Source organism: Swingsia samuiensis (assembly GCF_006542355.1).
GTDB lineage: Bacteria > Pseudomonadota > Alphaproteobacteria > Acetobacterales > Acetobacteraceae > Gluconobacter > Gluconobacter samuiensis.
Map to the genome: position 1 here is coordinate 2,065,344 of NZ_CP038141.1, position 57,305 is coordinate 2,122,648.

Annotated in this window: 58 protein-coding genes, 2 tRNA genes and 1 pseudogene (2 of these 61 cut by a window edge); 36 read left to right on the top strand and 25 right to left on the bottom strand. The window is 41.6% G+C overall.

Annotated features, from left to right (window positions below; translation table 11 throughout):
* From pdhA to E3D00_RS09845, 7 genes are all read left to right on the top strand, one after another.
* A protein-coding gene (gene pdhA / locus E3D00_RS09815; RefSeq protein ID WP_141462142.1) for a pyruvate dehydrogenase (acetyl-transferring) E1 component subunit alpha crosses the window boundary here: on the top strand, positions 1-927 show its 3' portion. 78 nt of this gene lie to the left of the window's left edge; the window shows 927 of its 1,005 coding nt (coding positions 79-1,005); its start codon lies off the left edge, out of view; its stop codon occupies positions 925-927.
* A 4-nt stretch (positions 928-931) separates the two neighbouring features.
* Positions 932-2,305 carry a pyruvate dehydrogenase complex E1 component subunit beta gene (locus tag E3D00_RS09820; protein WP_141462144.1) on the top strand — a complete coding sequence of 458 codons (1,374 nt, stop codon included), beginning with the start codon at positions 932-934 and terminating at the stop codon, positions 2,303-2,305.
* A gap of 4 nt (positions 2,306-2,309) precedes the next feature.
* Complete coding sequence (locus E3D00_RS09825; protein ID WP_141462145.1) at positions 2,310-3,533, top strand: pyruvate dehydrogenase complex dihydrolipoamide acetyltransferase; 1,224 nt, start codon at positions 2,310-2,312, stop codon at positions 3,531-3,533.
* Between the two features lie 3 nt (positions 3,534-3,536).
* Positions 3,537-4,943, top strand: a complete 1,407-nt coding sequence (gene lpdA, locus E3D00_RS09830; protein WP_141462147.1) for a dihydrolipoyl dehydrogenase — start codon at positions 3,537-3,539, stop codon at positions 4,941-4,943.
* 6 nt (positions 4,944-4,949) lie between these two features.
* Positions 4,950-5,918, top strand: coding sequence for a lipoyl synthase (gene lipA, locus E3D00_RS09835; RefSeq protein WP_141462149.1), 969 nt, complete (start codon positions 4,950-4,952; stop codon positions 5,916-5,918).
* Positions 5,918-6,358: a type II toxin-antitoxin system RatA family toxin gene (locus tag E3D00_RS09840; protein WP_141462151.1), complete on the top strand. Its 441-nt coding sequence runs from the start codon at positions 5,918-5,920 to the stop codon at positions 6,356-6,358. The genes lipA and E3D00_RS09840 overlap by 1 nt, the downstream gene beginning before the upstream one ends.
* A gap of 100 nt (positions 6,359-6,458) precedes the next feature.
* A complete protein-coding gene (locus E3D00_RS09845) occupies positions 6,459-6,779 on the top strand; it encodes a hypothetical protein (protein WP_141462153.1) in 321 nt (106 codons plus the stop codon).
* 43 nt (positions 6,780-6,822) lie between these two features.
* Here E3D00_RS09845 and E3D00_RS09850 read toward each other — a convergent pair whose 3' ends face one another.
* Genes E3D00_RS09850 through E3D00_RS09860 form a run of 3 tightly spaced genes read right to left on the bottom strand, consistent with a single transcriptional unit; the run spans position 6,823 to position 9,785 of the window.
* The gene (locus E3D00_RS09850; RefSeq protein WP_141462155.1) at positions 6,823-7,320 is read right to left on the bottom strand and encodes a CinA family protein; all 498 of its coding nucleotides are present in this window, start codon (positions 7,318-7,320) and stop codon (positions 6,823-6,825) included.
* Positions 7,310-9,202 (bottom strand): lytic transglycosylase domain-containing protein, encoded by a 1,893-nt coding sequence (locus E3D00_RS09855; RefSeq protein ID WP_141462157.1) that lies wholly within the window; start codon positions 9,200-9,202, stop codon positions 7,310-7,312. Before E3D00_RS09855 ends, E3D00_RS09850 begins: the two co-directional genes overlap by 11 nt.
* A complete protein-coding gene (locus E3D00_RS09860) occupies positions 9,183-9,785 on the bottom strand; it encodes a YjbE family putative metal transport protein (RefSeq protein WP_141462159.1) in 603 nt (200 codons plus the stop codon). Before E3D00_RS09860 ends, E3D00_RS09855 begins: the two co-directional genes overlap by 20 nt.
* 89 nt (positions 9,786-9,874) lie before the next feature.
* On the opposite strand from E3D00_RS09860, the gene purB reads away from it, so the two are divergent.
* The 9 genes from purB to E3D00_RS09905 all read left to right on the top strand — a co-directional run bounded on the left by purB (position 9,875) and on the right by E3D00_RS09905 (position 16,828).
* Positions 9,875-11,206, top strand: a complete 1,332-nt coding sequence (gene purB, locus E3D00_RS09865) for an adenylosuccinate lyase (RefSeq protein ID WP_141462161.1) — start codon at positions 9,875-9,877, stop codon at positions 11,204-11,206.
* A 139-nt stretch (positions 11,207-11,345) separates the two neighbouring features.
* Positions 11,346-12,110: a phosphoribosylaminoimidazolesuccinocarboxamide synthase gene (gene purC / locus E3D00_RS09870; RefSeq protein ID WP_141462163.1), complete on the top strand. Its 765-nt coding sequence runs from the start codon at positions 11,346-11,348 to the stop codon at positions 12,108-12,110.
* Positions 12,107-12,346 carry a phosphoribosylformylglycinamidine synthase subunit PurS gene (gene purS / locus E3D00_RS09875; RefSeq protein WP_141462165.1) on the top strand — a complete coding sequence of 80 codons (240 nt, stop codon included), beginning with the start codon at positions 12,107-12,109 and terminating at the stop codon, positions 12,344-12,346. The genes purC and purS overlap by 4 nt, the downstream gene beginning before the upstream one ends.
* The gene (locus E3D00_RS09880) at positions 12,346-12,744 is read left to right on the top strand and encodes a Rap1a/Tai family immunity protein (protein WP_141462167.1); all 399 of its coding nucleotides are present in this window, start codon (positions 12,346-12,348) and stop codon (positions 12,742-12,744) included. Before purS ends, E3D00_RS09880 begins: the two co-directional genes overlap by 1 nt.
* The gene (purQ, locus tag E3D00_RS09885; protein ID WP_141462169.1) at positions 12,741-13,442 is read left to right on the top strand and encodes a phosphoribosylformylglycinamidine synthase subunit PurQ; all 702 of its coding nucleotides are present in this window, start codon (positions 12,741-12,743) and stop codon (positions 13,440-13,442) included. Before E3D00_RS09880 ends, purQ begins: the two co-directional genes overlap by 4 nt.
* Positions 13,439-15,643, top strand: a complete 2,205-nt coding sequence (gene purL / locus E3D00_RS09890) for a phosphoribosylformylglycinamidine synthase subunit PurL (RefSeq protein ID WP_141462171.1) — start codon at positions 13,439-13,441, stop codon at positions 15,641-15,643. The genes purQ and purL overlap by 4 nt, the downstream gene beginning before the upstream one ends.
* 3 nt (positions 15,644-15,646) lie before the next feature.
* Entirely contained in the window at positions 15,647-15,877 is a 231-nt protein-coding gene (locus E3D00_RS09895) for a BolA family protein (RefSeq protein WP_141462173.1), read from the top strand.
* A 100-nt stretch (positions 15,878-15,977) separates the two neighbouring features.
* Positions 15,978-16,313 carry a Grx4 family monothiol glutaredoxin gene (gene grxD / locus E3D00_RS09900; protein ID WP_141462175.1) on the top strand — a complete coding sequence of 112 codons (336 nt, stop codon included), beginning with the start codon at positions 15,978-15,980 and terminating at the stop codon, positions 16,311-16,313.
* A 191-nt stretch (positions 16,314-16,504) separates the two neighbouring features.
* Positions 16,505-16,828: a hypothetical protein gene (locus E3D00_RS09905; RefSeq protein ID WP_141462177.1), complete on the top strand. Its 324-nt coding sequence runs from the start codon at positions 16,505-16,507 to the stop codon at positions 16,826-16,828.
* Between the two features lie 6 nt (positions 16,829-16,834).
* On the opposite strand, the gene E3D00_RS09910 is transcribed toward E3D00_RS09905, so the two are convergent.
* From E3D00_RS09910 to E3D00_RS09920, 3 genes are read right to left on the bottom strand one after another with little or no spacing between them, the layout of a single operon-like run.
* Positions 16,835-17,209 carry a YraN family protein gene (locus tag E3D00_RS09910; protein ID WP_141462179.1) on the bottom strand — a complete coding sequence of 125 codons (375 nt, stop codon included), beginning with the start codon at positions 17,207-17,209 and terminating at the stop codon, positions 16,835-16,837.
* Positions 17,210-17,213: 4 nt separating this feature from the next.
* A complete protein-coding gene (gene hemB / locus E3D00_RS09915; protein ID WP_141462181.1) occupies positions 17,214-18,209 on the bottom strand; it encodes a porphobilinogen synthase in 996 nt (331 codons plus the stop codon).
* 24 nt (positions 18,210-18,233) lie between these two features.
* Entirely contained in the window at positions 18,234-19,664 is a 1,431-nt protein-coding gene (locus tag E3D00_RS09920) for an APC family permease (protein ID WP_141462182.1), read from the bottom strand.
* Positions 19,665-19,757: 93 nt separating this feature from the next.
* On the opposite strand from E3D00_RS09920, the gene glyA reads away from it, so the two are divergent.
* On the top strand, positions 19,758-21,062 hold the full coding sequence (gene glyA, locus E3D00_RS09925; RefSeq protein WP_141462184.1) for a serine hydroxymethyltransferase: 1,305 nt from the start codon (positions 19,758-19,760) through the stop codon (positions 21,060-21,062).
* Between the two features lie 2 nt (positions 21,063-21,064).
* Here the strand turns inward: glyA and E3D00_RS09930 are convergent, their stop codons facing one another.
* The 3 genes from E3D00_RS09930 to E3D00_RS09940 form a co-directional block, all read right to left on the bottom strand.
* The gene (locus E3D00_RS09930) at positions 21,065-22,102 is read right to left on the bottom strand and encodes a M14 family metallopeptidase (protein WP_141462186.1); all 1,038 of its coding nucleotides are present in this window, start codon (positions 22,100-22,102) and stop codon (positions 21,065-21,067) included.
* Positions 22,099-23,274: an acetylornithine deacetylase gene (gene argE, locus E3D00_RS09935; protein ID WP_141462188.1), complete on the bottom strand. Its 1,176-nt coding sequence runs from the start codon at positions 23,272-23,274 to the stop codon at positions 22,099-22,101. The genes E3D00_RS09930 and argE overlap by 4 nt, the downstream gene beginning before the upstream one ends.
* Positions 23,275-23,355: 81 nt before the next feature.
* The gene (locus E3D00_RS09940) at positions 23,356-24,516 is read right to left on the bottom strand and encodes a DEAD/DEAH box helicase (protein ID WP_141462191.1); all 1,161 of its coding nucleotides are present in this window, start codon (positions 24,514-24,516) and stop codon (positions 23,356-23,358) included.
* A gap of 60 nt (positions 24,517-24,576) precedes the next feature.
* Here E3D00_RS09940 and E3D00_RS09945 point away from each other — a divergent pair, with 60 nt between their 5' ends.
* Together E3D00_RS09945 and E3D00_RS09950 are read left to right on the top strand one after the other, a co-directional pair.
* The gene (locus E3D00_RS09945; RefSeq protein WP_141462192.1) at positions 24,577-25,512 is read left to right on the top strand and encodes a mitochondrial fission ELM1 family protein; all 936 of its coding nucleotides are present in this window, start codon (positions 24,577-24,579) and stop codon (positions 25,510-25,512) included.
* Positions 25,513-25,524: 12 nt separating this feature from the next.
* Positions 25,525-27,399 carry an adenine nucleotide alpha hydrolase family protein gene (locus tag E3D00_RS09950; protein WP_141462194.1) on the top strand — a complete coding sequence of 625 codons (1,875 nt, stop codon included), beginning with the start codon at positions 25,525-25,527 and terminating at the stop codon, positions 27,397-27,399.
* A 3-nt stretch (positions 27,400-27,402) separates the two neighbouring features.
* Here the strand turns inward: E3D00_RS09950 and E3D00_RS09955 are convergent, their stop codons facing one another.
* Genes E3D00_RS09955 through E3D00_RS09965 form a run of 3 tightly spaced genes read right to left on the bottom strand, consistent with a single transcriptional unit; the run spans position 27,403 to position 29,520 of the window.
* A complete protein-coding gene (locus E3D00_RS09955; RefSeq protein ID WP_141462197.1) occupies positions 27,403-27,729 on the bottom strand; it encodes a YnfA family protein in 327 nt (108 codons plus the stop codon).
* 4 nt (positions 27,730-27,733) lie between these two features.
* Positions 27,734-28,912 (bottom strand): 5-demethoxyubiquinol-8 5-hydroxylase UbiM, encoded by a 1,179-nt coding sequence (ubiM, locus tag E3D00_RS09960; RefSeq protein WP_141462199.1) that lies wholly within the window; start codon positions 28,910-28,912, stop codon positions 27,734-27,736.
* Between the two features lie 5 nt (positions 28,913-28,917).
* Positions 28,918-29,520: a nitroreductase family protein gene (locus E3D00_RS09965; RefSeq protein WP_141462201.1), complete on the bottom strand. Its 603-nt coding sequence runs from the start codon at positions 29,518-29,520 to the stop codon at positions 28,918-28,920.
* Positions 29,521-29,701: 181 nt separating this feature from the next.
* Here E3D00_RS09965 and hisB point away from each other — a divergent pair, with 181 nt between their 5' ends.
* From hisB to E3D00_RS10010, 9 genes and pseudogenes are all read left to right on the top strand, one after another.
* Complete coding sequence (gene hisB, locus E3D00_RS09970) at positions 29,702-30,298, top strand: imidazoleglycerol-phosphate dehydratase HisB (protein WP_141462203.1); 597 nt, start codon at positions 29,702-29,704, stop codon at positions 30,296-30,298.
* Entirely contained in the window at positions 30,295-30,678 is a 384-nt protein-coding gene (locus E3D00_RS09975; RefSeq protein WP_141462205.1) for a hypothetical protein, read from the top strand. Before hisB ends, E3D00_RS09975 begins: the two co-directional genes overlap by 4 nt.
* A complete protein-coding gene (gene hisH, locus E3D00_RS09980; RefSeq protein ID WP_141462207.1) occupies positions 30,663-31,301 on the top strand; it encodes an imidazole glycerol phosphate synthase subunit HisH in 639 nt (212 codons plus the stop codon). The genes E3D00_RS09975 and hisH overlap by 16 nt, the downstream gene beginning before the upstream one ends.
* Before the next feature lie 166 nt (positions 31,302-31,467).
* Positions 31,468-32,208 (top strand): annotated as a pseudogene (gene hisA, locus E3D00_RS09985) (1-(5-phosphoribosyl)-5-[(5-phosphoribosylamino)methylideneamino]imidazole-4-carboxamide isomerase); the annotation flags it as partial.
* The gene (gene hisF / locus E3D00_RS09990; RefSeq protein WP_141462209.1) at positions 32,202-32,963 is read left to right on the top strand and encodes an imidazole glycerol phosphate synthase subunit HisF; all 762 of its coding nucleotides are present in this window, start codon (positions 32,202-32,204) and stop codon (positions 32,961-32,963) included. The pseudogene hisA and the gene hisF, both read left to right, overlap by 7 nt.
* A 2-nt stretch (positions 32,964-32,965) precedes the next feature.
* The gene (locus E3D00_RS09995) at positions 32,966-33,340 is read left to right on the top strand and encodes a phosphoribosyl-ATP diphosphatase (protein ID WP_141462211.1); all 375 of its coding nucleotides are present in this window, start codon (positions 32,966-32,968) and stop codon (positions 33,338-33,340) included.
* Positions 33,341-33,350: 10 nt separating this feature from the next.
* Positions 33,351-33,713, top strand: a complete 363-nt coding sequence (locus tag E3D00_RS10000) for a histidine triad nucleotide-binding protein (protein WP_141462213.1) — start codon at positions 33,351-33,353, stop codon at positions 33,711-33,713.
* Between the two features lie 55 nt (positions 33,714-33,768).
* Positions 33,769-33,844 (top strand) — tRNA-Glu (locus E3D00_RS10005).
* A 683-nt stretch (positions 33,845-34,527) separates the two neighbouring features.
* Entirely contained in the window at positions 34,528-36,171 is a 1,644-nt protein-coding gene (locus E3D00_RS10010; RefSeq protein WP_141462215.1) for a dihydroxyacetone kinase subunit DhaK, read from the top strand.
* Positions 36,172-36,181: 10 nt separating this feature from the next.
* Here E3D00_RS10010 and E3D00_RS10015 read toward each other — a convergent pair.
* Positions 36,182-36,256, bottom strand: a tRNA-Val gene (locus tag E3D00_RS10015).
* A 130-nt stretch (positions 36,257-36,386) separates the two neighbouring features.
* Here E3D00_RS10015 and E3D00_RS10020 point away from each other — a divergent pair.
* Positions 36,387-37,163: an N-formylglutamate amidohydrolase gene (locus E3D00_RS10020; protein ID WP_181441965.1), complete on the top strand. Its 777-nt coding sequence runs from the start codon at positions 36,387-36,389 to the stop codon at positions 37,161-37,163.
* 80 nt (positions 37,164-37,243) lie between these two features.
* A complete protein-coding gene (xylB, locus tag E3D00_RS10025) occupies positions 37,244-38,713 on the top strand; it encodes a xylulokinase (protein ID WP_141462219.1) in 1,470 nt (489 codons plus the stop codon).
* 1 nt (position 38,714) lies between these two features.
* Here xylB and E3D00_RS10030 read toward each other — a convergent pair whose 3' ends face one another.
* From E3D00_RS10030 to E3D00_RS10050, 5 genes are all read right to left on the bottom strand, one after another.
* Positions 38,715-39,848, bottom strand: coding sequence for a glycosyltransferase family 2 protein (locus E3D00_RS10030; protein ID WP_141462221.1), 1,134 nt, complete (start codon positions 39,846-39,848; stop codon positions 38,715-38,717).
* Positions 39,849-39,976: 128 nt separating this feature from the next.
* Positions 39,977-40,372 carry a 5-fold beta-flower protein gene (locus tag E3D00_RS10035; RefSeq protein ID WP_141462223.1) on the bottom strand — a complete coding sequence of 132 codons (396 nt, stop codon included), beginning with the start codon at positions 40,370-40,372 and terminating at the stop codon, positions 39,977-39,979.
* Between the two features lie 170 nt (positions 40,373-40,542).
* Positions 40,543-41,988: an ATP-binding protein gene (locus E3D00_RS10040; RefSeq protein WP_141462224.1), complete on the bottom strand. Its 1,446-nt coding sequence runs from the start codon at positions 41,986-41,988 to the stop codon at positions 40,543-40,545.
* Positions 41,989-42,004: 16 nt separating this feature from the next.
* On the bottom strand, positions 42,005-43,216 hold the full coding sequence (locus E3D00_RS10045; RefSeq protein ID WP_141462226.1) for a TIGR03862 family flavoprotein: 1,212 nt from the start codon (positions 43,214-43,216) through the stop codon (positions 42,005-42,007).
* Positions 43,213-44,406, bottom strand: coding sequence for an MFS transporter (locus E3D00_RS10050; protein ID WP_141462228.1), 1,194 nt, complete (start codon positions 44,404-44,406; stop codon positions 43,213-43,215). Before E3D00_RS10050 ends, E3D00_RS10045 begins: the two co-directional genes overlap by 4 nt.
* Positions 44,407-44,540: 134 nt before the next feature.
* Between E3D00_RS10050 and E3D00_RS10055 the strand changes: the two genes are divergently transcribed.
* From E3D00_RS10055 to E3D00_RS10070, 4 genes are all read left to right on the top strand, one after another.
* Entirely contained in the window at positions 44,541-45,155 is a 615-nt protein-coding gene (locus E3D00_RS10055) for a transglycosylase SLT domain-containing protein (protein WP_141462230.1), read from the top strand.
* A 13-nt stretch (positions 45,156-45,168) separates the two neighbouring features.
* Entirely contained in the window at positions 45,169-45,384 is a 216-nt protein-coding gene (locus tag E3D00_RS10060; RefSeq protein WP_141462232.1) for a hypothetical protein, read from the top strand.
* Between the two features lie 17 nt (positions 45,385-45,401).
* The gene (locus tag E3D00_RS10065; protein ID WP_220093253.1) at positions 45,402-45,884 is read left to right on the top strand and encodes a nuclear transport factor 2 family protein; all 483 of its coding nucleotides are present in this window, start codon (positions 45,402-45,404) and stop codon (positions 45,882-45,884) included.
* A gap of 172 nt (positions 45,885-46,056) precedes the next feature.
* Entirely contained in the window at positions 46,057-48,495 is a 2,439-nt protein-coding gene (locus E3D00_RS10070) for a TonB-dependent receptor (RefSeq protein ID WP_141462234.1), read from the top strand.
* A 196-nt stretch (positions 48,496-48,691) separates the two neighbouring features.
* Here the strand turns inward: E3D00_RS10070 and E3D00_RS10075 are convergent, their stop codons facing one another.
* The 6 genes from E3D00_RS10075 to E3D00_RS10100 form a co-directional block, all read right to left on the bottom strand.
* On the bottom strand, positions 48,692-49,393 hold the full coding sequence (locus tag E3D00_RS10075; protein WP_141462236.1) for a pirin family protein: 702 nt from the start codon (positions 49,391-49,393) through the stop codon (positions 48,692-48,694).
* Between the two features lie 133 nt (positions 49,394-49,526).
* Positions 49,527-50,342, bottom strand: coding sequence for a transglycosylase SLT domain-containing protein (locus E3D00_RS10080; protein ID WP_141462238.1), 816 nt, complete (start codon positions 50,340-50,342; stop codon positions 49,527-49,529).
* Between the two features lie 35 nt (positions 50,343-50,377).
* Entirely contained in the window at positions 50,378-52,159 is a 1,782-nt protein-coding gene (locus E3D00_RS10085; RefSeq protein WP_141462241.1) for an aminopeptidase P family protein, read from the bottom strand.
* Positions 52,156-52,686, bottom strand: a complete 531-nt coding sequence (locus tag E3D00_RS10090; protein WP_141462243.1) for a GNAT family N-acetyltransferase — start codon at positions 52,684-52,686, stop codon at positions 52,156-52,158. The genes E3D00_RS10085 and E3D00_RS10090 overlap by 4 nt, the downstream gene beginning before the upstream one ends.
* Before the next feature lies 1 nt (position 52,687).
* Positions 52,688-53,593, bottom strand: a complete 906-nt coding sequence (locus E3D00_RS10095; protein WP_141462465.1) for a 50S ribosomal protein L11 methyltransferase — start codon at positions 53,591-53,593, stop codon at positions 52,688-52,690.
* On the bottom strand, positions 53,593-55,818 hold the full coding sequence (locus E3D00_RS10100; RefSeq protein WP_141462245.1) for an ATP-dependent helicase: 2,226 nt from the start codon (positions 55,816-55,818) through the stop codon (positions 53,593-53,595). The genes E3D00_RS10095 and E3D00_RS10100 overlap by 1 nt, the downstream gene beginning before the upstream one ends.
* Positions 55,819-55,935: 117 nt before the next feature.
* Here E3D00_RS10100 and E3D00_RS10105 point away from each other — a divergent pair, with 117 nt between their 5' ends.
* Positions 55,936-56,547, top strand: coding sequence for a JAB domain-containing protein (locus E3D00_RS10105; protein ID WP_246091435.1), 612 nt, complete (start codon positions 55,936-55,938; stop codon positions 56,545-56,547).
* A gap of 20 nt (positions 56,548-56,567) precedes the next feature.
* Positions 56,568-57,284: a RadC family protein gene (gene radC, locus E3D00_RS10110; protein ID WP_141462248.1), complete on the top strand. Its 717-nt coding sequence runs from the start codon at positions 56,568-56,570 to the stop codon at positions 57,282-57,284.
* On the opposite strand, the gene E3D00_RS10115 is transcribed toward radC, so the two are convergent.
* Positions 57,279-57,305, bottom strand: the final stretch of a protein-coding gene (locus E3D00_RS10115) for a 5-(carboxyamino)imidazole ribonucleotide synthase (RefSeq protein WP_141462250.1). Its footprint extends 1,098 nt past the window's final position; 27 of the gene's 1,125 nt are visible here — the last part of the coding sequence; its start codon lies off the right edge, out of view — the gene reads right to left on this strand; the stop codon is at positions 57,279-57,281. The two genes, radC and E3D00_RS10115, sit on opposite strands and share 6 nt — an antisense overlap.

Consider the following 57,305-nt stretch of genomic DNA (forward strand, 5'->3'; position numbering starts at 1 on the left):
GATATGCTCCTTGTACGCCGTTTTGAAGAGAAAGCTGGGCAACTTTATGGCATGGGGTTGATTGGCGGTTTTTGTCATTTGTACATCGGGCAAGAGGCTGTTGTTGTTGGTCTTGGATTAAATATGAAAGAAGGTGATCAATCGATCACTTCATATCGTGATCATGGTCAAATGCTTGTCGCAGGTATGACAGCGCGTGGTGTGATGGCTGAGCTTACAGGACGTGCAGGAGGGTATTCCCGTGGGAAGGGCGGCTCTATGCACATGTTCTCTCGTGAAAAAGAGTTTTATGGTGGTCATGGGATTGTAGGAGCGCAGGTCGCTATCGGTACAGGGCTAGCTTTTGCTAATAAATATCGTGGCACAGACGATGTAGCTGTTGTTTACTTTGGTGAAGGTGCTTCTTCTCAAGGTCAGGTATTTGAAAGCTTTAACTTAGCCGCACTCCATAAACTTCCTTGCGTTTACGTGATTGAAAATAATCGCTACGGGATGGGGACGTCAATTGAACGTGCGTCTGCTTCCAAAGATCTCTCCCGGAATGGTGAACCATGGGGTATTCCAAGCCGAAAGGTGGATGGAATGGACGTGTTTGCGGTTAACCAAGCGGCTCAAGAAGCTTTTGAACATTGCCGTTCAGGTAAAGGGCCTTTCCTGTTGGAAATGGAGACATATCGTTACAGAGGCCACTCCATGTCTGACCCTGCCAAATATCGTCAACGGTCAGAAGTAGACGAAATACGGAATAACCGTGACCCAATTAATACACTTAAAACAGAAATGTTAAATAACGGTATAACAGAAGATATTTTTAAAGAGATCGAGAAAGACGTAAAAGCCGTTGTAGCTGACGCGGTTGAGTTTGCTCAAACCAGCCCGGAACCAGATGCGTCTGAACTTTGGACTGATATTTTGGTGGAGGCATAAGTATATGGCATCGTTAATTTTGATGCCGGCGTTATCGCCGACCATGACAGAAGGTACCATTACGCGTTGGTTATGCTCTCCGGGCCAGTCTGTAAGTTCAGGTGACATTATTGCAGAAATAGAAACCGATAAAGCAACGATGGAAGTCGAAGCGGTTGATGATGGCATTATAGGAAAAATTTTGCTGGATGCTGAGAGTGGGAGTGTTGCTGTAAACACTCCTATCGCGGTTTTGCTGCAAGAAGGTGAGGATATTTCAGCCGCAGACCACGTGACCCGTTCGGAAGAAACTCCATCAGCGGGAGCCTCTGTCGCGACTGAGGCAAAAGAAAATACTGAACATAAAGCTTCACTCCCAAAAACTACTCCCGTAGAAGACGATAAAGACTGGGGCGAAACAAAAGAAATTACGGTTCGCGAAGCATTGCGTGATGCAATGGCTATGGAGCTTCGTCGGGACCCTAATGTTTTTCTAATGGGAGAAGAGGTCGCTCAATATCAAGGGGCTTATAAAGTGAGCCAAGGGTTGCTGGATGAGTTCGGTGAAAAACGTGTCATCGATACCCCCATTACTGAGCATGGATTTACAGGCATGGCTGTTGGCGCAGCTTTGACAGGATTGCGCCCAATTGTTGAGTTCATGACGATGAACTTTTCGATGCAGGCTGTAGATCACATTATTAACTCTGCTGCAAAAACGCTTTATATGTCTGGCGGCCAAATGGGATGCCCCATCGTTTTTCGCGGTCCTAATGGTGCTGCTGCACGTGTTGGCGCACAACATTCCCAGTGTTTTGCAAGTTGGTATGCTCATATTCCTGGGATGAAAGTTGTAGCACCTTGGTCTTCTGCAGATGCAAAAGGTTTATTACGGGCTGCAATTCGTGATCCCAATCCGGTTGTGGTGCTTGAAAATGAGATCCTTTATGGCCAAAAATTCCCATGCCCTGTGGATGAAGAGTTTATTCTTCCTATAGGAAAGGCCAAAATTGAACGGACTGGAAAAGACGTTACACTCGTAGCTTTCTCCATTATGGTTGGCGTTGCGTTAGAAGCGGCTGAGTTGTTAGCTAAAGAAGGTATTGAAGCTGAAGTTATAAACCTTCGTTCACTTCGCCCTCTTGATACGGAAACAATTATTCAAAGTGTAAAAAAGACAAACCGTATTGTTTCTGTTGAAGAGGGATGGCCGGTTGCAGGGATTGGGGCTGAAATTTGCACCATCGCTGTTGAACAAGCATTTGATTGGTTAGACGCTCCACCTGCTCGTGTGTGTGGTCTGGATATACCGATGCCATATGCGGCAAATCTTGAAAAATTAGCTCTTCCTAAGCCTGAGTGGGTTGTGGACGCAGTACGCAAGCAGTTTCGGGACTAAAATAATGGCCAATAATATTTTAATGCCAGCCTTATCGCCGACCATGACGGAGGGTAAATTAGCCCGATGGTTAAAGAAAGAAGGCGATCATATTTCTGCTGGAGATATAATTGCGGAGATCGAAACTGACAAAGCGACAATGGAAGTTGAAGCTGTAGATGAGGGGGTTTTAGGGCGCATTCTCATTCAAGAAGGAGAAGAAGGTGTTGCTGTTAATACACCTATTGCCATTCTGGTTGAGGAAGGTGAAGATATACCCGAAACAGCTTTAAAAACACCGTTTACTCCACAAAAATCCTCTTCTGATGGTCAAGCACCTTCCAGCGGGGAAGAAAAGAAAGTGCTACCAGCTTCTCATAAAACATCTCATGAGAAGCGAATTTTTATCTCTCCGTTAGCAAAAAGAGTTGCTCAAGAAAAAGGGATCTCTTTGGAAAGCCTGAAGGGAACTGGCCCTAATGGACGTATTATAAAAAGAGATGTTGAAAAAGGGAGTATCCTTCCGGCTCCAGATAATACAAATTCTGGCACAGCTCAAAGTGATATTAAGCGTATTTCAAACTCTACAATGCGGAAGGTGATTGCCCGTCGTTTAACAGAGTCCAAAACGCAAGTTCCTCATTTCTATGTGTCGGTTGATATTGAGCTTGATAGGCTTCTGGAACTTCGTTCAAAGCTGAATGCTACGGCAGAAGAAAATAGTTTTAAAATTTCTGTGAATGATATGATGATCAAAGCTGTAGCTTTGGCATTGAAAAAAGTTCCGGGCCTGAACGTACAGTTTACAGAAAAAGAAATACTACATTATGAAAATGTCGATATTTCTATGGCTGTTTCAATTCCAGATGGCTTGATTACGCCAATTATTCGTAATGCTGATCGTAAATCGCTGCGTGAAATTAGTGTAGAAGCTAAAAGCCTTGCTAAAAAGGCTCGAGCTGGAAAATTAAAACCTGAAGAGTTCCAAGGGGGTACATTCTCTATTTCTAATATGGGAATGTTTGGCGTACGGGATTTCTCAGCAATTATTAATCCACCTCAAGCAGGAATTTTGGCCATTGCAGCAGGTGAAAAGCGTGCTGTTGTGCGAGGAGATAAGCTTGAAATAGCTACGGTCATGACAACAACTCTATCTGTTGATCATAGAGCTGTGGACGGAGCGTTAGGAGCCCAGTGGCTCAATGCTCTGAGAGATATTATTCAAAACCCCTATTTTTTGGTGGTCTAACTTATGTCTGATACATTTGATTTAATCGTCGTTGGTGGTGGCCCTGGTGGGTATGTTGCTGCGTTAAGAGCAAGCCAGTTAGGGATGAGTGTCGCGGTTGTTGAAAGTACTCACCTTGGTGGTATTTGCTTAAACTGGGGCTGTATCCCAACGAAGGCTTTATTACGCTCATCGGAAATACATCATCTGCTGCATGAACTAGATAGCTATGGTTTTTCTGCAGATAATATTAAATTTGATATTCCTAAAATTGTTGCCCGTTCTCGTGCTGTTGTAAAGCGAATGAATACAGGCGTTGCACATCTATTGAAAAAAGCAAAAGTACAGGTTTTTGACGGGCGAGCAAAACTTGCAGGAAAAGCTGGAGAGGCTCATAAGGTTTCTATCACAAAGGATGGTCAAGAGATTGCTGTAATTAAAGCTCCTCACGTTATCTTAGCGACTGGAGCAAAAGCCCGACAACTTGCTGGCTTGGAAACAGACGGGCATTTAGTCTGGGGCGCTCGGGAAGCAATGACACCAACTGAATTACCTAAAAGGTTGCTCGTCATTGGATCTGGAGCCATTGGTGTTGAGTTTGCTTCTTTCTATCGAAATATGGGCAGTGAAGTGACCATTGCAGAAGTAGCAGACCGCATTTTAATTGCGGAAGATCCTGAGATCAGTGCCGCAGCCCGTAAGTCTTTTGAAAAGCAGGGAATTAAAATTATTACCAATGCCAAAGTTGGGCCTTTGCAAAAGGGTAGTAACGAGGTTTCAACTACGATTGAAAGCCCTCAAGGCACTGTTAACCTTACGGTTGATCGGGTTATTTGTGCCGTTGGTATTGTGGGAAATGTTGATGATCTAGGACTTGAGAATACGAAAGTTCAAATTGATCGTACACACATTATAACAAATGAATTCTGCGAGACGGCTGAGCTCGGGGTATATGCTATTGGAGATGTAGCAGGTGCTCCATGGTTAGCGCATAAGGCCAGTCATGAAGCTGTCATTTGTGTTGAGAAAATTGCAGGGCGTTCGCCTGAACCCTTACATCCACTTAACATTCCCGGTTGCACATACTCACGCCCACAAGTCGCTTCTGTCGGTTTGTCGGAAGAAAAAGCCATTGCAGCAGGCCATAAAGTACGCGTTGGACGTTTCCCTCTGATGGCTAACGGTAAAGCTGTCGCTATGGGAGAAACAGATGGAATGGTAAAGACCGTCTTTGATGCGACTACGGGCGAGCTTTTAGGTGCGCATATGATTGGTGCAGAAGTAACTGAGATGATCCAAGGGTATGTGATTGCTCGAACAGGGGAACTAACAGAAGCTGAGCTTATGGAAACAGTTTTCCCACATCCAACAATTTCAGAAACGATGCATGAAGCAACTCTTGCGGCCTTTGATGGTCCTCTTCATATATAACGCCTCATGTCTCAACGTATTACCATAGATCATCGAGGAAATTCGTCATCCCGTCACCCAGAAAAGGTGAACCGTCCTGATAATCCAATTCAGCGTAAGCCGTCTTGGATTAGGGTTAAGGCGCCTAACCATCCCGTGTACCATGAAACACGGGATTTAATGCGAAAAGCTAATCTGGTAACGGTGTGTGAAGAAGCTGCTTGCCCTAATATTGGTGAATGCTGGTCTCAACGGCATGCAACCATGATGATCATGGGAGATATTTGTACACGCGCTTGTTCTTTTTGTAATGTGACAACAGGTTTGCCGCGAGCATTGGATGAAGATGAGCCAAGGCGAGTTGCAGATGCCGTTTCAAAGCTAGGTTTGCGTCATGTTGTGATAACATCAGTGGATCGAGATGATTTGGAAGATGGGGGAGCTCGTCACTTTGCACACGTTATCCGTGCCATTCGTCAACAATCTCCTGACACAACAATTGAAATCTTAACGCCTGACTTCCTTCGTAAACCAGGTGCTCTTGAAGTGGTGGTGGAGGCTAAACCGGATGTTTTTAATCACAATATAGAAACAATTCCGCGTTTATACCCGACTATTCGTCCAGGAGCACGTTATTATCAATCTGTAAGATTGTTGGATGATGCAAAAAAAATAGATCCATCTCTCTTTACAAAATCAGGCCTGATGCTGGGCTTAGGAGAAGAAAAGATGGAAGTCTGGCAAGTGATGGATGACTTTAGAATTGCTGATGTCGATTTTTTGACCTTAGGCCAATATTTACAACCCTCCATAAAACATGCTGCTGTCAGTAAATTTGTTACACCTGAAGAATTTGATGATTATGCTGTTGCTGCGCGCTCAAAGGGTTTTTTACAGGTGAGTGCAAGCCCTTTAACTCGGTCATCATATCATGCGGACAGTGACTTTGCTCAACTTAAAGCTACACGAAACAATCGTTTGAAAGAGTTGTTATAATGCCGACGCACGCTGAACAACGGCTTCTTGTTTATACTCCTGAACAATTATTTGATTTAGTTGCTAACGTTGCAGAATATCCCGAATTTCTTCCATGGTGCACTAAGGCAGATGTTAAATTACAAACAGAAAAAGAAATTATTGTTGATTTAACTGCTGGTTTTGGCCCCTTCAAAGAAACATTTACGAGCAGAGTAACTCTTAATCGACCTTCTCAAATTAGAGTTCGTTATGAGAAAGGTCCTTTCAGATATTTAAACAATGTATGGACATTTACGCCTAATCCGCAAGGATGTTTAATCGATTTTTTTATTGATTTCGAGTTTAAATCAAGGCTTTTGCAGAATGCAATGGGGGTAGTTTTTAATGAAGGTGTCCGTTTGATGGTTTCTGCTTTTATTAAGCGGGCACGAGAAAAATATGGTGTTGATAAAAAATAATTCTACCAAAGAGTTGATTTTTTTGAGCTATAACTTGAACTGTCGTTATGCTAAAGCGTAATTCATCAATCGGTTTTATATAAAAAGGGAAACCTGATCCATGAAAAAACTTTCTGCTGGTGTATTTGCACTTTCTGCTCTCGTTGCATTCTCTGCACCTGCTATGGCGAAGCATCATCACGCTGGTGCTCATCACCACCACAACCATAAAGGTGCAGCTGCTTCTCAAAAAGCACAAGATTCTACAACAGATGATTTGAACAGCCGTTCTTTGCAACAGGCACAAACACCACTTCCAAGCACAACGGCTCCAGCAGCACCTAACGCAACAGCTACAGTGCCATCAGCTCCTAACCAATCTGTTGTTGTTCCACCAGCAGCAGATTCAAAAATGCCTGCTGGTATGGCAATGCCTAACTAATAACGCATAAATTTTATACTGCGTTATTTAGCCTCTGCCTTTTTTAAGGGCAGAGGTTTTTATTTAGTAAGAGTTCTAAAGAAAATTTAACGGCTTGTTGTCTGATTTGATTTCGATCCCCGCGGAATTGCATTTTCTTCGTTATTGTTTTTAGTCTCGTTGAAGCAAGCCCAAAGCAAACTGTTCCCACTGGCTTTTGTGGTGTCCCGCCTTCTGGCCCAGCTATGCCTGTTATAGAAATAGCAACATGGTCCTTTGAAAATAACTTTAAACCTCCATCAGCCATAGCCTGTGCTGTTTCAACGCTAACAGCTCCAAACTTTTGAAGGATATCTTTATCAACTCCGACTGAATGTATTTTCATTTCATTAGAGTACGTTACAAACCCTCCTTCCAATACAGAGGAGGAACCTGATATATTTGTTAAGTAAGAAGAGAGCATACCACCTGTGCAGCTCTCAATCGTAATTAATTTTATTTTGTTCTGTTTGAAGATATCAATAACTTGATTAGATAGATCATTAATTTGTTTATCGTACATAATTTTTACTCGCTCTATATACCCACATATTACCTTCTATATTTTTTATATATGTACGCGTTTCTTGATAAGGAATTTTTTCAATCCAATCAATTAAATATTCGTCCGTAAGGTTAGTATTGTTAGATTGCTCTGACTGGAGCCATGTGTCTACGCGGTGTGGTCCTGCATTATATGCTGCTAAAGCGTAAGGCACTACATTATCAAAATGCTCTAACAATTGTTCCAAATAAGCTGAGCCGATTAGAATATTGGTTGAAGGGTCTAATAATGCTGCTGATGATGTATTGACCCTTAAATGTGCCTTTCGAGCTACGTCATAAGCTGCCGTAGGGAGAAGTTGCAACAAGCCTATGGCATGGGCTGAGCTGATCGCTTGTGTATCAAATCCGCTTTCTTGGCGTATAACAGATAAAAGAAAATCAGAGGGTAAACTGGTAGTAGTGGGCTCTTGCCAAGGAGATGGATACCCTTGAGGATAAAGCGCTATTCTGGAATGGGCGAGAGTGTGCGCTGCAAAAACTTCCCCAGCTGGGATGTTAAGTCGCTCGCTTAAATCAGCGATTGATTTTTGGTCGGCTGGTTCATGTGTTGTGCTAAGTAAAAACAATAAAAAAACCTTGGCTTTTTCTGAATTGCCACTTTGAGATAATAATATTGCTGCCTGAACTAGGTCAGACCTTTGAAGGTTTTCAGGAGCAGTTCCTTTAATATTAGGAACTATATCAAGGCGATGCTGTAAATCAGAAAGAAATCTTGAAGATACGTTTGGATTTGCATTTAACAATCCAATTTCATTGTTAAGAGCTGCTAAAGCCAATTGACCATAAAATGTTGTAGGGTTTTTGGCCGCATTTATAAAAGCTTTCTGTGCTTCTTTAACGTCTCCGAGTTCTTGTCTAGATCTTCCAATCCAATACCACCCTTGAGATTGAGTAGCTAACGAGACTGCATCAGTTAAAGGGGAAAAGAAATGCTCTGCTTGGTCGGGCTTTTTAAAGAAGCGTAATTGAATAAATCCAGAAAAGAACTGCGCTTCTAATCGATCCGATGTTGATAAGGGAAGGGAGGTATCATCTGCTATATTTGCAGCGTTCTCGATGTCATTATTCAACAATAATGCATGAGCAAAACTAAGGCGTTCAGCAGACCACTCATGCGATGGAGAGTTTTCTTGAATAGCGATTCCGGCCGAGTGCCATAGATCCAACGCTTCATTAAAACGCTCTGAGTGACGTAACATTTTAAGGCGATAACGGATAAGCGTAGGGTCTTGTCGTAATTCAGATGGAAGGCTTGAGAATAAGTAATCAGCATCTGCGCTGTTTGTTTTTTGCGCCAGACGTGCTTGAGCTAAAGCTTGTTGTGCTGGTGTTAAAAACGAGATTTGTCGTCTGGCGGATGCAATATTTCCGCTTTTCTCTAGCGTTTCATACCGTTTCCAATAATCATCAGACGATAAATCACTACTATATTGATTTAAAAATAAACTTTCATCAGATGCTGATCCTGCTCCCGATTGCCAAATTAGTTTTGCCTTTTTAGATTCTTCCAAGAGCTGCCCATGGCAAACAAGAAAAGCTGCCATAATGGTTAAAGGCTGGACACGACAAAGAGCTTTTAGCGTATCAGGATCAGAAATTTGAGATAGAGCGTTTTGATAACGCCATAAGATACGAGCATTTTGAGGCCATATCGGCCCCTTGGTAAGGAAATCGGCGTATCGCTCAGCTGGTAAATTCGTACCCTCTGGTGAGGTTAAAATTAACCATTCGTTTAGTCTGGACTGAACATCTGTGCTCTGTGCATGCGCAGAGAATGTTACTGAAAGAAAGACAGAAGAAGCTAAGAGAAAAGCCCGGTTAATGCGATAAAGAGACATAATGCCAAACCTCTCCGCCTCCACGAATGATAAGTTCAATTGCAACGGCGAGCACGACAAGAAGGCCACCCCAGGCTATCCAACGATATTTTGCTAATAAACCAGCGATAAAAGAAGCCGCAACGCCCATGAGTAAAACAGAAAAAACTAAACCGCCCGTTAAAATCCAAGGGTGACCAATAGATGCCCCAGCCACGGCTAAAACATTATCCAAACTCATGGAAAGATCAGCGATAACAATTTTTATAATAGCAGGCCCAAGTTTAGAGGGACCGTCTACTTCAGCCTCATCTCCACCGTGCCGAAGTTCACGGTACATTTTCCAACATACCCATAAAAGCAAAATCCCGCCCGCAAGCGTCAGGCCAACAACGGAAAGAAGGCGAGACGCAACAAGAGCAAGCGCTATACGCAGCAGAGCAGAAAGAAGGGTGCCTATTAGAATCGCAATGTGTCTTTCACGACCAGCTAAACGACGAACTGCCATCCCTATGACAACGGCATTATCTCCCGCTAATGTGACGTCAATCAAGGTCACTTGCAGCAAGGCAATCAGGGCATGAGTGAAGCTATCTGGTAACAAGATGATTAATCTTTCAAAACGGAACGTGGCATTCTTGTCGTATTTGGTTTAAGCACCCTTCGTAAAGCCCATTTTTTTTCGGAGTTTTCATGGTTCCGCGTTATAGCCGTCCACAAATGACCGCCATCTGGTCTCCTACAAACCGTTACCGTATCTGGTTTGAGATCGAAGCTTTGGCTTGTGAGGCTATGGCTCAACAGGGAATAATTCCAGAAAGTGCAGCAAAAAATATCCGAGAAAAAGGCGATGCAGCCATGGCTGCATTTTCTGAACAAGATATTGCACGTATTGACGAGATCGAAGCAGAAACGCGCCATGACGTCATTGCGTTCCTCACATGGCTAGCAGAAAAAATTGGTCCTGATAGCCGCTTTGTGCATTTAGGCATGACCTCTTCAGATGTTCTGGATACGTGCTTCTCTGTTCAGCTTAAGCAAGCGAGTGATCTTCTGCTCGAAGATTTAGATCAAGTCTTAAGTGCACTAAAGAAACGCGCCTATGAGCATAAAAACACAGTCACCATTGGTCGTAGCCACGCTATTCATGCAGAGCCAACAAGTTTTGGTTTAAAACTAGCTGGCCATTATGCTGAGTTTGCTCGTGATCGGGAGCGTTTGCTTCAGGCTCGAAAAGAAATTGCTGTAGGCGCTATTTCAGGAGCCGTTGGCACGTATGCGCATATTGACCCAGCAATTGAAGAATATGTTGCAAATAAACTTGGCTTAGTCGCAGAAAGCGTTTCAACGCAGGTTATTCCCAGAGATCGGCACGCCGCTTTCTTTTGCACATTAGCTGTTATTGCGAGTGGGATCGAGCGCCTCGCTGTTGAGGTAAGGCATTTGCAGCGTTCAGAAGTTCGGGAAGCAGAAGAGTTTTTCCATAAAGGGCAAAAAGGCAGCTCTGCGATGCCGCATAAAAGAAACCCCGTTCTTTCTGAGAACCTCACGGGGTTAGCGCGCCTTGTTCGTTCACATGCTATCCCTGCATTGGAAAATGTCGCGCTTTGGCACGAAAGAGATATCAGTCACTCATCTGTCGAGCGGAATATTGGCCCAGATGCAACGATAGGCCTTGATTTTGCTTTGATGCGACTTGCCGGCATGATGGAAAAGCTTGTTGTTTACCCAGATCAAATGATTGCTAATCTGGAAAGCCTCGGTGGGGTAGTCCATTCTGGTGAAGTGCTTTTAACGTTGGCTCGTGCCGGTATCTCACGTGAAGACGCCTACAAAATTGTGCAGCGCAATGCGATGGCAACGTGGACAAAGCTGGGTCATCCCGATTTTAAAACGTTCAGAGAAAATCTGGAAGCAGATCCAGAAGTATCTGGCCGTGTGAGTGCGGATGTTTTGGATAAGGCTTTTGATGCGTCTCAGCATTTAGCCCAAGTCGATCGTATTTTTGATCGCGTTTTTAATTAATCTACCAATGAGAGTGCGGAAAAGATTTTCCGCACTCTCGTAGTTTTAGTTCACTAATGCTATGAACTAAAAAGTGTCGCTGGATTTGTCGTTCTTTTAAGATTTTGAACGTAACGACGTAACCCACTAAGGATTGCATATGGCCCGCCGCCGCCAGCTTTATGAAGGCAAAGCTAAAGTTCTGTTTGAAGGTCCAGAACCAGGAACACTTGTCCAATATTTCAAAGATGATGCTACCGCTGGGAATGGCGTAAAAAATGGCATCATCACCGGAAAGGGTGTTCTTAACAACCGTATCAGCGAATACCTGATGCTTAAGTTGCATGATCTAAATATTCCAACGCATTTCATTAAACGTTTGAATATGCGTGAGCAGCTGATTCGCGAAGCTGAGATCATTCCTCTTGAAGTGGTTATTCGTAATATTGCGGCTGGATCTATTGCGAAACGCTTAGGAATAGAGGAGGGAACGCGCCTTCCAAGAACAATCATTGAATACTACTATAAGAATGATTCTCTTGGTGACCCCATGGTTTCCGATGAACATATTTCAGCTTTTAATTGGGCAACCCCACAAGAGCTGGATGATATGAATGGCATGGCGCTCCGCATTAATGATTTTCTCATGGGCGTTTTCAGCAGTGTAGGCATTACGCTCGTTGATTTTAAACTAGAGTTTGGTCGCTTGTGGGAAGGGGATGAAATGAGAATCATCCTCGCTGATGAAATCTCGCCTGATAATTGTCGTTTGTGGGATAGCAAAACAAACGAGAAAATGGACAAAGACAGATTTCGTCGTGATATGGGGAAAGTGGAAGAAGCCTATCAGGAAGTGGCTCGTCGTTTAGGTATTTTAACTGAATCAAATAATGGAGACCATCAAGGTCCGGAGGCAGTACAGTGAAAGTTCGCGTTTACGTTTCGCTTAAAGATGGTGTTCTGGACCCTCAAGGAAAAGCGGTTGAACACGCCCTTGAATCACTAGGTTTTAAAGACGTTGGAGAGGTTCGGGTAAATCGTGTGGTCGAGCTGGAACTCCCAACCAACGATGCAGACCAAGCCCGTGCTCAAGGAGAGGCAATGGCTCGCGCTCTTTTAGCAAATGAAGTGATCGAAAATTTCAGCGTTGAGGTCGAATAATGAAAGCTGTTTTTGCTAAAGCTACAACTCTTTGTTTAGCTCTTTCTTTATTAGCTCCTGCTGCACATGCTCAGCGCGTTTCAAAGGTAACAGGCACAACTCTGGGTAAAATGTGTTCCAGTGATAAAGTAACTGGAACCAGCTTATGTGATGCCTACCTTGCAGGCATTATGGATAGTGAAGTTTGGTCTAAAAAATACGATACATATAAAGACGATGCGGGCGCTCCTGTTGCTTTTTGCGTCCCTACAAGTGAAACGGCCCCTCAAATTCGAAGTAAAGTTGTAAGCTGGTTACACAGCCATAATGATGCTCTTACTCAACCAGCAGGGAAAGCTGCATATCGTGCATTACATGATACTTATGCGTGTCAGGCCAATGCGGAGGGTATGAAATGAAAGCAGGAATTGTCGTTTTTCCCGGAACGAACCGGGAGCGCGACATGGGACATGCTCTCAAGTTAGTTTCTGGCCATACACCAAAAATGATATGGCATCGGGAAACTTCTCTTGGTGATGTGGATCTTGTTGTTTTACCGGGTGGCTTTAGCTTCGGAGATTACTTGAGAAGTGGTGCTATGGCCGCACACTCTCCTATCTTACGGGAAGTGAAAGCTTTCGCAGAAAAAGGTGGCTATGTTTTAGGGGTTTGTAACGGATTTCAAACTCTAACAGAAGCACATCTTCTACCAGGCGCCTTATTACGAAATGCAGGCCTGCGTTTCCTTTCGCAAGACTGTCACCTTAAAGTAGAAAATTCTTCTTCCTCGTATACGCATCATTGGAAAAAAGGAGATGTTTTTCGTGCTCCTTTGGCGCATGGTGATGGTAATTATACCGCATCTCCTGACATCTTGAAAAAGCTTGAGGAAGAAGAGCGAGTAGCTTTCCGGTATTGCCGGTCTGATGGTACTATTTCCCACGAGGATCGTGCATCAAACCCCAATGGTAGCTTAAATTCAATTGCCGGAATTCTTAGTGAAAACCGTCGCGTTTGTGGATTAATGCCTCATCCTGAAAATTTGGTTGATGCAGAAATCGGTGGCGTTGATGGACTACCCTTATTTAAAGGCCTTGTGGAGGCTCTTGTCGGATGAGCGTGACGATTGATGCCAAGCTTGCCCAATCTTTTGGGTTAACAGGCGATGAATACAATACTGTTTTAAAGATTATGGGAAGAACGCCTAGCTTTACTGAGCTTGGTATTTTTTCTGTTATGTGGTCTGAGCATTGCTCCTATAAATCTTCACGAATTCACCTAAAAACCCTTCCTACCAAAGCGCCTTGGGTTATTCATGGCCCCGGAGAAAATGCGGGGGTGGTCGATATTGGAGAAGGTTTGGCTGCGGTTTTCAAGATGGAAAGCCATAACCATCCATCCTTTATCGAGCCTTATCAAGGGGCTGCAACAGGTGTTGGTGGTATCTTGAGAGATGTGTTCACCATGGGTGCGCGTCCTATTGCCAATCTGAATGCATTACGCTTTGGTGACCCTACACATACTGGGACACGTCGCATTGTTGATGGTGTTGTCCGGGGTGTTGGTGGGTATGGAAACTGCGTTGGTGTTCCAACGGTCGGTGGCGAAGTCAATTTCCATAAGGCCTATGATGGAAATCCTCTCGTCAATGCTATGACGGTTGGAATTGCTCATAAAGATAAGATTTTCCTTTCGGCCGCCGCCGGTGTGGGTAATCCAGTTGTATATGTCGGATCAAAAACAGGTCGGGATGGCATTCATGGGGCAACCATGTCTTCCGCTGAGTTTGATGACGAAGCCGCATCCAAACGTCCAACCGTACAGGTTGGGGACCCATTCATTGAAAAATTGCTGATTGAAGCATGTTTAGAACTGATGGCTACGGATGCCATTGTGGCTATTCAAGATATGGGTGCGGCTGGTCTAACGTCTTCTGCCGTAGAGATGGCAGGCAAGGGAGGCGTTGGGATCGAACTGGATCTTGATGCAGTCCCGCAGCGTGAGCCAAATATGACGGCTTATGAGATGATGCTTTCAGAGAGCCAAGAGCGTATGCTGATGGTTCTCAAGCCAGAGCGGACGGAAGAAGCCCGAGCTATTTTCGAAAAATGGGATCTCGACTTTGCTATTATTGGGCATCTGACCGATACTGGGCATATTACGGTTAAGCATAAAGGGGCTGTAGAAGCCAATATTCCTCTGGATCCTTTGGCTGAAGCTGCTCCTTTGTATGATCGTCCTACTGTTCCATTAAATTTGGCGGGGCATATTCAACCACCGCCAGATCCTGTTGGAATTGAACACGCTTTATTAACTCTCATTGGTTGCCCGGACTTGGCTTCTAGAGCTTGGGTTTGGAATCAATATGATGCGACCGTTGGTGGCAATACAGCTCGCAAACCAGGTGCAGCAGATGCTGCGATTGTTCGTGTTGATGGAACACGTCTTGGGTTGGCGCTGACAACAGATTGTACCCCACGCTACTGCCAAGCAAACCCCAAGTCTGGTGGTGCGCAGGCTGTTGCTGAAGCATGGCGAAATATTACAGCTACTGGTGCTAAGCCGTTAGCTGTTACCGATAACCTTAATTTTGGTAATCCAGAACGCCCAGAAATTATGGCTCAAATTGCAGAAGCTATAAAAGGAATGGCTGAAGCATGTAAGGCTTTGGATTTCCCAGTCGTTAGTGGGAACGTTTCGCTTTATAACGAAACACGTTCTCCTTCTGGTCTAGCTCAAGCTATTCTTCCAACACCTGCCATTGGTGGACTAGGTGTTATTGAAGATGCGTCTAAATCTATTGGTTTAGCGATGCCAGAGGATCATGATCTGGTTCTTATCGGTGAGATTCGTGGCGAATTAGGCCAATCTTTGTGGTTGCGAGAGATTTGCCATCGTGAAGATGGCGCTCCACCATGTGTTGATTTGCATGCTGAGCGAAACAATGGTGATTTTGTAAGAGAGCAAATCCAGAAAGGCCATGTAACGGCGTGCCATGATATTGCCGATGGTGGTTTGCTCATCACCTTAGCTGAAATGGCGATGGCCGGAAATGTTGGGTGTAAATTACAGCCTCATCCTTCTGCGCTGGAGCCACATGCTTTCTGGTTTGGGGAAGACCAAGCCTGTTATGTTATCGCGACAAAACATGCGTCTGATATAATTTCGGAAGCTGAAGCAAAGCATGTCCCTGTTCGGAAGCTCGGTCACTCTGGTGGTAATGCTTTGTCACTTTCTAATGGTGTCTCTCTCAAGATAGAACGTTTACGCACCATAAATGATGCATTCTTTCCTAAGTTCATGGGAGAAGGGAATTAATCTATGCCAATGACGGTTTCCCAAATTGAACATATCATTAAAGATGCAATCCCTGATGCTCAGATTTCCATCGAAGATTTGGCGGGAGATGGAGATCATTATGCCTGCACAGTGGTCAGCGAGTCTTTTCGTGGTCTTTCGCGCGTAAAACAGCATAAGCTAGTTTATGATGCGTTTGGCTCTCGTATGGGAACAGAACTCCATGCGATGGCCTTAAAAACGGTTACCCCTTGATTCGTGGGGTGCAAACCCCATTCTAATGTGAACAATATATTTGCCTCTTATATGAGCTCGCGTTAATGACGGCACATATAAGAGGAAAAAGGATCTACTTATGCCTGAAGCAGTGTTTCAAAATATTCAAAACCTCATCGATGCAAACTCTGTGATGCTTTTCATGAAAGGGGATAAACTCTTTCCTCAATGCGGTTTTTCAGCACGTGTTGTTCAGATTTTGACGCATCTTGGTGTCTCTTTTGAAACAGCCAATGTTTTAGAGAGCCCAGAATTGAGGCAGGGAATTAAAGATTTTTCTCAATGGCCAACAGTACCTCAACTCTATGTTAAAGGAGAGTTCGTAGGGGGATGTGACATTGTCACCGATATGTATCAAAGCGGTGAACTTGAAAGTCTTTTATCTGAAAAAGGGATTGCTGTTTCTAACGGTTAATCTTTGAATAGGCCAGCAGTGTGCTTTACTGTTGGCTTTTTTATGCGCCAGAGATTTTGGCATAAATAAGTCATAATCTCTCCAAAAATGGCAAGACCTTGATTTTTTTAGAAAAATCCCTAATAAGGCTTGTTCATATTGATATTTACGGCATACTTAGCTTTATCAAAATATAGGAATGGATAAATTCAATGGCGCGGCATTGGGCAGGTAAACTCGTATTAGGCGTAATGAGCATTAGTTTATGTGTTGGGGCAGGGAAAGCCCATGCACGTTCAGCTATTACTGACTATGAAGCAAGTAAGCTTACATTTGATGCCTTAACAGCTACTCCTGTCTATCATCACCATCGTACGGCTCCACATTTCTACCGTCATACTTATGCAACGAGTAAACATGCTTTAGCTTTTGCTGCTACTGCTCATCATAGTGCTTACGTAAGAAACGTTTCTTATCGTCCTAAATATATTGCAAGTGCATCAGCTCACCATCATACACGCCACCGTCGCACCTAGTTTCGTTTAAAAAAGCCGGATTGCGTCTTCAATGTGACGCATATTCATAGCTTTATCTAAAAGGTATACATCGAATCGGATATTGGGTCTTACCCAGTCCGGTTGTTGTGTAATTGTTAGATCAAGAGCTGCTAAAAGCCGTTTTTGCTGCGTTAAAGAAAGTGCTAAAGCACTCTCTTTAAGATTTTTTCTCTGCTTAACTTCAATAGCGATTAAATACATTTCATTAGAAACAAGCAGGTCTATTTCACCGTGAGGTGTTTTTCTCCGTTGAGCAAGGATGGTGAATCCTTGCTCGATAAGATGCTGCTTAACGACTTCTTCTGCTTGTAGGCCGTCAAAGTAGGCTTGTTTTCCACGATCGGATTTATTGTATATCAAGAAATCAATCTTTTAATAAACGTGCAGCATCTAAAGCAAAATAAGTTAATATTCCGCTACAGCCAGCCCGTTTAAACGCCATAAGGCTTTCCAGAATTGTTCTGTCACGGTCAAGCCAACCTTTTTCAATAGCTCCCATTATCATCGCATACTCACCAGAGACTTGGTACGCGAATGTTGGAACGGCGAAATTATCTCGGATACGACGAATAATATCGAGATAGGGCATACCAGGTTTTACCATAATCATATCTGCGCCTTCGGCTAAGTCTTGCTCAACTTCTCGCAAAGCCTCATCTGAATTCGCTGGATTCATTTGATATGTTTTTTTATCACCCGTTAATAGCCCACCAGAACCAAGAGCATCTCGAAAAGGGCCATAAAACGCAGATGCATATTTTGCCGTATATGACATAATACGAACTGTTTCAAAATTATGTTCATCAAGCGTTTCTCGGATCGCTTGAACGCGTCCATCCATCATATCGGACGGCGCTATAATATCATTTCCAGCACGAGCTTGATTAAGTGCTTGAAGCCTCAAGACTTCAATAGATTCATCATTAAGAATGCGCCCATCCTTTATCAAACCATCATGTCCATGATCTGTATATGGATCGAGAGCGACATCCCCGATGATTCCTAAATCTGGAAAATTTTTCTTTAACAATCGAGAAGCCCGGCACATTAAATTATCTGGGTTAAGTGCTTCTGTCCCTTTGGAATCTCTTAATTCTTTTGGTGTAATAGGGAAAATGGCAACTGCCGGAATACCTAAATCAACAGCTTGTTTTACATGCTCTACTAGCAAGTCCAAACTGACACGCTCCACTCCGGGCATAGAAGCAACTTTTTGACGTTGGTTTTGCCCTTCGCAGACGAAAATAGGCCAGATCAGATTATCTACGTGTAAATGGTTTTCCTGAACAAGACGTCGTGTGAAGTTATCATGACGGTTACGTCTTAGACGAGAGAGGGGGTATGATGATACGTTTTTCATACCCCAATCATGCGCTTATCTATCTCATCTGGAAAGATGACTGTGTCGTATTCCATAGAAAAAATAAACGATACATCCAATCACAAGCCACACAATTAAGCGAAGCCACGTTAAACTATCTAATGAGAAAATTACAGCAGAGCAGGAAACCACCCCCAAAGCTGGAATAATGATTCCCCCTGGGACTTTAAAGCGTCTTGGCACATTCGGGTGCCGCCAACGCAGAACAGGGACACCGATACAAACAATAATAAAAGCCAAAAGAGTTCCAATAGAAGTCATGTTGCCGAGCACGCCGATAGGAACAGTTGCGGCAAGAACACTAGAAATAACACCAAAAATAATATGAGATGTCCAAGGTGTATGTGTTTTTTTATTTAAGCGTGCAAACACTTTAGGAAGCAATCCATCATTTGACATCGTCAAAAAAACGCGAGCTTGTCCAAGAAGAAGACCAAATAAAACGGACGTATAGCCAAGGCAAATACCAAGTTTGATAATTGTATTTAACCAAACATACCCCGTCGTATTAATGGCTGTTGCAACAGGACTAGGGTCATTGGCGAGTTCTTTATAATTCACAACGCCAGTCAGAACTAAAGAGAAGGTCGCATAAACGATAGCACAAATAATAAGACTTCCTATTATTCCAATAGGAAGATCCCGTGCAGGATTACGACTATCTTGAGCTGTTGTAGAGATAATATCAAAACCGATATAAGCAAAAAAGGCCATTCCAGCAGCCCGCATAATGCCAGATAAGCCAAACTGACCATATATCCCTGTGTTTGTAGGAATAAATGGATGAAAATTAGACATTTTTATATGAGGAATACAAAATATATAAACGAGTGCAATGACAGTTAATTTTATAAAAACAATAAAATTATTGATCTTCGTAGACTCTTTAGTCCCACACATTAAAAGAGCAGAAACCAAGCTTATAATCACAATAGCTGGTGCATTAACCCAAGCATATGCTTGCGATCCGTCTGCCAGTTTAACGACCGACATAGTAGGGGCAAGAAAGCGTGGGTCAAGAACAATACCCCAGCCAGCCAGCATTGAAGATACATAACCCGACCAGCTGGAGGCGACAGCCGATGCAGCAACGGTGTATTCAAGAACAAGGTCCCAGCCAATAATCCATGCAATAAACTCTCCCATGGATGCATAGGCATAGGAGTAAGCAGAGCCACTGGATGGGATCATCCCTGCGAGTTCACCATAACACAACCCTGCAAAACCACAGGCAATCGCTGCTACAATAAAAGATAATGTAATAGCAGGGCCTGCGTTTTGACCTGCGGCTACTCCAGTTAAAGAAAACAGGCCTGCACCAATAATAATACCAACTCCCATAATGATGAGTTGTTTAGCGGACAGAACTCTTTTCAACCCAGAAGAAGATGACGGTGACGAAACGGGCTTGGTTCGCCATAGCGGGTTGGCCATGAAAGATCCTTTTTGACATGTCGATTTGTTTTTGCCGAGGAGAAGAAACTGCGTTAGATATGAAAGCAAAATCACTCTGGAGAACATCCCACCATGTCACAGCACGCTAACCATTCCCCGACAAATCCTTTTTTTCATGCCTCTCTTAAAGATGTTGATTCAGAAGTTGCTCAAATTCTTAACGATGAGTTGATTCGCCAACAAGATGGCATTGAACTCATTGCGTCAGAGAATATGGCTTCCTTTGCCGTTATGGAAGCGCAAGGCTCTGTATTAACTAATAAATATGCTGAAGGCTTACCCGGTAAGCGTTATTATGGTGGATGTGTTGACGTTGATCGTGTTGAAAACTTAGCCATTGAGCGTCTTAAAAAGATTTTTGGTGCAGAATTTGCGAATGTGCAGCCTCACTCTGGAGCCAATGCGAATCAGGCTGCTTTTATGGCTGTTGCAAAGCCAGGGGATACAATTTTAGGCTTAAGCCTTGCTGCTGGAGGCCATCTTACTCACGGAGCGGCTCCAAATTATTCTGGAAAATGGTTCAATGCAGTCCAATATGGTGTACGTAAGCAGGATGGCTTGATTGATTATGAGCAAATGGAAGAGTTAGCTCGTGAACATAAGCCGAAGATCATTGTTGCTGGTAGCTCGGCCTATCCAAGAATTATTGATTTTGCACGTTTCCGTAAAATTGCTGACGAAGTAGGGGCCTTTTTAATGGTGGATATGGCCCACTTTGCTGGGCTTGTTGCGGCTGGATTATATCCAAACCCATTAGAATTTGCTGATATTGTCACTTCAACCACTCATAAAACCCTTCGTGGACCTCGCGGTGGTGTTATTTTAACCAACAATCCTGACTTGGCTAAAAAAATTAATTCTGCTGTCTTCCCTGGCCTTCAAGGTGGACCTTTAATGCACGTTATCGCAGGGAAGGCCGTTGCTTTTGGAGAAGCTTTAAAAGTAGAGTTCCGTGATTTTCAAAGACGCGTTATTGCCAATGCAAAGGCGCTGGCAGATGAATTACAACAACGTGGTTTTGATATTGTTACGGGCGGAACTGACACGCACTTAATTCTTGTAGATCTCCGCCCTAAGAAAGTTACAGGAAAACTAGCGGAAGAAATTTTAGAAAAAGCTGGTATCACAGCCAATAAAAATGCAATTCCGTTCGATCCAGAAAAGCCATTTGTTACATCAGGTATTCGTCTAGGAAGCCCTGCTGCAACGGCTCGTGGCTTTGGGCAAGAAGAATTCCGTACAATTGCACGTATGATTGATGAAGTTCTGACGGCTGCATTGCAAGATGAGAACAAAGAAGAAGTTACTCAAAAAGTGCATGCAGAAGTAAAAGAACTATGCCGTCGCTTCCCAATTTACTCTAAAGCATCAGCCTAACATTAAAATGCAGTACGTCTTGCGAGACGTACTGCTAATTGACCTCGTTGAGGACGCAAATTAGGGATAATTAAGAAACAATCATCATAAGGTGTTTGGATTAGATCATCTCCATCACGAGCAATGATTGTGCCGGCTTTTGGAATGCAAGTATTTCCTACCCACGTTTCTATAAAATTAAAGTTGCTACTCAGAGCTTTTATGCTATCCGTTGTAATAATCATCTGAGTATTTTTATTTTCTTCTTTTTGTTCTTCTCCAAAATGGATTTTATAATACTTTTTTAAAAGCTCATTAATAACTTTCTCCATCACCAAAACAGTATTAACTTCCCAATGCAATCCTGCCTCTAATAAGCAAGCTCTTCCTGTCCCTGAAGGAGAGGTAAACTTTACATGTTCGATCAGTCTAGATCCGCTTTGATGCATCCAATCTATTAAAATGACTGGTTTATCATTCTCTTCAACTGCAATAGACTTCGCTAAATCAATTGATCTTATATTATTAGGAGTAATAAATAGTGGATCAGATGGCCATAATGTAGAATGAAGGTCGAGTAAAAGATCAGCTCTTTCAATAAAAGGTAATAATTCTTTTGCGCGATTTAATTCAAATGAAGACGATACGCTACGAAGACGATCATTGGACCATAATCGATTTAAATCTTCATCTAAATATCGTGCACGAATTGGGTTTGTAATATCAAATTTCTTAAAAGCTTTTAAATTAGCGGCTATTAAAGTTAAACGCCCAGATTGAGGGAATGGATTTTTTTTCCTTAAGTTCTCAAGGGCATGTCCTCCGGCAAATTCATTTCCATGGACTAGACCCGTAATAACCAAATCAGGGCCATCTTTCCCGGAATCGAAGACAATAACTCCAGATACGCCACTATTAGTTTTTTCCCAAGCAGACATATCCGGCAAAGAAAGACGAACATTGGTAGGAAAAGCAGGTCGACCACATCCAGGCAAATTTTCTTGTAATTGAGGGTACCGTACCCGAACGGGAAGGTGTTTCTGGCCTGCTTTACAACTCATCGAGTCACATTCGCTTTCAAAGCAAACTCTTTAAGAACACGTTCACATTCTTGCAGCTGACTGATCGCAATAAACTCATCAGGACGATGCGCTTGTGCAATATCACTAGGCCCACAAACAATACTTTCTAAACCAGCTCTTTGGTAAATCCCGGCTTCTGTTCCATAAGAAACAAAACCCACTGTATTTTTTCCTGTAGTTTGACAGGTCATGTCTACAAGAAATGATGTCTCAGATAAGGATAGGGGGGGTAAATTAACAAGCACCTCATATTCTATTCCACCCGTAGGGTTTCCAATACGCAATTCTTGATCCAGAGGATCCAAAAGCTGCTTAAGCTTCTGAAATTCTTCCTCTCCCTCATCCCCAGGTACATTACGCCATTCGACTTCAAATGAAGCATGTTCAGGAATAATGTTGAGAATACTTCCACCTTTAGCAATACCTACTTGCATTGTTGTATAAGGGGGAGTGAACCCTATAACTTGTCGACCATTTTCCAGAAAAAAATCAGCTTGATCAGCGCATATTGCAATAGCTCGTCCCATCGCGTGTAAAGCATTACGCCCTAATTCAGGTACTGACGAATGGCCTGATTTACCTGTAAGATTAATTCGCACAGCGTAACGCCCCTTGTGTGCAATCACAGGGGACAACATTGTGGGCTCTCCGACAATGCATATTTCAGGAAGCAGATGAGCCGCTTGAATATCCTTCATAAGATATCGCGCCCCATCACATGTTATTTCTTCATCGCATGTAAAAAATAGATGGATGGGATACGGTAAATCCATCTTTATAAAGTCTGGAACAGACGATAAGACGCAGGCGACAAATCCTTTCATATCAGCTGTACCACGACCGTATAAAAGACCATTTTCTTCTCGAAGAACAAATGGATCAGAGGACCATTTTTGATCATCAACTGGGACACAGTCAACATGCCCAGAAAAGGCTATCCCTCCCGAGCGCTGCGGACCAATGATAGCGTGTAGATTCCATTTACCCTCATCGCCTCCATTATAGCGTGTATACGCTACAGAATAATGAGAGAGATAATGTTCAATCCACTCAATGATCGGCAAGTTGGAATTTCGACTCGTTGTATCGTAAGAGACAAGAACCTTAAGAATGGATTTGACATCTGTAGGGATAGGATAATCTGATTTCATAAAAATAGTCTAAACACAGGAGTTCATTTTCTCTAAAGAATAAACGGTTTCATGTGTTCACGTTTTTGCGGGATATAAACTCTATTGATTTAAAGCATCTTCCGTTGTGATCCGGATACGGAATCCTATGTGTTTTTCAATTTCTCTCAACAATAAACGCTCTTCTATTGTAATTAGAGAGAAAGCTGCCCCTTTTTTACCTGCACGTGCGGTTCTTCCAATTCGATGAACATAAATCTCAGGGGAGGTCGGCATATCCATATTAATTACAAGATCTACATCAGAAATATCCAAGCCTCGAGAGGCAATATCTGTTGTAATAAGGATGGATTTCTCATTTTTTTTAAATAAATCAAGAGATTTAGAACGTGCCGCCTGTGTTTTATCACCATGCAATGTTTCAATATGTAATGATTTCTTTTTAAGAATTTTGAATACGTCTTGAACATTATTTTTTGTTTTAACAAATATAATAATCTTGCCTGCTACGGTATCAAGAAGCTGAGAAACAATTTTTATTTTCTGATCTTTTTCAACAAACAACGCGCGTTGACGTATTTTTTTGGGAGTAAATGTTTCTTCTGCCACCTCAACCCGAACAGGGTTACGCGTTACTTTTTGGGCCAGAGCCATAACAGGAGCGGGTAACGTTGCCGAACAAAAAACTGTTTGAGGATGATAATCTGGAAAATATGGAACAAGAGCGTTCATACTTTCTGCAAAATCTTCATCCAATAAACGGTCAGCTTCATCCAAAACGAGAAATTTTAAATCTTCGAGAATAATTTGTCCTTGAACAACCAGATCCAAGAGGCGGCCATGGGTGGCAACAATAATATCCACCCCTTCAGAAAGAGACTTCACTTGTTGTTCTTTAGGAACACCACCACAAATAACACGCGTTTTTAAAGGAAGACGCCGTCCGAGCTGACGACAAACAGAAGCTGTTTGCATCGCAAGTTCACGGGTAGGCTCAAGAATAAGAACTTTCGGATTATAATCTGTTTCATATTCTGAAATTTTTTGAAGAATAGGCAGAACAAAAGCCGCTGTTTTTCCGCTCCCTGTTTGGGATGCAATAAGGACATCTTTCCCGTCTAAAATTTGAGGAATCGTCTGTTCCTGAATCTCACTTGGTCGTTTATGACCAATTTGCTTTAATGTCTCCAATAGGGGCAAGATCAATCCAAGTTTAGTAAAATCGTTAGATTGTTCAGAATGAGGTTGGGTTGGCATTGTCATAGTTTTATTCATTGGCAAATTTTTAAAGCTTCGGGAATGCATTGTCTTGGAACATTACACATGAAAGCTACAATCATAGCAGAAGATTTTGCTGGAATGCGTGCTCAAGGTGCTGGTTTAGCAGAAAAAGCTGGAATGGGATGGGATTTTCAACCTGTTATCATTAAACACTCTTTATGGCGCCATCTTCCTGCACGGTATTGGCCAGATCCTTTGCAATGTGTTGCTCCTATTCATATCTCAAATGATAGTCATTTAATTATTAGCATAGGTGGGACGGGAGGAGTGATTGGTGCAGCCGTTGCAAAACACACCCAATTACCTATCGTACAAATTCAGAACCCAAGAACTAAATTTTCAAAGTTTGATCTTATTATAGCCAATACTCATGATCGCATAGATGGATCCAATATTTTGATTTCACGCAATGCGCTTCATCCTATTACCCCTCAAAAACTACATGATGCTCAGCAAAAGTGGAAAGGAAGGTTACGTTTGGATGAAAAACCTTTACTCTCTATCTTGATTGGTGGAACAAACGGACGTTTCTCTTTAAACGCTCCTCACGCCAAGACAATTGCACATAATATTCTGTCCTTCATGCATCATTATCAATTTAATGTTGTGTTAACACCATCCCGAAGAACAGAGCCAGAAGCCCTCAAAGTCTTCAAAGATATTCTTATTCCAGCTGGTGTCAGGATTGAAACAGGAGAAGGGGATAATAACCCATATCTTGGAATGCTGGCTTGTTCTGACATGATTGCCGTCACGATGGATAGTGTTTCTATGATTTCAGAAGCAATCTCAACACGTGTTCCAGTCGCTGTTATTCCTTTACCCGGAAAATCATCGCGTATTTTGCACTTTATTGAAACTTTAAAGGAACTTGGGCGCATAAAGATTTTTGAACCCAATATAACTCCATGGTCTGTTACCCCGCTTGACGACACCCCTATTGTAGCGAGAGAAATGCTCCAACGTTTGAAGCTCTGAAAGGGCCCTTCTATGCTTAATATCCGCACGTTTGGTCCACAAGGTGGAAATGTACTTTACAAAGCACTCGCGCATCCATTAGCCGCTGAGGCACTCGTCCGCATGGAAAAGGAGCTATCGGGTAAAAAAATTGCAATTTATGACCCAGAAGGCAACGTTGAAACGCTTGTCGCTCTTTATCCCGGTTTACGGCCAGATGTCGTGCTCGTACATGATACTGAAGAAGTGGGAAAAACCGATAGCTTTGGGGGAATAAAAAAAGCTCTCGTTGATTTACCTCTTATTGAATCGGATGTGATTTTTGCGCTTTCATTTGAAGATGCAAAAATGAAACATCGGCTCACACCACTTGCTCAGAATCGATCTATTCATACGTTACAATCTGCACGTTTACCCGAACATATGATCCCATCAGGAAAGCCGTATCTTAATAAATTAAACTTTGCGACTAATTTTGCTTTTTTCCGAGAAAACGAATATTTTTCAACTCGTATCGTCACAGCAAACTATTGGTCAAATTACGGCGCCAGCTCGCTTCGATACTGGTTTCGTTTGTACGACGATAAAGGCAAAGTCATCGCTCAATGGGAACAAAAGGTTGATCAGGCGGGGTCGGGCATCACAATTGATAGTAAAGATATTCAAGAACGGTTTAATCTTCCCCCCTTTACTGGTCAGCTTTTTATTCATGTTTTAGGGGCACAAGGGCATGATGTTGTAAAATATGCTCTTGATATATGGGGGAAAAATAATAACCCCAGCCTTTCTGTCACGCATGACGCAAATGCATGGCCTTCCGTGCGGTATGCAACCCTTCCGGCACCAGATAAGGACGAAACAGTTGTTGTATGGATTCAAAATAGCCATGCAACACCCATTCCAGTTGGTGGTATTACATTCAACCCAATGGGAAAAGAGGACCATAGAGGGAATACAAAGGAAATTGGCGCTTTTGAGACGGTTGCTATTAACATTGGCGAGCTTTTTCCTGATTTAAAATGGCCTGAACAATTAGAAATGCGGGCTGGCCGTCATGTCGTTAGGCCACGTTATGAAATCACACAGAGAAAACGGACACGCATCGCCCATCTGAACGTAGAGAGGGATAACTTACGTCCTGATCCTTCTATTCGTAATTTTCCACCATCTTTGGGACGCGGTTTCTTACTCCCATTCCCCATATTAGATCCTAAAAAGTTTGAAACATTCGTTCAGCCCAACCCTATGTCTGAAGCGCTGGAGAATATTCCTGTTCGCTTGGATATCTTTGATGAAGATGGCCAGAAGCAAGCCGAACATTTTTTAGGTAATCTCCCTCGGGATCATTCTGTAGCAATTGGACTACACGATTTTACCGACAAAGCAGGGCATGCGGATTTGGTATATGATTTTCGTAATGGGGGTGAAGCTGATGGTTGGCTCCATGCTTTAGTACGTTTCCGCCACCGTGAGACAGATCATGCGGCAGAGACAAGTTTTGGCTCCCATATTTTCAACACGCTTATGACATGGCGTTCGGAGCCACAATCCTATTCTGGCCCACCTCCCGGCTTAACGACCAGACTCTTTTTGAAGCTAGGGCACGATCATTTAAAAAGTTTCTGTTGTTTAATTTATCCGGCTTCGCTTGAAGGGGTTTTATCCTCAGAAACGACCTTGCACCTCTATGGAGCAAATGGAGAATTAGTTTCTGAAACTAAAATAAGTATTAAACCGTCTGGCTCTTATATGGTCTATCCGCACAAGCTTTTTGAAGAGAACGATTTACAAAAAGCTGGGATAGGAGGCTATATCCTCATTCGAGATTTAACGTGCCGTCTTTTTGGATATCATGGCTTAGAAAATGATCATGAAGGTTTCTCTCTTGATCATATGTTTGGTTTCTAAAATCTAATATTTATGTGGAGCCAAAAAAATAATTGCAGCTCCACATAAGCACAAAAAAACTCCTAATAGATCCCACAGATCTGGCTTTATTTTTTCCACGCCCCACAGCCACAACAAAGCAAATGTAATATAGATTCCACCATACACAGCGTATGTTCGGCCTGCACTGGGCGTATCAATAAATGTTAATAAGTAAGCAAACAAAACAACTGAAGAACAGCCGGGGATAAGCCATAGAAGTGACTGCCCCATTCTCAATACCGCCCAAAAAGCAAAGCACCCTCCAATTTCGGCCAGTGCTGCAAAACTATATATAAAGAAAGATTTCACCTTATTAGGATCGATCCATCAGCATATTGGTTATCGCTTTTTTAAATGGAAGTAATCGATTTGCAAAACCTAATCCCATTTGACGAGCTTTTAAAAAAGGAGCTTCATCCCGTGTGTAAAATGTAGCAATTGCATTCGTCGCAGCAAATAATGGTGCCGTTGCCCGACGATGTTTTCGTTCAAATCGATCCAGTACAACTTTAGCACCGGCATCGCCGGGGCCTACAGCTATTTCCCGAGCGAGTGTTTCTTGCCCTTTTAATCCAAGGTTAAAACCATGCGCCGTAATAGGGTGCATTCCAACAGCAGCATCTCCGATCAGCGCAAATCGTTGGTCATGAAAGCGGTGGGCATATACGGCTTTTAAGGGGTAGGTGCATCGCGCACTATCCACCGTCATAGGGCCCATACGAGATTGGACGCGTTGAGTAATTTCCTCATTAAAAGCGTCGTCTGGCAAGTTTTTCAAACGTTGAATTTCTGCATCGGGAAGCATAAGCACTAAAGAAGATATAGAGCCTTCTTTATCATCAGGTGCAACAGGGAGCAGAGCAACGGTTTGTCCCTCGTCAAACCATTGTAACGCAACATTCTCATGATTTTTAGGGTGCCGCATGCGGCATACAAGTGTGCTGCGTCCAAAGTCATGCACAATCGCGCCAATACCAGCCATTTCCCGTAAACGAGAAAAGCGTCCATCTGCTGCCACTAAAAGATCAGAATCTAGAGTAGTGCCGTCTTCTAATGTCACTGAAGCAGAGCGATAGTTATGTTGTGTATGAATAATGCCCTGACCAGCTTTAATATCTATTCCAGCAGTGTGTGAGGCTACGTCATACAAAGCACGGCGGATCAAGTGATTAGCAACTAAATGCCCTAATGCATCTGGCCCTGTTTCTGGAGTATCGAAAAGAAGTGGGGGGCTGCCGATGCTTCCTGTTTCTACGCGTGCCATATGTAGTGGAGAAATGGCCTTTTGAGGGATTTTTGCCCAAACACCAAATCTTTTCAGCCAGTTAGACGCGTGGTGAGTTAATGCAATTTCCCGGCCATCAAAGGGAGGAGACGCTAATACAGAGAGGGGAGAGCGTTCAACAACACAGACTTTTCGACCATCATGTGCTAAAGAAAGTGCAAAAGCCAAGCCAACAGGGCCTCCTCCTGCAATGATTACATCATACATATAATTCAATCCACATTAGCACCAAAAGAAACTGGCTTCCCTTCCCAAAGAGCCATATATTTTTCAATATCAGGCCGCTTACGATCTTCCTTAGAACCTTCAGGGGTGCCCACAAACAAAAAGCCTGCCAGACAATCAGGTTTCTTTAAACCTAACATTTCTAATAATTCTGTGTCTGTTGAAAAAGCACCTGTTACCCAAATTCCACCAAAACCTTCCGCATGCAAGGCATTTAATACATTCATAGCTCCCGCCGCGGCTGCCATTTCCTGCTCGACAACTGGAATTTTTCCTTCAGGAACAATATGGATCCCCAACGCAATAATCATCGGCATAGTCGAAAAACGATGATACCGCTTTTCTTTTTTTGCTTCGGGTAAATGAGACTCTTCTCGTTCTATGGCTTTAAGAACAACCTTGGCAAAAGCCTCCCGATATTCTCCTTGGATAACCGTATATCGCCAAGGGCGCATTTTCCCATGGTCTGGGGCACGCAATCCAGCAGATAAAATAGCACGCAATTGCTTTCCTTGAGGGACAGGATCAACCAACTGATCGGTTGAGGCGCGTGAAAGGAGGAATTCAAGAGAGGACTGGTGATTAATCATGCGCAATCCTTAAGATGTTTAGAATTTAATTGCCAAGAGTTTTTGTGATTTTTTCACGATTTTAAAAGATCGTATACCATCAAAAGATATTTGTAATAGATTTTTCTTGCTCTGTTGATTTATACTCTTAACCTGTAAAGACAGCGTGGAATTTACCCTCAGCCTGGTGTAATAAGAAAACATGACTGATATCCGCTCTGCCCAACTTCATCGCCAAACAAGTGAAACTGATATTTCATTAACCTTGACCTTAGATGGGCAAGGAATATCGAATATCGAGACTGGGATTGGCTTTTTTGATCATATGCTTACAGCATTATCAAAACATAGTGGCTTCAATCTTGACCTTGTAGCTAAGGGTGACTTGCATATTGACGGACACCATACGGTTGAAGACGTTGGAATTGTTTTAGGACAAGCTTTCCGTCAAGCAATTGGTGACAAACGTGGAATAGAACGTTTTGGCCATGCTCTCGTCCCATTGGATGAAGCTCTATCTGAAGCAGTAGTCGATATTTCTGGGCGCCCATATCTGGCTTGGAATGTAGCCTTCCCAACAGAAAAAATTGGCGTGATGGATACGGAGCTTTTTGAAGAGTTTTTCCGTGCTTTTGCAATGTCTGCTCATATTGCCCTGCATTTAACTTGCAAGGCAGGGACAAACTCTCACCATATTGCAGAGAGTGGCTTTAAAGCCATCGCACGTGCACTACGTTTTGCGGTTTCTATCGATATGCGTAACGCGAACTCAATCCCATCTACTAAAGGCGTTCTATGAGTTCATACGTCCCTTGTATTGATCCGCGAAAGCAAAAGCTTCCTATTTTGGTAAAAGAAGGCTTTTCTTGGCGTGTGCTGCTTTTAGGATGGGTTGGCTTGCTGACCTATGGTAATTATCTTTCTGCTTTATTAGCTGGTGCAGGAACATTTCTGATCCATTCCTACATCGAAGGAACATCAGAGGGACTTACAATCATAGCACTTCACGTCATACTCGCTGTTTATACATCTGAAATTAGACTGTGGGAAATGCGTATTCGGGGAAGAGAAATAGGCCCTCCCATTTGGGCCACCTCAAAAGATACAGCCCTAATGAGCTGGATTAATTACTATTCATCGTCTGTAAAAGTATCGGAGCCTTCATGCGCGTCGTCGTAATTGATTATAATGGAGGAAATCTTGCATCGGCCGCTCAAGCCGCTCAAAAAGCAGCGTCACTCTATAATATTGATGCAGAGGTTACGATCACACGCGACGAAAGTGCTATTTTAAATGCTGATCGTTTAATCCTTCCTGGGCAAGGCGCCTTTGCTGATTGTGCCAAAGGTTTAGGGCCTGAATTACGAAACTCCTTGCAAGTCGCTACCGATAAGGGAACACCATTCCTTGGGATCTGCGTTGGGATGCAACTCATGGGAGAATATGGTTTAGAACACGGTAGGACCGAAGGCCTTGGATGGATTTCAGGGCATATTAGCCATATGAAAGAAGCCCATGATGCCGGCTTGCGTTTGCCGCATATGGGGTGGAACACCCTTAATTTTAAACCTGGTGCACATCTTCTAACCGAAGGCTTAGAGCCAGGTGTCCATGGTTATTTTGTTCATTCTTATGCTTTGCATAATGGTAAAGAAAGCGAAGTGATAGCCACGGCTGATTATGGGGGAAATGTTCCCGCTATTGTTGCCAATGGCAATCGCTGTGGCACTCAATTCCATGTTGAAAAGAGCCAAAAAGTTGGCCTCACCATGATGGGTAACTTTCTGAAATGGAAATCATAAAAATTCTTCCCTTTTAACATTATTAAGCCTTTTAAAACGGAGACTATCCATCATGCAGGGATCAATCTTTTCTAGAATTTACACAGAGAATTATAACACAGCACCTTATTGTTTAAGCCCTGCCAACTCTGAATCTGGTTCAGACCATTCTACAGCTCCCCAAAAGCATGAACTAACTCTTTATCCGGCGATTGATCTAAAAGATGGAGCCTGTGTCCGCTTGCGGCGTGGTGAGATGGATGAGGCTACACATTATTCAGATAACCCTGCTGCTCAGGCAAAACTATTTGAAGATGCGGGCTGCAAACACTTGCATGTTGTTGATCTAAACGGGGCTTTTGCTGGACATTCTGCCAATATTCCCGCCATCGAAGCGATTATAAAAGCTACCAACCTTCCTGTTCAGTTAGGAGGGGGTATAAGAGATATGGCAGCGATTGAGCGCTGGCTGGAGACTGGTATTTCACGCGTAATTTTAGGTTCTGTCGCCGTCAAAAATCCAGATTTAGTTCGTCAGGCTGCACGAGCTTTCCCCGGTCAAATCGTTGCAGGAATAGATGCACGCCAAGGACGGGTTGCAACAGAAGGCTGGGCTGAAGTTTCTGAATTGGAAGCCAATGACCTAGCTTTGCGGATGCAAGATGCCGGTGTTGCTGCGATTATTTTTACCGAAATTAGCCGAGATGGTATGTTATCTGGATTAGATATCGACCAAACGGTTGATATGGCAAAACGTCTTTCTATTCCAGTCATTGCAAGTGGCGGAGTAGGGACACTTGATCATTTGCGTGCTCTAAAAGATGCCGCTCAAAATGCTTCAGGGATTTCGGGAGCTATCGTTGGTCGTGCCTTATATGACGGACGAATTTCCCTTCAAGATGCTTTGGATGTATTTAAAACATGCTAAAACTTCGTGTTATTCCTTGCTTGGATGTTAAAGACGGCCGTGTTGTAAAAGGCGTGAACTTCGTCTCTTTACGCGATGCGGGAGATCCTGTTGAACAAGCGAAGCTCTATGATGCAGCTGGCGCAGATGAGCTGACCTTTCTTGACATTACCGCAAGCGTTGAAAATAGAGACACTATTTTAGATGTTGTTCGTCGCACAGCTGAAGCAATACGTTTACCTCTGACTGTTGGTGGAGGAGTACGTAGCTGTGATGATATACGTCGGCTTTTACTCTCAGGAGCTGATAAATGTGCTGTAAATTCTGCCGCGATTAAAAATCCAGAATTAATAGCCGAAGCATCAGAGCGTTTTGGCAGTCAATGTATTGTTGTTGCGATTGACGCTCGATCAAATGGAAATGGTGGTTGGGAGGTTTATGCAAAAGGTGGCCGTGAGCCTACTGGTCTCGATGTTATTGAATGGGCACGAAAAATGCAAAACCTTGGAGCAGGAGAGATTTTGCTGACAAGTATGGATCGTGACGGGACTAAATCAGGTTTTGATTTGGACTTGTTGCGGGCCGTTTGTGATGCCGTCACTATTCCTGTTGTTGCTTCTGGTGGAGTAGGGGAATTGCAGCATTTCGTGGAAGGTGCGCAAGTGGGAGCCAATGGTCTTCTTGCTGCGAGTGTTTTTCATTTTGGTCAAATTCGTATAGGCGATGTAAAAGAAGCATTAGATGAAGCCGGGCTTCCGGTCAGGCTAGGAGAGTAATAATGGCCAAACCGATAAAAGATGAATCTCATAAAGATACTTCTGCGCGCGAAGATATTCTTCAACGCTTATTTGATACGGTTCAATCGCGCCGGGGAACAGACCCTAACCTAAGCCACTCTGCACGTCTAATGGCGCGCGGAAGAAATAAAATTGCTCAAAAATTTGGTGAAGAAGCCGTGGAATGCCTCATTGAGGCGGTCAATGGAAACCGTAAAGAACTGATTAGTGAAAGTGCTGATGTTCTTTATCATCTCATCGTTATGTGGGTTGATTCTGGTGTCTCCCCAGAAGATGTATGGTCTGAATTAAAGCGTCGGGAAGGAGTGAGTGGAATTACAGAGAAAGCCTCACGCCCCAAAGAAAAATTAGGGTAAGGATACAATCATGGAATACGATCAAAATAATATTTTTGCACGAATTCTTCGCAAAGAAATTCCTGCACGCTCTGTATATGAGGATGAGTTTGCTTTTGGTTTCCATGACCTTTCTCCCTTAGCGCCTATTCATATTTTGATCATTCCTAAAGGGCCATATCTATCGATTGCTGATTTTAGTGCTCAAGCCACAGCAGAAGAAATTACAGGGTTTTGGAGAGCCGTTTCTCATGTTGCGAAGCAACAAGGAATAACGCGAGATGGCTTCCGTATTGTTAGTAATTCTGGGCCGAATGCAGGTCAGGAAGTTCCTCATTTCCACGTTCATTTATTAGGAGGAACCTCTTTAGGACCCATCTTAGAAAAGAAATAATATATAAGAACTTGCCAATACAGAGTGTTGTGTTTATGAACACTCTCAACCTTTAGTCCCGTTCGTCTAGAGGCCTAGGACACCGCCCTCTCACGGCGGCAACACGGGTTCGAATCCCGTACGGGACGCCATTGATTTTATTGGCTTTTTTCAGTTATCCACAAATGGCGTAATGGTTCAATTGAACCACTAAAAGATTTTTACCTGACTTTTTAGTTCTTCCTACAAGCCCGCACCTGATTGCATAGTCCCACATAATCCCCCAGCCACCGAATAGTCTCTGGCTGTGGAGATTTCTGAATCTCGGATGCAAGCTTTGCCTGATCGACTTTGGTATAATGCCCAGCACACGGGACACAGCACATATTGCACCGATGTGCAGCTGGTGAAAACAAGGGCGAGAATAATCCACTTCATGCGTTCACATCCTTTAGACGTGTTAAAAGGGCATCTTCTGTCGCGGGTTTATCTGCCTAGGCCTGCGCTTTCTGCGTCATGACGTTGGCGACTTGTGCTTGCTGGCGGGATGATGCAACGGAGGCTTTGTTCTTTCCTGCGCGATACGAAAACGTCACCAAAAAGAGCACAACACCGAGAGCGCAAAGAGGTTCTTCGGCGAGATGAGCATAGCCCGTGACAGCCCCCCAAATGTTAATGTGACAAATCCAAAAAAAAAATGGAAATTCAAAATAGCTATTTAATATTTAATAACACATATATTTGATTGATTTTTAATAATTATCACAAAGAAATTCGTTGAACATTTTATAAATAAAACTCCTAATCCCGCAATATACATACGGAGAGTATTTAAATGAAACGCTTCCTTAACAGCCGTGAGACATTAGTAACAGAATCACTTGATGGTTTTTTACGTTCTCCTGCTGGTAAAAATCTTTATCGCCTTGATGGATATCCTGACATACGCGTTATTTTAAGAAGCGATTGGGACAAAAAAACAGGAAAAGTTGCCATTCTTTCAGGGGGCGGGTCTGGTCATGAACCAGCCCATGCCGGCTTTGTTGGCGAAGGGATGTTAACAGGCGCAATTTGTGGAGCGTTGTTTGCCTCACCTGGCATAGATGCCATTTTATCAGCCATTCTAGCGGTTACGGGGGATGCAGGCTGTTTACTTATCATAAAAAACTATACTGGAGATCGATTGAATTTTAACCTCGCCGCAGAGCAAGCACGTGGCATGGGATTAAAAGTCGAAACCATCCTTATCGGCGATGATATTGCTCTTGGTGAACGCAAGCATGCTCGTGCCCTTGCGGGTACTGTATTTATGCATAAGGTTGCCGGCTATCTTTCCGAAGAAGGCAAAGATCTCAAAACTATTTCTAATTCGTTAAAAAAAGCCTCTGAAAAAGTTTACTCAATTGGGTTAGCCTTAAGTGATAGCTATGCGTATGAAGATAATTTCAAAACACGCCTTGATGATAAAAGTGCAGAACTTGGTTTAGGTATTCATAGTGAACCTGGCGCTGAAACCATCCCTATGGCCACAGCCGATAAACTGATGAAAAAAGCGGCTGATGCTTTGGAAAGTAAGCTACCCTCTGGGAAACATAATTATGCACTAATGTTAAATAATCTTGGCACTGTTCCAATAATTGAAGCAACATTGCTCTTGGAATCTTTTGCAAAAACATCATTATCAAAGCAGATAAGGCTTGTAACCGGTCCCGCTCATTTTCTAACCTCTTTAGATATGAATGGTTTTTCTCTTTCTGTTATTCATCTTGATAAAGAGATAGAAACTGCTTTGCTTGCGCCAGCAGCTCCACTTGCATGGAATGGTTTTAGTTCATGGAAAAATATTACCATTAAAGCAGCGCCTAAACTTCCAGAAGTTTTTATAGAGCCACCATCTAAAAACCCTGAATTAAGGAAAATGATAGAGCGTGGTATCGCAGCGCTAAAAGAGAATGAAAACTCATTAAATCTTATTGACGCAAAAGTTGGGGACGGGGATGCAGGATCAACCTTTGCAGACACAGCACGTATTCTTGAGCAAGAATTAGATCATCTCCCTCTTAAAGAACCCAAAGCGCTAATCCAAACTGTAGGGCGACTATTATCACGCCATTCAGGAGGATCAAGCGGTGCTTTGTTATCTATTTTATTCTCGGTAGCAGGAAATAGTGAAAAGAAAAAATGGCAAGATGCTCTTATGGAAGGCGTCGGCGCTATGCAGGAATATGGGGGAGCAAGTCTCGGCGACAGAACAATGCTTGATGCTATTATTCCAGCTATTACAGCCTTAAAAGAAGGGAAGTCTTTATCTGATGCTACCCAAGCAGCGCGTGCAGGGGCAGATGCTACAGCTAAAATGAAAAAAGCCTCTGCTGGTCGGTCTTCATATGTTCCAGAAAGTCATCTGAAAAATATACCAGACCCTGGGGCAGAAGCTATTGCTCTTTTATGTGAAGCCATAACCTCAAAGGGTATTTGATCAGATTGAGTGGTGGGCGCAACAGGGATTGAACCTGTGACCCCTACCATGTCAAGGTAGTGCTCTACCGCTGAGCTATGCGCCCTCAACCTGATGAAAGGGGTTTTATCTTTGTCTCATGGGGATGACAACCCCTAAAAATAAAATTTATATGTCTTATGACATTTTTTTTTCCAAGCCCTTCTGTTTATGTTCGGTATCCTTCTCAAAGGAGGGTGCCTTTAATTATATCGTCGCCACATTCTGGAAGAATATATTTCTCTGATTTTGTTGAGAATTCTCGCGTATCCTTCGGCGATTTACAACGCGTAGAAGACCGATATATTGATCTTTTTTTTGATGAAGAGTCCTCTTATGGAGCGACTTTTTTAAGTACTGATTTTCCTCGAAGCTGGTGTGATGTTAACCGAGATTATCGAGAGCTCGACCCTAACATGTTTCGTCCAGCATTGGATTATGAAGATATTCTTATATCCGAAAAAGTAAAAAATGGCTTTGGAGTTATTCCCCGCTGTATATCTCAAGGGAAGTCAATCTACACTCATTGTTTACCACAAGATGAAATTAATTTCCGTCTAAGTATAGGTTGGTTTCCATATCATGAAAGACTAAATAATCTTATTCGTCAGTTATACAATACATTTGGAAAGGTTTTTATAATAGACTTTCATTCTATGCCGCCTCTGCTTTTTAATAAAAAGACTGATTTTGTTTTAGGGAATAACCATGGCAAATCATGCTCTTCAGACTTTGTGTCTTTCATAGAAAATTTTTTATTGAAAAATAAATATCAAGTTAAAATAAACACCCCGTATTCAGGTGGGTATATAACCAAAAAATATGGCAATCCTGATAATAATATTCATGTTATTCAAATTGAAATTGATCGCTCTCTCTATATCAATCTATCCACATTGAAATTATCATCTAATTTTATATTTTTAAAAAAACAAATCAATAATTTAATTAAGGAAATAGTTGATTTTATATAACAATATATAATCACATTTATTTGTGTTTTAAATAATTAATCATCTGTTATTGAGAAAGGAAATTTTTATAGAGAATGTGTATGTTTATTGGTATTGATTTAGGAACTTCTGGTATCAAAGTATTATTGGTTGATGGCAATCAGCAAGAAGTTGCCTCCCATACAGAAAGCCTTACCGTTCAACGCCCTCATTTAGGGTGGAGCGAACAAGACCCAGAAGCATGGTGGAAAGCAACCTGCCGTGCACTTGATTCTTTAAAAGAACAAGCCCCAGAAGCCTTATCAGAAGTACAAGGTATTGGTCTATCAGGGCAACAACACGGCGCTGTCCTTCTTGGAGAGAATGGAAAAATCCTTAGACCGTGCATTTTATGGAATGACACACGGTCTGAAAAAGAATGTAAGATTTTCGAAAAACGCTTTCCTCAAAGCCGAGAGGTTACTGGTAATTTGGCAATGCCTGGTTTTACGGCACCTAAATTAATTTGGGTAGAAAACCATGAACCAGATATTTTTAAAGAAACCCAACATGTTTTACTTCCAAAAGCTTGGCTCCGTTATAAAATGACAGGCGAAATGTTGGAAGATATGTCTGATGCTTCTGGGTCTTTATGGCTTGATGTTGCACACCGTAAATGGTCTCTAGAGGCATTGAAGGCTACTCATCTATCTGAGGACAATATGCCTAAACTCTGCGAGGGCACAGAGCCAGCGGGTACGCTAAAAGATGAATTTGTGCAGCGATGGGGCTTTAAAAAAGCTCCTATCTTTGCAGGCAGTGCAGGGGACAATGCTGCAGGGGCTGTCGGGCTAGGGGCGACTCATCCGGGAGATGCTTTTATTTCTTTAGGAACTTCTGGGGTTATCTGGATAACAACGGAGGAGTTTAGAGCCAAGCATGAAGCTGCCATTCATTCTTTCTGTCATGCCATTCCACAAACATGGAACCAAATGGGAGTAACCCTGTCAGCAGCCTCGTCATTTGCATGGTGGTCACGTGTCACGGGTTTGAAGGAAAAAGAACTTCTGGATGAACTACCAGAAAAACCTGTTTCTCCTTCTCATATTTTCTTTGCACCTTACCTTTCAGGAGAGAGAACTCCCTATAATGATGGAGACATAAGAGGCGCCTTTGTTGGCCTTTCTCACGACACAACACGCGCAGAAATGACTCAAGCAGTCCTAGAAGGCGTTGCTTTTTCTTTTCGTGACGGATTAGAAGCGTTACGAGCATCAGGATCAATTATTGAAGAAGCAAACGTTATCGGTGGTGGCTCAAAAAGTCCTTTCTGGGTTTCTGTTTTAGCCTCTATTTTAGGAATAAAGTTATACGGCTTAGCCCACGGAGAGCATGGAGGAGCCTTTGGCGCAGCGCGCTTAGCTCGAATAGCGGTTACGAAAGAAGACGTAGAAAAAGTTTGTACGTACCCAGAACGTATTTCCATGACAGAGCCCGATATAGAACTCCAAAAGCAGTATGAAAAATTATATAAATCTTACAGAAAAATATATCCGGCTCTACATTCACTTCACTTAGAAAACAGAGATTAACCTAATGATTCCTAATAATATTCTGCATTTCTTCTTTAAATTCTAATAATGACTGGTTATTACTTCGCCAAGGAGAACGATAGGCTGATTCACTTTTAATCGCTTCAAAAATAGCACCATTTTTATCTATTTCTTCTTGAGAAGAGTACGAAGTCGATTCCAGAATTTCCAGACTGTCATTAGCCCCCAATAAGAAAAATATATTTTCCTTATTGGGGTTTTTATACCCTCCAAACCCTAACTTGATTAAACGATCAGTGTGTTCGACATGTTCATGGCCATATTTCCCAAACCGTGGGTCAAAGTAGCCAACATAAGATATTGCTTCTGATAAAAAAGCAGAACATTGCGCAGTGACGACACTGATTTCCCAAGGGGACCGCCAAGTACCGTCTCCTCTTATGAACCCATTAAACCAAGGGGGGGCGAAATTTGAATGGCCATACAAGAGGGAAGATACAATCCAAGGAATTTCCCAATCTTTCCTTATGGGATAAGTATCATCTTCCAGAATAATAATAACATCACAATTCATAATGTCTTTTAAATAAAAAAGAGCACGGTTCTTATTATGAGAAATACCTTTATTCTTACACGATATAAAAGAAATTCCTTTTTGTGTAGATAAAAACTCTTTAGATCCGTCATCTGATCCATCATCAGCAACGAATATTTCATGATTTTTATCAGTAAAATCAATTAAATTGCTAAATTTTCTCTTTAGTATTTCAACTCTATTATAAGTAATAAATCCAATTCCAACTTTCAATTCACCTATTTTTTTCTTAGATGCCTCTGTTGAGACGAAATATTTATTTGTTATAAATATATAAAACACTTCATGTTTATGAACTATTTTTAGTTTCCCATGCAAAATTTCTTCGAAAGAATAGTTTTTAATCTTCTCTAAAGTAATTTCAAATCGAACATCATATAATTCATCACCATGAGCATTTTGAATATCAGAACTTGGCAACCCCCATTGATCTCTAGGTATTAAAATTTCTTCTCCAGATTTTGTAACAAAAAGCATTGATTCAGCGTGCTTTAATTTAAAGCACCATCCATGAATAATAAATTCATTTAAGTTATTAATAAAATCAACTCGATCTAAATAATAATTTTCCGTATCCATTACGCTATAACCTCTGCTAAACTACCTGAGCTATAAATACATTTTGTAGGACGCTTTCTAGCAAATCCAAATCTAAAAAGAAATTTTTAAAGGAGGTTTTATTAAACCTCCTCGTCTTATTACGAATATCAATTACCGAGGTGATGCATTAAAAGATCAAACCCTGCCGTATTATTGCCAGGAGGAACACGTCCAACGAAATTACCTCGATTATCAGTAACTTCACCATCTTTTGTCACATGACCAATGGAATTATCAGTACTATCTGTAATATCACCATCAGGATTTACACAGCCTACATGGTTGCCATTATTATCAGAAATACGCCCTTCATCATTAATGGTATCTGAGTGGTTGCCTGCACTATCTACAGCCAGGCCATTTTCATTGATGTGTCCCACAACACTACCATCATGATCGGTAATTTCATCTGTTCCAGCAAAGGCTGGAGTTTCTACAAATGAAGTTAAAGCCATCATAGAAAAAGCAGCTAAAATGAAACCTTTTCTCTTAAAGAAAAGCATTTTTCTCTCCTAATTCCTGCTCTAGGAACAGAGTTTATTTAGAATGCCACCTAAACGATAATTGTATAAAATAGTTTATTAATTTTATTTTATAATATCACTCTGTATAATAATCTTTGGATTATCAGCCAATTCACTTCATAAAAATGTGCTCTCCATAAAATTTAGAGTTAAGCTGTTTGCCACCCATACCCTACAATCGCAACTTTACGACCAAAAGGCGTTTCTTGCACAACGATGGCTTCGCGTTCTTCCAAATAGGCAAGTTGACGTTTTGCTCTGCCAAGAGAATGCGTGCCATAGACTTCTGCTATTGCTTCATCCGATGGGCAAGGCTCTTGATCTAGAGCTGACCGTGCAATCAGTAAAAAAACACCTTGAAGATCTTCCGGGAGTTTCTGGGCAATTTTTTCTGCTTTTTGCCAATCTTCAGTTTCTAAACGTTCATACTCTAACCCTGCACGAATACTCGATATAAAACGCTGAAATTGTGCTAAATCTAAGGAGTTCCGTGGAATCCCCTTAATGCGCGCTCGCATTTGAAAATCTTGATATAATGTTGCTAAAGGCTTGTAAGCTGCATCTTTCGTCTGACACACTTCTTTAACCATATCCCAAATATCAGCAGGCTCTAGGCTGGTCTCTTCAGACGAAACATTGTGAACCTCTTCTTCAGTTTCACGCGTTGTTCCATAGGCATCGAGTTGGGCTAAAAGATCTGGGGGAGGAGTTCGCATCTCACGACGTGGTCTAGGCGAGAGTTCCTGTATTGGTTCTAATATAATGTCACGTAAATCTTCTGATGGCACCGGTTCCAAAGGAAGCAAAATAGGACTAGTAGAATTACTGGATGTCTCTACAGTTCCAATCGAGACCATTTTAGGCCGCCGAGCTAAGGCCGGCCCAAGCGCCATAAATTGACCACGAGATAAATCCCTAAATGATTCCGCAGATCGACGCTCCATTCCTAAAAGATCTGCTGCTCGGCTCATATCAATATCAAGAAACGTGCGTCCCATAAGAAAATTGGATGCTTCGGCTGCTACATTTTTAGCTAATTTTGCCAAACGCTGCGTCGCAATTACGCCGGCCATCCCTCGCTTTCGTCCACGACACATTAAATTTGTCATCGCACCTAGGGATAAGCGGCGTGCTTCATCAGAGGTATCTCCGCTTGCAATAGGGGCAAATAATTGTGCTTCATCCACAACAATCAAAACGGGGTACCAATGCGCACGAGGGGCTTCAAACATACCGTTTAAAAATGCACCACTTGCGCGTAACTGCATTTCTGCTTCAACATGCTCAAGATTAAGCACAACAGAAGCTCTATGAGCCCGAACACGTTCTCCCGCAGCCCTTAAACTTGCTTCCGACTGATCTTCGACATCAATCACCAAATGTCCGTATCGATCTGCAAGAGTTGTAAAATCTCCTTCAGGATCAATAATAACTTGTTGAACAAGTGTCGCTGTTTGCTCAAGAAGTCTGCGTAAAAGATGTGATTTACCTGACCCAGAGTTACCCTGCACAAGCAAACGCGTAGCAAGCAACTCGGGTAAATCAATGCAGGTGTCGGAGCCGTCACGGCCCTGTCCGAGAACAATGGAGGTCATGGGAATAGCCGATAACTCAATTGGATGATTCGAGCCAGTCTCTGATTCCTTTTGCAGCTGCTAAACCTGTTGAAAAACACCCTTGAAGCAAATACCCTCCAGTAGGCGCCTCCCAATCCAACATTTCTCCAGCAGCAAAAACACCGGGCATAGAATGTATCATAAAACTCTCATTTAAAGCCGATTGTTTTAGGCCGCCAGCCGTTGAAATGGCGTGCGTAATATGATCCGTTGCAATTAATTCAATGGGTAGTTTTTTTATAACACTTGCAATTTCTTCTAATGATGAGTTCTTCGTCGTAGCGCCTTTAATAAGCTCTCGTGAAAGTTTATCCAAAGAGAGTGCTTTTCGAAGCTTATTAGATAAACTTTCTCTTACCCTTTGTGCCTTTAATTTTTGTATAATTTGAGCATAGGGCAGAGTAGGGCGTAAATCTACGGAAAGTACAGCACAATGCTGAGTAAGAATAATATCTCTTAACCTTGGAGAAAGTGCATAAATCGCAGATCCTTCAAGGCCTCTTTTGGTTATAGTAAGATCTCCGCGCTTTTTCTCACCATTTACAGACAACTCAACAGAATGCAGAATTGCTCCTTCATGTTGACTTAAAAAATGATCCGACCAACTGGTCTTAAAGCCACAATTTGTAGGCAAAAAAGGCGAGACTTCATTTTTAAAAAGAGAACTCCATTGCCCGTCAGATCCTAAGCGCGGCCAGCTTGCTCCCCCCAACGCGAGCAACGTCGCATCCGCCTGATATGTTTTGATCCCATCAGGGGTTGCAAACTGTAAGGCATTTTCATTCCAACCCACAAAGTTGTGTTTTGTATAAATTTTTACAGAGTTTTCTTTTAAACGATTGATCCATAAACGTAGCAAAGGCGATGCTTTCATAGACCGAGGAAACACTCGTCCTGAACTACCGACAAAACAAGGTTGCCCAAGCTTCTCAGCCCATTGCTGTAATTGCTGCGGTGTAAAAGCATATAGGCTCTTTTTCAGCCATTCTTGAGCAGAACCATACCGCTTTATAAAATGATCTATTGGCTCAGAATGTGTAAGGTTTAACCCGCTACGCCCAGCCATAAGAAACTTACGCCCAACACTTGGCATGCGATCAAAAATATGAACCCCATACCCCTGAGACGACAAATATTCAGCTGCAAAAAGGCCGGTTGGCCCACCGCCTACAATAGCAATATTATATTTCGGAGAGAGAATATTCATTCTGAAGGATAAAGAGAAAATTTATATTTCGGAGAGAACCTAAAGGCTAATAGGCCAATAATTAATGATACAAGAATCATTAAGCCCCATGCTAAACGTAAATTAGAAAAAAATTGCTCTATCACTCCAGCAATTAAAGGGAATATTGAAGCCAAAAGATATGCCCCGCCCTGAACAAACCCTGATAAACTACCTGCATCTGTTGTGTTCTTACCGTGATCCATTGCAACAATAAGAGATAAAGGAAAAAGGGCGCCAATGCCTAATCCTGTAAATAATGCAGCAACCCAAGCAAGAGCAATTGGATCATAACAAAAAAAAGTTAATCCAATAATTAGTAAAGAAACGAAAAACCATATTATCGGCCTACGGTCTGGATAGTGACTTATAAAAAAGGAAATACTTGTACCAGCCAACACTTCTGATGCGGTAACAAAACTCAAAAGCAATCCGGATTTCTGTGAAGTCCACCCTAACTGAGTATAAAATGGCGGAAGCCACGCTAAAATGATAGTATAAATGCCAGTGCCGAGCCCCATAAATAATACTAGAAGCCAAAAGCGCGGTTTTTTAATAACACTTTTGGCGAAATCAGACATAACAAACAAACTATCCGGTAAAGATTGTTGCTTCCAAACAATATACCCAATTATTGTTATAATAAGCCAAAATCCAAGAGCTGTTGACATATCTATATTCAACGCAATCCATGGTGAAATAGCACTTGAAACTAAGGCTCCAGCCATAATTGCCGTAGAATATATAGCCATATATCTGGCCGTCTGGTCCTGAGTATGTTCTTTAATAAAAATTGGTATTAAGGATTGGCCTAGCGCTATCCCCAATCCGCTGAGAACAGAACTGATAAGTAAAGTAGTTGTACTAATATTTATCCAGCGTAATAAAAATGTTCCAGCCAAAAGAAGAAGAGCTAACGCAACCCCTCGTCGTTCCCCCAGCTTTTTATGAAGAAAAGGGGTTATCAAGAGCAACAGACCAATCAACCAAATCGGAAGGGTTGTTAGAAAACTTACGGAAAAATCGTTGAGGGTTGTTAATTTTTCTATATCTTTTGTGAGTGGGCTAAGCGAAGCAATGCTAGGACGGAGGTTTATCCCCACAAGAAAAATAATTAACGAAAAAACAAGTGGAGATTTAATAGGAATCATCTTAAAAAAATCGATATGCAAGCAAGAGTTGTTGGGAATAAAGGGTTTTAAATATATGTTATATTTTCGTCAAGTTTTATAAGTATTCGTATAGAGGAATGTTCGTTACATTGTTTATTATGTGTATTCTTCTTTTTAAGTAATAGGGAAGAAATATGAATTACCTTAAAAAGACTTTTGTTTTTCCATTACTCTTTTTTATTTTATCAGCCTGTGTAAGCTCTCCACCTCAACACCCAGACAACATTTGCTCTATTTTTCAAGAAAAGCGTCATTGGTACCATGTCGCTTTAAAAACAGAAAAAAAATGGCATGTCCCTTTTTCTATCCCTATGGCTATGATGTACCAAGAATCTGGCTTTCATAGTAATCTACATACCAAGAGAACATATTTTTTAGGATTTATTCCATGGGGATATATAACAACAGCCTATGGTTATCCCCAAGCAAAAACAGATATTTGGCACGAATATGAACATGTTACTCACCAAAGGAGTAGTCGAGAGAATTTTGCAGATTCACTCGATTTTATGGATTGGTATATAACCATCTCTCATCAGCAAAATAACATTGCAGTTCAAGATGCAATGCAGCAATATCTGGCATACCATGAAGGGTGGGGTGGATTTCGTAGAAAAACTTATTTACATAAGCCTTGGTTAGTTAATGTTGCCCAAAAGGTTTCAATACGTTCCTCCCGTTATTCTCACCAATATGCACGATGTGAAGAAAGCTTGAAAGATAAAAGCTTTTGGAGCTGGCTTTTTTAAAGGCATTGTTACAATGAGTAATACAGTCGATTTAAAAAATCAGCCTGTTAATAAAAGACGTATCCTTTGGATCGTTTTATCTGGCGCTTTAATGACTATATTTTTCTTAATCGCTTGCATGACCACAACCATAGATGCAAACGAACATATCCATGCGAATTTATTCTGGATGTCTGGCTTTATTATTTTTATTTTAGTACATATCTACTGCACATGCATGTCCTTATAAAATTAGAGCGGAATAAAATGAGATATATAACAACCTTATTGCTAGTGATAAGTGCTACTTCTTCAGCTATGGCTCAAAATACTCACTATCAATCTCAATCATTAAAACAAAATTCTCAAACCAGCCTTGCAGAGAAAAACAAAAAACTCGTTCTTTGTTTTTATAATCAGTTTTTTAACCAGCACGACATTAATAAAGCTTCTCAAGTAGTTGCCGAAAATTACAAGCAACATAATCCAGAAGTGCCTGATGGGAAAAAACCATTTATTACTTTCTTCAAAGACTATTTTAAATCGCACCCCAACTCACATGCTCAAATTGTACATAGTGCAGCAGATGGCGACCTCGTTTTTTTACATGTTCATTCTAAAGAAAATGAAGGTGATTTAGGACAAGCAGTTGTCGATATATTCCGCGTCAAAAACAACAAAATCGTTGAGCATTGGGATGTGATACAAAGTGTACCCAAGCAATCACTTAATCAAAATACAATGTTCTAACTAGACTAAATTTATAAATACACTTCACTCAAAAAAACCTAAGACACACTATTTTTAACTTTTTAAAATAGTGTGTCTATTTAAATTTTATTTTATATCGTTGTTTGTTGAATTAACTATTTTTTTAGTGTTTAATTTTCATACCCAATAATTAACGTGTATGGAAAGTCATATGAAAAGGCATTTATCTCTTGGGTTACACATAAGTACTCTAGTCTTTTTTTTTGAATTTACTCCTGCTTTAGCAAGAGATGTCTCTCCAAAAACAATCACCCATAAACACCCCCCTTATAAAAAACTGCCAACAAAGGCTCATATCATTCCCCAAAATGATGAACATGTTACTGTTTCTGCTACTCACAAATCGCATGGAACACATATCATCTTATCTCGCAAAATCATGGATGAGCAGCTTCCTGGCACAAACCCACTAAAAACACTCGCTCAACTCCCTGGAATTCAATTCCAATCAGATGATCCTCAAGGGATCGATACTTACGCTATTCAACTTTACATGCATGGATTTACTCAAAACGAAATTGGAATGACCCTTGATGGGATCCCTTTAGGAGAGCCAACATTTCGAAATTACAATGGCCTTAATCCCATACAAGCAATTTCCTCTGAAAATGTTGCACGGCTAGATGTTTCTCAAAGTGCAGGAGCAGAGTCAGACGCAAATACAAATGCTTTAGGCGGAAGTATTAATTATATCTCATCAAGCCCCCATAATAAGACAGGTGGAACAATAGCTCAAAGTTTCGGCAGTAATTCTCTCTACCATTCCTTTTTTCGATTTGATTCTGGAAAGCTCAACTCTTCTGGAACAAAATTTTTCGTATCGTACATGAGGAACGATACAAATAAATGGAAAGGAGGGGGGGATCAGTTTATGCAACAAGTCAATGCTAAAATTGTTCAACCAATCGGCCAAAGCAGTCATGTTAGTGCTTTCTTTGATTGGGACGATTTACGCATGGTAAATTACCAAGACTATACTCCCAATTGGCTTAAAAATAATGGGCCTTCTTTAGATAATTTTTACGGACTGCCGAATGCATGGGCAAATGCCTATAATGCGTCTCGGGGTGTTTTTCCATCGTCTTATAAAAATGTTTATGATCCTAAAGATGCGTCATATTATGATAGTACCGCATCATCCGGTGACTCTTTTGGTGGAATTAATGCAGACCTCGAATTAACAAATCGACTACGTTGGAAAACAACATTGTATGGCCACGAAGAAACAGGCCATGGTACATATGCAAATCCATATGCATGCTCTAATAGCACAAGCTCTCCATGCTCACCTGCCGATGATACCGTTTCTCTGAATGGGGGACGAATTTTTGAGCAAGTGCGTAAACCTTCCATAAATCGTTATGGTGTTTTGTCTTCTCTTGACTATCACATAGCTAAAAATTTTATTTCCCTCGGAGGATGGTATGAAAATAATCATTACTCCACATATGAATATGCTTACCAGCAACCCTTATTAGGGGAAGGGGAACCATTAAATCCCTTTGGTAGTTTTTCTGGAGTGCCATATCGCACCTTGTGGGGACAACAATATAATACGAATACATTCACAGCTTTCGTCCAAGACACATATCATCCAATTTCATCATTGACCCTTCACTTTGGGTTTAAATCGATACTGAATACAACCCGTGTAGGAGATGCAGAAAATTGGTCTAAACGCTTTCCTCAGCTTACAAGTAGCGAAAGTCTAACAACAGCTAAGGCTTTTCTGCCTCACATGAGTGCTGAATGGCATTTTTTACCACGACATAGCCTTTTCGTTGATATTTCTGAAAATGTGCATGCCTATCCTCAGTCAGGATATAATTCAAGCAATGCACCAATGGCTGTTTCCCAAGTTGCATATAATGCTGTGAAGGACACCCTTCAACCTGAAACAGCATGGACGTTTGCTGGTGGCTATCGTTATGCAGACCGGTATGTCGATGCCAATTTATATTTATATCGTACAAATTTTCATAATCGCCTTCAACAAATCTTAGGAAGTGCAGGCGAGGGAAGTCTCTTAACCAACAATACCTCATCCGTACAAAATGTTGGAAATGTAAATATGAATGGCCTAGATGCTAGCTTAACTCTAACTCCAATCCGAGGGCTCAGTTTATTTAATAGTCTTAGCTACGACCATGCAACGTATGGTCAAAATATTAAAAGTGGGGGAAGTACGTATTTTACCAAAGGGAAACAAGTCGTTGCATATCCTCGCTTTATGTACAAAGCGCGTTTATCATATGATTGGAAAAATTGGCAAACATATATAGATGCCCAGTACTATAGTTCTAGAAATTTTGATTATACTGGAGACTATAAAATATCACCCTATTGGATGAGCGATTTAGGGGTGTCTTACACTCTAAATAATGTTCATTTATTAAATAATAATGCTTCTTCTATTCACAAACTTATTTTCTCTTTTAATATTTATAACCTTGCCAACACCCGATATGTATCCACGATGGGACAAAACGGTTTTACAATGAGCAATGCTCAAAACGCTTCATTTAACAATCAGTCCATCCTCCTTGGCGCTCCGCGACAATTCTTTGGATCGGTTAGAGCTGAGTTTTAAACATACAAACATAGCTATTCAGTTTTATTAAGTGCTGAATAGCTATTTTCTAGTGTAGCAAATGTCGATGCCATGATCTATGGAATTACTAATATATAAAAAGAAAGTCACGAATTTAAAATCACTGCAAATATTTTTATTATAAACCATTTATATAAAGGTCACGCTGTATATTCAGCGTGACCTTTATAGTTATTTACTCGTTCACATCAACTAAAACTACTTCTGAATCTTCGAAAGATTTAAATTTCAATATATCAGTATCGTCAACAGCTGCGCCGTCTCTTTCATTAATAATTTTACCATTCACTTCTACTCGGCCTTTAGCGACAACCAGATAAGCCTTGCGCTCACGGCCAAGACTATATTCCGTCTCTTCACCATTTTTTAAATTGGCGCCTAGTACTCGAGCATCAGCGTGAATCTTCAACGCATCGTTATCATTATCTTGACCGGAAGCTAAGACTACAAAGTGCCCAGAGCGATCACCTTTTGGAAAAGTTCTTGTTCCCCACGAAGGTTTATGACCTTTTTGATCTGGCATAATCCAAATTTGAAAAATACGTGTGGTTTCTGGCTCTAAGTTATATTCACTATGCACGACCCCAGTACCAGCAGACATCACCTGCACATCACCGGCAACCGTACGTCCTTTATTCCCTAGATTGTCTTCATGAGTAATAGCTCCGTCACGAACATAGGTTATAATTTCCATGTCCCGATGAGGATGGGGAGGGAAGCCTGTCCCGGCAGCAATAGTATCGTCATTCCAAACAAGAAGATTCCCCCAGCCAACACGCTTAGGATCATAATAATCTGCAAAAGAGAAATGGTGTTTTGCTTGTAACCAACCGTGATGTGCTCCGCCGAGTTGATTAAAAGGACGAACGTCTATCATATGTTCATCTCCTAAATATCAATAAAGATATTATATTAGTTTCTGATCCTGTTTTTATAAAACATATTCTTAATAAATTAAACCAAAATAAAAGAAACTGACAGTTTCTAAAATTATGATATTCAAACCTAATTCAATAAAAATTATTTCCACGCCAATTATCGTGTATAGGGTTTAATCTATAAGAGGATAAAGTTTTCCCTTCTTTTATATTATCGCTATAACGAAATTTTGATGTTTCTACAGGTTTTTTGATATTTTTTATTAATGTTGATGCTTGTAAAAGCACTTCTTTCTCATGTTTCCCACTCTTTGAATTAAAAGAATTATATTTCTCAAATGTATTTGGAAAAATAACTTTAGGCCCCATCGACGTCATAACGACTTGCGGTAAAAAATCTGGAGGACGATAATTATCCTCTACACCACTCCATAAAGCAAAAACATGCTGCCTATATTCTGCTCCCAGTTGAGGAGTTAATGAGTGATATGCACCAACCGCCTGCAACCAACTATGTGTTTTTCCAAATAGTTGATGTAAAAACTCTCCTCCATATTGAGCATTCAAATAGGGGTCAAAAGCATTCTCTAAAGATCTAAACGCATCAGGATGTTGATGAAGGTTAATCTGCATGCATCCAACATCAATAGAAACTATTCCTTCCTGAATAAATTCACGAACAGCCTGAATTGCTTCATTCTTAGAATTGAAGAAATACCCTTTACCCTCAGCATTAACAGTCCAAGGCCATGCCTCTCTTTTTCCTAATCTAGATGTCGTCCTTCCACTCTCAATTAACGCAACGGACTGTAATAAATTATGGGGGATATTAAATTGATATTCTGCTTGTGAGATCGGGACAGAGCAAAGCCCATCCTCACTTCGGGCATCTTTACTATACCCCCCCAAACAGATCAAAATACTTAATAAGAAAAAGGTTCTCAGCATATAAAACTATATATCTGAGAACTGTAAATAAACCCTTACTCAGAAAGAGGTTCACACACCTTTTTAAGCCATTCTTGAACTTCAGGCTCAACTTCTGGAGCAATTTTAGAAAAAGTATTCGAATGATATGTATTAATCCAAGAAACCTCGTCTTCATTAAGAAGAGATAAATCAATCAATTCACGATCTATGGGAGTATAGGTTAACACCTCAAACTCTAGAAAATGCTTCGTGCTCTTTGGATTTTGCGCCTGTTTTACCAGCATTAAATTTTCAATACGGATACCATAATCACCCGCTTGATAATAACCCGGTTCATTAGACACAATCATACCCTCTTGAAGAGGCGTTGGTCTGAATACAGAGGAAATACTCTGAGGCCCTTCGTGAACAGATAAATAGCTTCCTATTCCATGCCCTGTTCCATGATCAAAATCCAAGCCAACTTCCCACAAAGGGAGCCGTGCCAATGCATCAAGACGGTGTCCTGTTGTCCCAAGAGGAAAACGCGCGCATGATAAAGCAATATTTCCTTTTAAAACACGCGTAAATGCTTCTTTAATGCTCTTTGGAGGGTTTTCCGGTCCAATCCAAACTGTTCGAGTAATATCTGTTGTTCCAAAAGGATATTGGCCGCCACTATCAATCAAATAAACACTATTAGGTGTTAAACTACGATCTTTCCCTATCTCCGCACGATAATGAGGATAGGCTCCATTGGGGCCAACAGCTGAAATTGCATCAAAGCTTTGTTCTTTATAAAACTCAGACTGTCTTCTAAAATAATCCAATCTTTCAACAAGATCAGTTTCACGTTGACCTACACCAGAAGTCGTCAATGAATGAAGAAAACGTGCAAGTGCTACACCATCATAATGATGCGCTCTTCTAGACCCTTCTTGTTCAACAACATTCTTAATTGCCTTAGGTAAGGTACACGGATCAACCTCATCGATAATCCGAGCTTTATTCATTTTCAGAAATGCTTCAAACCACACAGGTGTTGTTGAAGAATCAATGCGTACTGTTTTTTCTGATAATTTTAACAATCTTTCTTCTAAGTGGTGAGGGGGGTAAACGGTAACTTCATCCCTAAAAGCATCGAGTAAATCTCTCTCAACACGTTCCTTTTCAATAAAAAGCTCAGCCTTCGCGTCAGCATGTAAAAGAGCATATCCATGAGCAATAGGCGTGAGCGGAACATCACTCCCTCGTAAATTAAATAACCAAGCAACAGACGTACAGTCTGCAAAAATAACTGCGTCTTGATCGTTTTTTTCCAATAACTCGGCCAGCCTTTTGCGCTTGCTTGCGCTGCTTTCCCCGGAAAATTCAATAGAATGTTTAACTACAGCATTTTTGGTTTCTAAAGGGCGATCTTTCCATGCCATATCAATAGGGTTTTGAGTTAATGGTACAAGCTCTACATTCTTCGCCCGCCATGACTTTAACATTGACTGGCTAACAAGCTTCGGATCGTAGCCTATTTTTAGACCGCTTGCATTTTGCTCTAACCACTTTGACAATGGTTCTGAAATAATATGATGGCGCTCCCATACATCATGTAATACTTGTTCTTCCATCTGGACTGTATAACGACCATCTGAAAAAACAGAAGCGACATTAGGCAAAACGGCGGCTAGTCCAGCACTTCCTGTAAACCCCGTTAACCATGCCAACCGTTCAGATGCTTCAGAAACATACTCCCCCAGAAACTCATCGCCTCTGGGAATAATAAACCCTGAAACCCCAAGTTCTTCACAGGCTTGTCTTGTCAATTTTAGACGATCATGAAGGGCGATGGCAGATAATGTCATGATAAACTCTTTAAAGTGGATGTATCTTTTTCTAGGAGAAGCGTCATAAACAAAAGGTCTAACCAACGCCCTTTTTTAAAACCAACTTGAGATAAAAGGCCTTTTTGCTCAAACCCAAAACTTTTATGCAAAGCGACTGAAGCATCATTTCCAGCTGTGATCCCTGCAATCATAACATGGAAACCAGCTTCTTTAGCATGATCAATTAACTCTGCTAAAAGGCGTCTTCCAACGCCTTTGCCTTGATGCTGGTGCCCCACATACACTGAATTCTCAATCGTTTGGGAATATCCTTCAAAGGCCCTGAATGGACCATAAGATGCATATCCCAAAAGCTCATTATTTTCATTTACAGCAACAAATACAGGAAAACCGTGTGCTCTTCGATCTTCCATCCATCGCTGCCTTTGGTCGAGTGTAAAAGGTGTATTAATCCATAAGGCATCTGTATGCTCAATGGCATAATTAGTAATTTTTAGTAAGGCAGGAAGATCAGAACTTTTAGCCTTACGGATGATAATATCCATATTATCCTCGCCGACGCAATATTAAGGTCGCCCAATCACCTTCACGAAGTATGCGTTCCAAAATCAACCCCTGCCTCCTATGGGCCGCCAAAACCATATTCGCTTGGCTATACAACAACCCTGCCAAAATAGCTGTTCCATCAGGTGCCAAATTCAACGCTAAAGATTTTGCCATTCGACATAAAGGACGCGCTAAAATATTGGCAAAAACCAAATTATAAGGACCTTTAGAACGAACAGCATCTGTGTTCCAGCCGTTCCCAAAGCGACAATCAATCAAATTCCCTTGACCGTTTAATCGTGCATTTGATTTAGCTGTACGCACGGACCATGGTTCTATATCAACGGCAAGAACAGGTTGATGCAACAATTTAGCCGCTGCCATAGCTAAAATACCGGATCCACATCCCATATCTAAAATATTTTGTGGCTTACGGTAAGAAACCATTTCTAAAGCACGAATACACCCTCGTGTTGAGCCATGTTCGCCAGAGCCAAAAGCGATCCCTGCGTCCAGTGTAATTGTTAAGCGGGATCGGTTATCCGCACGGTGCAAATGTGTTCCACGAATAGTAAATCTTTTGCCAACTTCCTGCTCAGGAAAAGATTCATACGTCCGCGCTAACCAACCTTCAGCTTCTGTGGACTCTCGGTGCAAATCCGCATTACAACCTGTAAGAATACGCGCAACGGAAAGGGCATTATCAAGCTCGTCTTCTTTATACCCAATATCTTTGACACCTTCTATGCGCCAATATTTTTGCTCGTCATCTGCCTCAAATATTCCAACAGTCTCACAAGCACACATCAAAGCTTGTTCAAAAATGGGAACAAACTCTTCTTCAACAGTTAATGAAAGGGTTTCTAAAGCGCTTGCATGCCGGCGGCTAACACTACGAGGGGCCATCATGATTTTATCTCCACAAAATTCGCTAAAATGCGTTTTATTCCGACATTATTAAAGTTCACTTCCAACCGATCACCGTCTGAAGAAATGACTAACCCCTCTCCAAATTTTTGATGAAAAACTGTCGCCCCAAGGGGAATATGAGCTGTTGTTTCTTTTATATCTGTAATTCTTTTGTAAGCAGGCTGTGAACGGTTAGAACGTGTACTGGTAAAAGTACCCGACGCAAACATGGACGGACTAAAAGAAGCTTGCCTCCGTTTTTCAACACTTTCTCCCCGCATATCTATATATTCTAACGGTATTTCATCAATAAATCGACTAGGGATCGAACTTTGCCAATTCGCATAAATGCGTCGGCTTGCCGCGTGTAAAATAACAGCCCGTTGGCGCGCACGTGTAAGACCAACATAAGCAAGGCGACGTTCTTCTTCTAACGCTCGATTACCACCTTCATCTAATGACCGCTGGGATGGGAAAACTCCTTCCTCCCAACCAGGAAGAAAAACAGTATCAAACTCCAGTCCTTTTGCACCATGAAGCGTCATGAGATTAACTTTCTCATCTGTTTCAGTTCTATCAATATCCATGACTAAAGCCACATGCTCTAAAAACCCTTCAAGCGTTGCAAAATCACCAATCGCCCGCATAAGCTCACGAATATTTTCAAGACGCCCTGGCGCTTCGACAGATCGATCATCTCTCCACATTTGAAGATAACCTGATTCTTCCAAAAGCTGCTCACTTGCAACGACATGTCCTTCTGTATCCAGTGTTGCTTTCGCCTGAGTAAAATTAGCCATCAGATGAGATAAAGCTTTTTTTGATTTCCCTTTCAGACTGTCTGTAGAAAGCTGAATATTTACAGCATCAACAAGAGAGCAGGGAAGGGTTTGAGCCTCTTTATGCAATTTCTGAAGAGCAACAGCACCGATCCCACGTTTAGGAACGTTAATGATACGCTCAAAGGCCAAATCATCTGATGGCTGAGATAAAACACGCATATAAGCGAGACAATCCCGAATTTCAGCTCTTTCGTAAAAACGCAAACCACCCACAACGCGATAAGGGACCCCTAGCATTAACAGACGCTCTTCAAAAGGACGCGTCTGGAAGCCTGCACGCATCAAAATAGCAATCTCAGAGAGAGGATGCCCTGATTTCTGAAGGCGCTCTATAGCTCCACCGACAACGCGCGCTTCCTCATCTGAATCATGCACGCCTATAATCTGAACTTTCTCACCGTGAGCGTTCTTACGCCCAGAACGCAGGGTTTTTCCTAGTCGCCCTTCATTATGTGAAATTAAACCAGCCGCAGCTGCCAAAATTTGGTCCGTTGATCGATAATTTTCTTCAAGACGAACAACTTTAGCCCCTGGGAAATCTTTCTCAAACCGCAATATGTTTTCGATTTCTGCTCCTCGCCAAGAATAGATGGACTGATCATCATCACCTACACAAGCAATGTTTGAAATGCCATCATGACGCTTTGCGAGAAGCCTAAGCCACAAATATTGGATCGTATTCGTATCCTGATATTCATCGACTAATATATACCTAAAAATTCTATGATACTGAGCCAGAACATCAGGCTTTGTTCTTAAAATTTCAACCACATGCAACATAAGATCCCCAAAGTCGCATGCATTTAAAGTCTGAAGACGTTCTTGATAGAGGCGGTAAATAGCTAGGGCATGGCCATTAGCAAAATCTGTATCTTCTACAGGCGTTACCCGATCAGGGGTTAATCCTCTATCTTTCCATCGCTGAATAATTCCCAATAACTGATTGGGAGGCCACCGTTTTGTATCAATCTGAAACGGTTCCATCACTTGTTTTAAAAGACGGAGCTGATCGTCTGTGTCTAAGATATTAAATCCAGATGTTAACTGGACATACTCTGCATGACGCCGCAGCATGCGCGCACAAATGGCATGAAAAGTGCCCAGCCATAACCCTTCAACAGGTTCACCTAAGATAGCACCAACCCGCTCCTTCATTTCTTTAGCCGCTTTATTCGTAAAAGTGACCGCTAAAATCTGACTTGGATATGCTTTGCCAGTTAGTAAAATATGGGCAAAACGTGTAGTTAACACACGCGTTTTGCCTGTTCCTGCACCAGCAAGAATCAACAAAGGCCCCTCTGTTGTTTCAATTGCACGCCGTTGCTCTGAATTTAATCGAGACAAATAGTCCGAAGAGGGGGTAAGAGAATTATGTTGCACGTATTTTATATAGAATGAGATTACCTGGTGGCCAACACAAATATAAAAGATTTAACGAGAGATTTCATAAAAGGAACTGGCCCTCAAGGGCACCGAAGCCGTATGCGCACACGAGTTATGACTGCCGGCGCTGAGAGCCTAGCTGATTATGAATTGTTAGAAATGCTTCTTTTTTTGAGTGTGCCGCGCAAAGACACTAAGCCCATGGCCAAAAAACTAATCAATTATTATGGAAGTTTAATCGATATTTTTCGTGCTCCAACAAAGGAACTGCAAGCGCTTGGTTTAAATAATGATATTATTCGAACTTTGCGCTTACCAGCTATTGCTGCAGAACGGCTTTCACTCGCAGAAAAAAGAGAAAAACCTGTTTTAGGAAATTGGGATGCTTTAACCGGATATTTGGATGTTTCTTTAAAAAATGCATCGCCTAATCAATTTCGAATATTATATCTTGATAACCGCAATAAACTTTTATCTGATGAAGCTATAACAGAGTTTAATGATCACAAAACTCTCAATAAAACAATCGGAAAACAAGCTTTATCTCTGCATGCTTCCGCGATTATTGGGGTTTATTTCCAACCAAAAATCACTCTTCCGCAACTAGCGGATATAAGCCAACAGATAAAAACAGCACTGAATTTTTTATCTATTACAACTCATGATTTTTTATACGCTCAAGATCCAAACCATTATAAAAGCTTTCAGCAAGAAAATATTTTATAACTCTCATTAGAAATAAATATATGACTGATATTCATCTCAAACAAAATAAACTACAATCTTTTAAAGAGTTCATTGAGACACCAAACGTGAAAATTGATGATTTAATTTTGACAGGTCGTGGGCGTTATTTAACTGATTTGGATATTCTTGCTTATATTATTTCCCTTTGCATAAAAGATAATGATCTTTCTTTTTTACTAGCCCAATCACTTTTAGAAAAGTTCCACTCTTTCGCAATGGTTCTAATATCAAGAGGGGAGGATATAATGAGCATTAATGATATGAAACTCAGTATTATTCCCATGATCAAAGTATTACAAGAATTAGGCCTTCGGTATAACAAACAAAGAATGCCATCAAAAGATATCATCCGAAATGAAAAAGAACTTATTGAATATCTTAGTTCTCGTTTATCACGAGAAGTTATTGAACAATTTCGTATTTTATTCTTGGATGATGAAAAAAGCTTAATTTCTGATGAAGCTCAAGCACGAGGAACAATTAATCATACTCCCGTTTATCCACGAGAAGTGGCGAGAAGGGCACTCGAGCTGAATGCAACATCACTTATTTTAGTGCACAACCACCCCAGCGGAGACCCCAGCCCATCTAAAGCTGATTTGGATATGACCAAGCATATTCAAATCACTTTAGAGACAATTGGCATTGAGTTATTTGATCACTTTATTATTGGCAATGGCGTTCATACTAGTTTTAAAAAAGAAGGTTTCTTATAAAAGATCTGGGGACAACTGCGA

What these genes read in the sequence shown, in the direction of transcription:
- lpdA (WP_141462147.1), top strand. Translation starts at nt 3,537, where the DNA reads ATGTCTGATACATTTGATTTAATCGTCGTTGGTGGTGGCCCTGGTGGG.
- E3D00_RS09850 (WP_141462155.1), bottom strand. Translation starts at nt 7,320, where the DNA reads ATGTACGATAAACAAATTAATGATCTATCTAATCAAGTTATTGATATC.
- lipA (WP_141462149.1), top strand. Translation starts at nt 4,950, where the DNA reads ATGTCTCAACGTATTACCATAGATCATCGAGGAAATTCGTCATCCCGT.
- ubiM (WP_141462199.1), bottom strand. Translation starts at nt 28,912, where the DNA reads ATGTATGATGTAATCATTGCAGGAGGAGGCCCTGTTGGCTTGGCTTTT.
- E3D00_RS10095 (WP_141462465.1), bottom strand. Translation starts at nt 53,593, where the DNA reads ATGGCCCCTCGTAGTGTTAGCCGCCGGCATGCAAGCGCTTTAGAAACC.
- grxD (WP_141462175.1), top strand. Translation starts at nt 15,978, where the DNA reads ATGCCTGAAGCAGTGTTTCAAAATATTCAAAACCTCATCGATGCAAAC.
- E3D00_RS09945 (WP_141462192.1), top strand. Translation starts at nt 24,577, where the DNA reads ATGAAAGCTACAATCATAGCAGAAGATTTTGCTGGAATGCGTGCTCAA.
- E3D00_RS09820 (WP_141462144.1), top strand. Translation starts at nt 932, where the DNA reads ATGGCATCGTTAATTTTGATGCCGGCGTTATCGCCGACCATGACAGAA.
- E3D00_RS09855 (WP_141462157.1), bottom strand. Translation starts at nt 9,202, where the DNA reads ATGTCTCTTTATCGCATTAACCGGGCTTTTCTCTTAGCTTCTTCTGTC.
- xylB (WP_141462219.1), top strand. Translation starts at nt 37,244, where the DNA reads ATGTTTATTGGTATTGATTTAGGAACTTCTGGTATCAAAGTATTATTG.
- hemB (WP_141462181.1), bottom strand. Translation starts at nt 18,209, where the DNA reads ATGAAAAACGTATCATCATACCCCCTCTCTCGTCTAAGACGTAACCGT.
- E3D00_RS10000 (WP_141462213.1), top strand. Translation starts at nt 33,351, where the DNA reads ATGGAATACGATCAAAATAATATTTTTGCACGAATTCTTCGCAAAGAA.
- E3D00_RS09905 (WP_141462177.1), top strand. Translation starts at nt 16,505, where the DNA reads ATGGCGCGGCATTGGGCAGGTAAACTCGTATTAGGCGTAATGAGCATT.
- E3D00_RS09975 (WP_141462205.1), top strand. Translation starts at nt 30,295, where the DNA reads ATGAGTTCATACGTCCCTTGTATTGATCCGCGAAAGCAAAAGCTTCCT.
- E3D00_RS10055 (WP_141462230.1), top strand. Translation starts at nt 44,541, where the DNA reads ATGAATTACCTTAAAAAGACTTTTGTTTTTCCATTACTCTTTTTTATT.
- E3D00_RS10080 (WP_141462238.1), bottom strand. Translation starts at nt 50,342, where the DNA reads ATGCTGAGAACCTTTTTCTTATTAAGTATTTTGATCTGTTTGGGGGGG.
- E3D00_RS09965 (WP_141462201.1), bottom strand. Translation starts at nt 29,520, where the DNA reads ATGATTAATCACCAGTCCTCTCTTGAATTCCTCCTTTCACGCGCCTCA.
- E3D00_RS10075 (WP_141462236.1), bottom strand. Translation starts at nt 49,393, where the DNA reads ATGATAGACGTTCGTCCTTTTAATCAACTCGGCGGAGCACATCACGGT.
- purL (WP_141462171.1), top strand. Translation starts at nt 13,439, where the DNA reads ATGAGCGTGACGATTGATGCCAAGCTTGCCCAATCTTTTGGGTTAACA.
- E3D00_RS10090 (WP_141462243.1), bottom strand. Translation starts at nt 52,686, where the DNA reads ATGGATATTATCATCCGTAAGGCTAAAAGTTCTGATCTTCCTGCCTTA.
- glyA (WP_141462184.1), top strand. Translation starts at nt 19,758, where the DNA reads ATGTCACAGCACGCTAACCATTCCCCGACAAATCCTTTTTTTCATGCC.
- E3D00_RS09940 (WP_141462191.1), bottom strand. Translation starts at nt 24,516, where the DNA reads ATGACAATGCCAACCCAACCTCATTCTGAACAATCTAACGATTTTACT.
- E3D00_RS10010 (WP_141462215.1), top strand. Translation starts at nt 34,528, where the DNA reads ATGAAACGCTTCCTTAACAGCCGTGAGACATTAGTAACAGAATCACTT.
- E3D00_RS09930 (WP_141462186.1), bottom strand. Translation starts at nt 22,102, where the DNA reads ATGAGTTGTAAAGCAGGCCAGAAACACCTTCCCGTTCGGGTACGGTAC.
- E3D00_RS10105 (WP_246091435.1), top strand. Translation starts at nt 55,936, where the DNA reads ATGACTGCCGGCGCTGAGAGCCTAGCTGATTATGAATTGTTAGAAATG.
- E3D00_RS10045 (WP_141462226.1), bottom strand. Translation starts at nt 43,216, where the DNA reads ATGAATATTCTCTCTCCGAAATATAATATTGCTATTGTAGGCGGTGGG.
- E3D00_RS10040 (WP_141462224.1), bottom strand. Translation starts at nt 41,988, where the DNA reads ATGACCTCCATTGTTCTCGGACAGGGCCGTGACGGCTCCGACACCTGC.
- E3D00_RS10030 (WP_141462221.1), bottom strand. Translation starts at nt 39,848, where the DNA reads ATGGATACGGAAAATTATTATTTAGATCGAGTTGATTTTATTAATAAC.
- E3D00_RS09880 (WP_141462167.1), top strand. Translation starts at nt 12,346, where the DNA reads ATGAAAGCTGTTTTTGCTAAAGCTACAACTCTTTGTTTAGCTCTTTCT.
- E3D00_RS09995 (WP_141462211.1), top strand. Translation starts at nt 32,966, where the DNA reads ATGGCCAAACCGATAAAAGATGAATCTCATAAAGATACTTCTGCGCGC.
- E3D00_RS10070 (WP_141462234.1), top strand. Translation starts at nt 46,057, where the DNA reads ATGAAAAGGCATTTATCTCTTGGGTTACACATAAGTACTCTAGTCTTT.
- purB (WP_141462161.1), top strand. Translation starts at nt 9,875, where the DNA reads ATGGTTCCGCGTTATAGCCGTCCACAAATGACCGCCATCTGGTCTCCT.
- radC (WP_141462248.1), top strand. Translation starts at nt 56,568, where the DNA reads ATGACTGATATTCATCTCAAACAAAATAAACTACAATCTTTTAAAGAG.
- hisB (WP_141462203.1), top strand. Translation starts at nt 29,702, where the DNA reads ATGACTGATATCCGCTCTGCCCAACTTCATCGCCAAACAAGTGAAACT.
- E3D00_RS09845 (WP_141462153.1), top strand. Translation starts at nt 6,459, where the DNA reads ATGAAAAAACTTTCTGCTGGTGTATTTGCACTTTCTGCTCTCGTTGCA.
- hisF (WP_141462209.1), top strand. Translation starts at nt 32,202, where the DNA reads ATGCTAAAACTTCGTGTTATTCCTTGCTTGGATGTTAAAGACGGCCGT.
- E3D00_RS09840 (WP_141462151.1), top strand. Translation starts at nt 5,918, where the DNA reads ATGCCGACGCACGCTGAACAACGGCTTCTTGTTTATACTCCTGAACAA.
- E3D00_RS09950 (WP_141462194.1), top strand. Translation starts at nt 25,525, where the DNA reads ATGCTTAATATCCGCACGTTTGGTCCACAAGGTGGAAATGTACTTTAC.
- E3D00_RS10035 (WP_141462223.1), bottom strand. Translation starts at nt 40,372, where the DNA reads ATGCTTTTCTTTAAGAGAAAAGGTTTCATTTTAGCTGCTTTTTCTATG.
- E3D00_RS09895 (WP_141462173.1), top strand. Translation starts at nt 15,647, where the DNA reads ATGCCAATGACGGTTTCCCAAATTGAACATATCATTAAAGATGCAATC.
- E3D00_RS10065 (WP_220093253.1), top strand. Translation starts at nt 45,402, where the DNA reads ATGAGATATATAACAACCTTATTGCTAGTGATAAGTGCTACTTCTTCA.
- argE (WP_141462188.1), bottom strand. Translation starts at nt 23,274, where the DNA reads ATGAAATCAGATTATCCTATCCCTACAGATGTCAAATCCATTCTTAAG.
- hisH (WP_141462207.1), top strand. Translation starts at nt 30,663, where the DNA reads ATGCGCGTCGTCGTAATTGATTATAATGGAGGAAATCTTGCATCGGCC.
- purQ (WP_141462169.1), top strand. Translation starts at nt 12,741, where the DNA reads ATGAAAGCAGGAATTGTCGTTTTTCCCGGAACGAACCGGGAGCGCGAC.
- E3D00_RS09920 (WP_141462182.1), bottom strand. Translation starts at nt 19,664, where the DNA reads ATGGCCAACCCGCTATGGCGAACCAAGCCCGTTTCGTCACCGTCATCT.
- E3D00_RS10060 (WP_141462232.1), top strand. Translation starts at nt 45,169, where the DNA reads ATGAGTAATACAGTCGATTTAAAAAATCAGCCTGTTAATAAAAGACGT.
- E3D00_RS09825 (WP_141462145.1), top strand. Translation starts at nt 2,310, where the DNA reads ATGGCCAATAATATTTTAATGCCAGCCTTATCGCCGACCATGACGGAG.
- E3D00_RS10085 (WP_141462241.1), bottom strand. Translation starts at nt 52,159, where the DNA reads ATGACATTATCTGCCATCGCCCTTCATGATCGTCTAAAATTGACAAGA.
- purC (WP_141462163.1), top strand. Translation starts at nt 11,346, where the DNA reads ATGGCCCGCCGCCGCCAGCTTTATGAAGGCAAAGCTAAAGTTCTGTTT.